This window comes from Stenotrophomonas sp. TWI273, assembly GCF_039674765.1.
Lineage (GTDB): Bacteria > Pseudomonadota > Gammaproteobacteria > Xanthomonadales > Xanthomonadaceae > Stenotrophomonas.
Genome location: NZ_JBDJOA010000007.1, coordinates 171,616 through 213,228, shown reverse-complemented (window position 1 = coordinate 213,228; position 41,613 = coordinate 171,616). Strand labels below are relative to the sequence as shown.

30 protein-coding genes and 1 pseudogene (1 of these 31 only partly in view) are annotated in these 41,613 nt (G+C 67.5%); 14 read left to right on the top strand and 17 right to left on the bottom strand.

Annotated elements, in window-relative coordinates; genetic code table 11:
- Positions 1-205 precede the first annotated feature (205 nt).
- The 3 genes from phbB to ABE571_RS12240 are packed head-to-tail and all read right to left on the bottom strand — an operon-like array spanning position 206 to position 3,522.
- Positions 206-946 (bottom strand): acetoacetyl-CoA reductase, encoded by a 741-nt coding sequence (phbB, locus tag ABE571_RS12250; RefSeq protein WP_019183776.1) that lies wholly within the window; start codon positions 944-946, stop codon positions 206-208.
- A gap of 25 nt (positions 947-971) precedes the next feature.
- Positions 972-2,300 (bottom strand): CitMHS family transporter, encoded by a 1,329-nt coding sequence (locus tag ABE571_RS12245; protein WP_070473693.1) that lies wholly within the window; start codon positions 2,298-2,300, stop codon positions 972-974.
- A gap of 40 nt (positions 2,301-2,340) precedes the next feature.
- On the bottom strand, positions 2,341-3,522 hold the full coding sequence (locus ABE571_RS12240) for a porin (RefSeq protein WP_313219627.1): 1,182 nt from the start codon (positions 3,520-3,522) through the stop codon (positions 2,341-2,343).
- Positions 3,523-3,678: 156 nt separating this feature from the next.
- On the opposite strand from ABE571_RS12240, the gene ABE571_RS12235 reads away from it, so the two are divergent.
- The 4 genes from ABE571_RS12235 to ABE571_RS12220 all read left to right on the top strand — a co-directional run bounded on the left by ABE571_RS12235 (position 3,679) and on the right by ABE571_RS12220 (position 7,553).
- Positions 3,679-4,377: a response regulator transcription factor gene (locus tag ABE571_RS12235; RefSeq protein WP_313209135.1), complete on the top strand. Its 699-nt coding sequence runs from the start codon at positions 3,679-3,681 to the stop codon at positions 4,375-4,377.
- Positions 4,367-5,749 (top strand): sensor histidine kinase, encoded by a 1,383-nt coding sequence (locus tag ABE571_RS12230; RefSeq protein WP_346493778.1) that lies wholly within the window; start codon positions 4,367-4,369, stop codon positions 5,747-5,749. Before ABE571_RS12235 ends, ABE571_RS12230 begins: the two co-directional genes overlap by 11 nt.
- Complete coding sequence (locus ABE571_RS12225) at positions 5,746-6,798, top strand: ABC transporter substrate-binding protein (RefSeq protein WP_346493777.1); 1,053 nt, start codon at positions 5,746-5,748, stop codon at positions 6,796-6,798. Before ABE571_RS12230 ends, ABE571_RS12225 begins: the two co-directional genes overlap by 4 nt.
- 104 nt (positions 6,799-6,902) lie before the next feature.
- The gene (locus ABE571_RS12220; RefSeq protein ID WP_346483163.1) at positions 6,903-7,553 is read left to right on the top strand and encodes a response regulator transcription factor; all 651 of its coding nucleotides are present in this window, start codon (positions 6,903-6,905) and stop codon (positions 7,551-7,553) included.
- A 10-nt stretch (positions 7,554-7,563) separates the two neighbouring features.
- On the opposite strand, the gene ABE571_RS12215 is transcribed toward ABE571_RS12220, so the two are convergent.
- Both ABE571_RS12215 and ABE571_RS12210 read right to left on the bottom strand, forming a co-directional pair.
- Positions 7,564-10,209, bottom strand: coding sequence for a PAS-domain containing protein (locus ABE571_RS12215; RefSeq protein WP_346493781.1), 2,646 nt, complete (start codon positions 10,207-10,209; stop codon positions 7,564-7,566).
- A 78-nt stretch (positions 10,210-10,287) separates the two neighbouring features.
- A pseudogene (locus ABE571_RS12210) lies at positions 10,288-11,451 on the bottom strand (porin); the annotation flags it as partial.
- Between the two features lie 261 nt (positions 11,452-11,712).
- Between ABE571_RS12210 and ABE571_RS12205 the strand changes: the two are divergent.
- Both ABE571_RS12205 and ABE571_RS12200 read left to right on the top strand, forming a co-directional pair.
- The gene (locus ABE571_RS12205) at positions 11,713-13,062 is read left to right on the top strand and encodes a dicarboxylate/amino acid:cation symporter (RefSeq protein ID WP_121039654.1); all 1,350 of its coding nucleotides are present in this window, start codon (positions 11,713-11,715) and stop codon (positions 13,060-13,062) included.
- A 199-nt stretch (positions 13,063-13,261) separates the two neighbouring features.
- Positions 13,262-15,553, top strand: coding sequence for an NADP-dependent malic enzyme (locus ABE571_RS12200; RefSeq protein WP_121039652.1), 2,292 nt, complete (start codon positions 13,262-13,264; stop codon positions 15,551-15,553).
- Between the two features lie 574 nt (positions 15,554-16,127).
- Here ABE571_RS12200 and ABE571_RS12195 read toward each other — a convergent pair.
- Both ABE571_RS12195 and ABE571_RS12190 read right to left on the bottom strand, forming a co-directional pair.
- On the bottom strand, positions 16,128-16,826 hold the full coding sequence (locus tag ABE571_RS12195) for a basic secretory protein-like protein (RefSeq protein WP_313209140.1): 699 nt from the start codon (positions 16,824-16,826) through the stop codon (positions 16,128-16,130).
- On the bottom strand, positions 16,823-20,173 hold the full coding sequence (locus ABE571_RS12190; RefSeq protein ID WP_346493776.1) for a GH92 family glycosyl hydrolase: 3,351 nt from the start codon (positions 20,171-20,173) through the stop codon (positions 16,823-16,825). Before ABE571_RS12190 ends, ABE571_RS12195 begins: the two co-directional genes overlap by 4 nt.
- A 386-nt stretch (positions 20,174-20,559) precedes the next feature.
- On the opposite strand from ABE571_RS12190, the gene ABE571_RS12185 reads away from it, so the two are divergent.
- From ABE571_RS12185 to ABE571_RS12170, 4 genes are all read left to right on the top strand, one after another.
- Entirely contained in the window at positions 20,560-20,757 is a 198-nt protein-coding gene (locus ABE571_RS12185) for a zinc-finger domain-containing protein (RefSeq protein WP_346493775.1), read from the top strand.
- Between the two features lie 15 nt (positions 20,758-20,772).
- Complete coding sequence (locus ABE571_RS12180) at positions 20,773-21,885, top strand: glycosyltransferase (protein WP_313209142.1); 1,113 nt, start codon at positions 20,773-20,775, stop codon at positions 21,883-21,885.
- 58 nt (positions 21,886-21,943) lie between these two features.
- Positions 21,944-23,188, top strand: a complete 1,245-nt coding sequence (locus ABE571_RS12175; protein ID WP_346483160.1) for an O-antigen ligase family protein — start codon at positions 21,944-21,946, stop codon at positions 23,186-23,188.
- 71 nt (positions 23,189-23,259) lie between these two features.
- Entirely contained in the window at positions 23,260-23,751 is a 492-nt protein-coding gene (locus ABE571_RS12170; RefSeq protein ID WP_346493774.1) for a transposase, read from the top strand.
- A 96-nt stretch (positions 23,752-23,847) separates the two neighbouring features.
- Here ABE571_RS12170 and ABE571_RS12165 read toward each other — a convergent pair whose 3' ends face one another.
- The gene (locus ABE571_RS12165; RefSeq protein WP_313209145.1) at positions 23,848-24,768 is read right to left on the bottom strand and encodes an LpxL/LpxP family Kdo(2)-lipid IV(A) lauroyl/palmitoleoyl acyltransferase; all 921 of its coding nucleotides are present in this window, start codon (positions 24,766-24,768) and stop codon (positions 23,848-23,850) included.
- Between the two features lie 95 nt (positions 24,769-24,863).
- On the opposite strand from ABE571_RS12165, the gene waaA reads away from it, so the two are divergent.
- Positions 24,864-26,162 carry a lipid IV(A) 3-deoxy-D-manno-octulosonic acid transferase gene (waaA, locus tag ABE571_RS12160; RefSeq protein ID WP_313209146.1) on the top strand — a complete coding sequence of 433 codons (1,299 nt, stop codon included), beginning with the start codon at positions 24,864-24,866 and terminating at the stop codon, positions 26,160-26,162.
- Positions 26,163-26,210: 48 nt separating this feature from the next.
- On the opposite strand, the gene mgtE is transcribed toward waaA, so the two are convergent.
- The 5 genes from mgtE to ABE571_RS12135 all read right to left on the bottom strand — a co-directional run bounded on the left by mgtE (position 26,211) and on the right by ABE571_RS12135 (position 31,702).
- Entirely contained in the window at positions 26,211-27,593 is a 1,383-nt protein-coding gene (gene mgtE / locus ABE571_RS12155) for a magnesium transporter (RefSeq protein WP_313209147.1), read from the bottom strand.
- 156 nt (positions 27,594-27,749) lie between these two features.
- Positions 27,750-28,418, bottom strand: a complete 669-nt coding sequence (locus ABE571_RS12150; RefSeq protein WP_346493773.1) for a hypothetical protein — start codon at positions 28,416-28,418, stop codon at positions 27,750-27,752.
- A 458-nt stretch (positions 28,419-28,876) separates the two neighbouring features.
- Positions 28,877-30,241 (bottom strand): TolC family outer membrane protein, encoded by a 1,365-nt coding sequence (locus tag ABE571_RS12145; RefSeq protein ID WP_121039628.1) that lies wholly within the window; start codon positions 30,239-30,241, stop codon positions 28,877-28,879.
- 16 nt (positions 30,242-30,257) lie between these two features.
- Positions 30,258-30,905 carry a protein-L-isoaspartate O-methyltransferase gene (locus ABE571_RS12140; RefSeq protein ID WP_313209149.1) on the bottom strand — a complete coding sequence of 216 codons (648 nt, stop codon included), beginning with the start codon at positions 30,903-30,905 and terminating at the stop codon, positions 30,258-30,260.
- Between the two features lie 131 nt (positions 30,906-31,036).
- Positions 31,037-31,702 (bottom strand): TetR/AcrR family transcriptional regulator, encoded by a 666-nt coding sequence (locus ABE571_RS12135; RefSeq protein WP_346483156.1) that lies wholly within the window; start codon positions 31,700-31,702, stop codon positions 31,037-31,039.
- A gap of 122 nt (positions 31,703-31,824) precedes the next feature.
- Between ABE571_RS12135 and ABE571_RS12130 the strand changes: the two genes are divergently transcribed.
- From ABE571_RS12130 to ABE571_RS12120, 3 genes are all read left to right on the top strand, one after another.
- On the top strand, positions 31,825-32,961 hold the full coding sequence (locus ABE571_RS12130) for an efflux RND transporter periplasmic adaptor subunit (RefSeq protein ID WP_346493772.1): 1,137 nt from the start codon (positions 31,825-31,827) through the stop codon (positions 32,959-32,961).
- A gap of 4 nt (positions 32,962-32,965) precedes the next feature.
- Positions 32,966-36,136 carry an efflux RND transporter permease subunit gene (locus ABE571_RS12125; protein WP_346493771.1) on the top strand — a complete coding sequence of 1,057 codons (3,171 nt, stop codon included), beginning with the start codon at positions 32,966-32,968 and terminating at the stop codon, positions 36,134-36,136.
- A gap of 116 nt (positions 36,137-36,252) precedes the next feature.
- Positions 36,253-37,293 carry a hypothetical protein gene (locus ABE571_RS12120; protein ID WP_346493770.1) on the top strand — a complete coding sequence of 347 codons (1,041 nt, stop codon included), beginning with the start codon at positions 36,253-36,255 and terminating at the stop codon, positions 37,291-37,293.
- Positions 37,294-37,361: 68 nt separating this feature from the next.
- On the opposite strand, the gene gdhA is transcribed toward ABE571_RS12120, so the two are convergent.
- From gdhA to leuC, 4 genes are all read right to left on the bottom strand, one after another.
- Positions 37,362-38,705, bottom strand: coding sequence for an NADP-specific glutamate dehydrogenase (gene gdhA, locus ABE571_RS12115; RefSeq protein ID WP_313219641.1), 1,344 nt, complete (start codon positions 38,703-38,705; stop codon positions 37,362-37,364).
- A 110-nt stretch (positions 38,706-38,815) separates the two neighbouring features.
- Positions 38,816-39,877: a 3-isopropylmalate dehydrogenase gene (leuB, locus tag ABE571_RS12110; protein WP_346493769.1), complete on the bottom strand. Its 1,062-nt coding sequence runs from the start codon at positions 39,875-39,877 to the stop codon at positions 38,816-38,818.
- Complete coding sequence (leuD, locus tag ABE571_RS12105) at positions 39,867-40,445, bottom strand: 3-isopropylmalate dehydratase small subunit (RefSeq protein WP_123730256.1); 579 nt, start codon at positions 40,443-40,445, stop codon at positions 39,867-39,869. The genes leuB and leuD overlap by 11 nt, the downstream gene beginning before the upstream one ends.
- Positions 40,445-41,613, bottom strand: partial view of a 3-isopropylmalate dehydratase large subunit gene (gene leuC, locus ABE571_RS12100; RefSeq protein WP_346481980.1) — the 3' portion only. It continues 253 nt past the right edge of the window; only the last 1,169 of its 1,422 coding nucleotides appear in the window; the start codon falls outside the window, past its right edge — the gene reads right to left on this strand; its stop codon occupies positions 40,445-40,447. Before leuC ends, leuD begins: the two co-directional genes overlap by 1 nt.

The window sequence follows — 41,613 nt, the reverse complement described above, 5'->3', positions numbered from 1 at the left end:
CCGCCCCTGGGTCGGTGGTGCCGGTAGTGCCGGCCGCTGGCCGGCAACCCCATCACCCCGTCAGCGCGAGGCGCCGGCCAGCGGCCGGCACTACCAAGACGACGTCCACACAACGCAAATCAGCCAAAAAAAAGCCGCGATGCCAACCAGCATCGCGGCTCACCTCGTGGGGGAGGCCACGCATCACGTGGGATGCGCAAAACCGTCAGAACATGTGCAGACCACCGTTCACCGCATAATCCGCACCCGTCACATACGCCGCATCGTCCGACGCCAACCACGCACACAGACTCGCCACCTCCTCCGGCTTGCCCAAGCGGCGGATCGGCACCGAGCCCGCCAGACGATCCAGCACATCCGGCGGAAAACTGCTGATCGACTGACTCGCGATATACCCCGGCGAAATCGTATTCACCGTCACGCCCCGCGTCGCCACCTCATTGGCCAACGCCCGGCTGAAACCATGCATCGCCGCCTTCGCCGTCGCGAAGTTCACCTGGCCGATCTGGCCCTTGTGCGCACTCACCGAGCCGATGTTCACGATCCGGCCCCAGCCGCGCGTGCTCATGCCATCGATCACCTGCTTGGTGATGTTGAACAGCGCATGCAGGTTCGACCCCATCACCGCATTCCAATCATCCGGGCTCATCTGGCGGAACAGCACATCGCGGCTGCCGCCGGCATTGTTGACCAGCACATCGATCTCGCCGACTTCGGCCTTCACCTTGGCGAACGCGGCCACCGTCGACGCCCAGTCCGCGGCATTGCCTTCCGAGGCGATGAAATCGAAGCCCAGTTCGCGTTGCTCGCGCAGCCAGGCGGCTTTGCGCGGTGAATTGGGGGCGCAGCCGGCGACCACGGTGTGGCCGTTGCGGGCCAGCTTCTGGCAGATGGCAGTGCCGACACTGCCCATGGCGCTGGTGACGTAAGCGATGCGAAGAGTCATGGCGGAAGGCTCCTTGGTAGGCGGATCAGGACGCAAGCGGATACAGGCCGAACAGCAGCCCACCGAACATCAGCAGCATCGAAATGGCGATGGCCCACTTCAGGGTGAACTTCTGGTGATCGGCGAACTCCACCTTGGCCAGGCCGACCAGCAGGTAGGTCGAGGGCACCAGCGGGCTGAGCAGATGCACCGGCTGGCCGGCCAGCGAGGCACGCGCCATCTCCACCGGCGTGATGCCGTAGTTGCCGGCCGCTTCGGACAGGATCGGCAGCACGCCGAAGTAGAAGGCGTCGTTGGACATGAAGAAGGTGAACGGCATCGAGGCCAGCGCGGTGATCACCGCCAGGTAGGGGCCCCAGCTGTCGGGAATGATCGCCAGGAAGCTGTGCGACATCGCCTCGACCATGCCGGTGTTGTTGAGGATGCCGGTGAAGATGCCCGCCGCGAAGATCAGCGAGACCACCGACAGCACGTTGCCGGCATGGTTGACCACGCGGCGCCGCTGCTCGGCCAGGTTCGGGTAGTTGATCACCAGGGCGATCGCGAAGCCGACCATGAACAGGACCGGCATCGGCAGCACGCCCAGGATCAGCGCGGTCATCAGGGCGATGGTCAGGCCCAGATTGACCCACAGCAGCTTCGGGCGCTTGGTGTCCTCGGCGTCTTCCACCGTCGGCAGCGTGTTGCCATCATCGGAGACGCTGTTGTCCATCCAGCTCCCGCCCTGCGGCAGGGTCACCACGCCCAGGCGACGGCGTTCCTTCATGCCCAGGTACCAGGCCAGCACCAGCACGCCGGCGCAGGCGATCACCATCGAGGGAATCAGCGGCACAAAGACGTCGGCCGGGTCCACGTGCAGCGCGGTGGCGGCACGGGCGGTCGGCCCGCCCCACGGGGTGAGGTTCATCACGCCACCGGCGAGGATGGTCACGCAGGTCATGTTCAACGCGTTCATGCCCAGGCGCTGATACAACGGCAGCATCGCCGACACGGTGATCATGTAGGTGGTCGAGCCATCGCCGTCGAGCGAGATCAGCATCGCCAGGATGGCGGTGCCGAGCACGATCTTCATCGGGTCGCCCTTGACGAAGCGCAGGATGATCCGCACCAGCGGATCGAACAGGCCCGCATCGATCATCACCCCGAAGTACAGGATGGCGAACATCAGCATCACGCCGGTCGGCGCGATCTTCTTGATGCCTTCCAGCATCATGTCGTCGATGCCGGCCGCGAAGCCGCCGATCAGCGCGAACAGGATCGGAATGGTGATGAGGGCGACCAGCGGCGAGAGCCGCTTGCTCATGATCAAATACATGAATGTAATGACCATGCCAAAGCCGAGGATGCTCAGCATCATCTGCATTCTCCAGAAGAAACGGTGCGGAAAGTAGGCATCAGAAGTCGTACTGCAGGCGGCCGGTGACCGCGCGCGTGCGATCCACGGTGGCGTCGGCCAGGCGGTCGCGGTTGCGGCTTTCGATCAGGTTGAGCATGAAGCGCAGGTTCGGGCGCATGTACCAGTTGCCACCCAGCGTCCACGCCTCGGTCTGGCCGTCGCGCAGGTCCGGCTGGCCGATCAGGTGCTGGTCGCCGCGCATCTGGTCATAGCGCAGTGCCAGTTCGAACGCGCCGGCGGTGTGCTGGAAATCCTTGACCCGGCCGAAGCGCCCCGTCTTGCGGTCGTACACGCGCGATTCGCCGGTGACGAACCAGCTGACCAGGCTGTAGCCGGCCAGCACCTTGCCGCGCTGGCTGCCGTCGTCGAAGGTGGCGCCGCTGAATTCGCCCTGCCAGGACAGCGGCCCGTTCACCTGTGCGTACTCCAGCGACCACTTGTTGACGTCGGTGTCGCGCCCGGCCGAGAAATCGACCAGGGTCAGGCGGCTGTTGTCCGAGAGATGGCCGGCCGGGCGCGGGCGGATGCGCAGGGCGGGGACGCCGTCGGCGCCAGGGGTGTCGTAGCGCTCATGCGCCAACGACACGCCCAGGTGCAGGACATCACCGGCGGTGGCGCCGGGGGCCCAGGTCGCACGGCCACCGGCGGCACGGCCCTTGACCTGCCACGCGTCGATGCTCTCCAGGCTGTAGGCGCTGGCGGCCCACGTCATGTCGCCGCGCGCGGCCTGCCAGGAGGCGCCGAGGCGATACAGCGGCGCCAGCGTGGTGCCGGCATTGCCGCGCTCCAGGAAGCTGCCGTAGTTCGAACTGGTGCGGTCATCCAGCGAGAAGAACTGCTTGAACTGGCCCACGGTGAGCTTGCCGGCATCGCCGAAGCTGCGGCTGACGAACACATCCTTGGCCTCGACCCGGTCGCCGGAAAAATCCGCTTCCAGCTTGTAGTCGACCACGAAGAACTTGCCGGATACGTCAAGCCATGCGCGACGGATCTCGGTGTCGTCCTTGTTCGGCGTGCCGCGGCGGTCGTTGTGGAAATCGGCGAAGTCCAGGTGCAGGCGGCCGCCAAGGCTGGCCGTGACCGGGCGGTCGTCAGTGTTGTCGTCGGCGGCCCAGGCGGGTGCGGCCAACAACAGCGTGCAGGCGGCCGGCAGGCACCAGCGCAGTGTGTTCAGTTCCATGGCCCCTCCCAGGTACCGTGTGTTCGGTGGTGTCGCGTTGGCGCAGCCTAGTGCCGGGATGCTGTCATCCACCTGTCAGCCATTGCTGCACCGCAGCGAAGCGCACGGGTGCGGCCGCACGCGCTAGCATTCGTGCACCTTTCCCGATCCCGACCGATGCGCATCCTGCTGGTGGAAGACAACCCGGACCTGGCCGACGCGATCGTCCGCCGCATGCGCCGCAGTGGGCATGCCGTGGATTGGCAGAGCGACGGCCTGGCCGCAGCGAGCGTGCTGCGCTACCAGTCGTTCGATCTGGTCGTACTCGATATCGGCCTACCCAAACTGGATGGGCTGCGCGTACTGGCCGGCATGCGTGAGCGCGGTGACAGCACCCCGGTGCTGATGCTGACCGCGCGCGATGGCATCGAAGACCGAGTGCAGGCGCTGGATGTCGGCGCGGACGATTACCTCGGCAAGCCGTTCGATTTCCGCGAGTTCGAAGCGCGCTGCCGCGTGCTCTTGCGGCGCACCCGTGGCCAGGCCAGCGAGGTGGTGCAGATCGGTGGCTTCCAGTTCGACAACGCCGCGCACCGGGTCAGTCTGGACGGCCAGCCGATCGAGCTGCCCAACCGCGAGTACCGTCTGCTGGAGATCCTGATGGGTCGCCTGGGGCAGGTGGTCGGCAAGGACGAGATCGGCAACGGCCTGTTCGGCTTCGACGATGAGGCCGGTCCCAACGCGATCGAACTGTATGTCGGGCGCCTGCGCCGCAAACTGGCCGAGGCACCGCTGCGCATCGTGACCGTGCGCGGCAGCGGCTATCTGCTTGAGGCGCACGATGCGGCGGCCGAGGGCAGTGCCGATGGTGACTGAGGCCCGCGCGCCCACCTCGATCCGGCGCACGCTGTGGCTGTATCTGGGCGGCTTGATGGCGCTGTTCGCGGTCGCGTTGTTCTTCGGTGCGCGTGACTACGGCCAGCGTGCCGCCAACCGTTCCTACGATCACCTGCTGGTGTCATCGGCGCTTTCGATCATCGATTCGGTGGCGCTGGTGGATGCGCAGTGGCAGGTGGATCTGCCGTACGCCTCGCTCGACCTGCTGGCCATGGCGCCGGAAGACCGCGTGTTCTATCGCGTCTTCGATGCGCGCAACCAGACCGTGACCGGCTACGGCGATCTGCCGGCGCCGCCGCGCGCGCCGAGCGATCGCCCGCAGTTGTTCGACGCGCCCTACAGCGGTGAGACCGTGCGCTTCGTGGTGGTGTCGCGGCGGGTGTCATCACCGTCCGCGCAGGCCGAGGTGCGTGTGCAGGTCGGGCAGACCCGGCGGGCGCGCGAGGCGCTGGCACAGGACATGGTCACCCGCGCGCTGGTCGCGATCGTCGTGCTTTCGCTGTTGTCGCTGGCGCTGGTCGCGCTCGGCGTTCACCGGGCGCTGCGGCCGCTGGTGCGGGTCGAACGCGAACTGTCCAGACGCGAACCGTCCGACCTGCGGCCGCTGGACGCCGCCACACCGCAGGAAATGGACCAGATGGTTGGTGCGCTGAACCACTTCATGGGCCGGCTGTCGACCAGCAATGAAACGCTGCGCGCCTTCATGGCCGAGGCCGCGCACCAGATGCGCACGCCGCTGGCGGCCCTGCGCGCGCAGGCCCAGCTCGCGCTGGATGATGAACATCCGGAGGACATGCGACGCAGCCTGCAGGCGATCGAGCGCAACGCGACGCACATGAGCCGCCTTCTCAATCAGCTGCTCAGCGATGCCAGCGTGATCCATCGCGCGAACCTGCAGCGTTTCGCCCTGGTCGACCTGGCCGAGATCGTGCACCAGGCCCTGCACGAGGCCTTGCCGCAGGCATTGCCCGCACCTCGCGTACAGCTGGCGGTGACCAGCGATCCGGCGTGGGTCAACGGGGATGCACTGCTGCTGCGCGAAGCGATCAAGAACCTGATCGACAATGCGCTCAAATACGGCGGCGACGGCGTACTGCAGCTGGCGCTGACCACCGATGACAGCCACTGCGTGCTGACCATCGCCGACCACGGTCCCGGGATCGCGGCCGCCGATGCGGAGCGGGTGTTCGAACGCTTCGCGCGCGGCGAAGGCGCGGCGGCCGGCGGCGCCGGACTGGGCCTGGCGATCGTCAAACGCGTGGTCGACAGTCATGGCGGCCACATCGATCTGGCCAACCGTGTGGGTGGCGGGCTGGTCGCCACCATCCGGCTGCCGAGGAGGCACGCATGAAACGCTGGCATGGCCTGTTGATGTTGCTGTTCACCACCACGGTCTTCGCTGATCCGGGTGATGTGCAGCGCTTCCCGGCACAGGGCGCGCCCACCGCGCAGCTGCGCATCCACGGCTCGACCGACATCGAAGTCTTCGCCACGGTGATCGCCGACTACCAGCGCCTGCATCCCGGCACGGAGATCGTCTACGAGGACATCATCACGCAGGACATGTATGCGCGCTACCTGCGCGATCGCAGCGGTCCGGCTTCACCGGACATGCTGATCAGCAGTGGCATGGACCTGCAGGCCAAGCTGGTCAACGACGGCCATGCGCTACCGCACCGCTCGGCGCAGACCGATGCGTTGCCCGCTTGGGCGCAGTGGCGGCATGAGGCATTCGGGATCAGCTACGAGCCGGTGGCGATGGTCTACAACACGCGCATGCTGCCGGCGGCGCGGGTGCCGCACACGCGGCGTCAATTGCTGGAGCTGCTGCGGGCGCCGGATGCGCCGTTGCTGGGCCGGGTGGGGACCTACGATGTGCAGCGCAGCAGTGTCGGCTATCTGCTTGCCACCCAGGACGGCCAACGCGGCAGCATGGCCGGCGCGCTGCTTGGAGCGCTGGGCGACAACCGCGTGCAGCTGGAGGAGCGCACCGGCGTGCTGCTCGACCGGGTCAGCAGCGGCCAGCTCTCGCTGGTCTACAACGTGCTGGGCTCGTATGCGCAGGCGCGCATCGATGCCGGTGCGCCGCTGGGCATCATCGAGCCGGAGGACTACACCCTGGTGATGCTGCGCACCGCGGTGATCCCGCGCGGCGGCAAGCACCCCGATGAAGCCCGCCGGTTCCTGGATTATCTGCTGTCGCCCCGTGGACAACAGGTGCTCTCCCGCGAAGCGCGGTTGATGCCGATCCTGCCCGCGGCGGGCCAACGGCGGGGCGCCTCGCCCGAGCGCAGCTACCGCCCGATCCAACTCGGCCCTGGCCTGCTGGTGTACCTGGACGGCCTCAAGCGCCGCCAGTTCCTGGACGCATGGCGGGGCAGCATGCAGCAGGGGCGGTGAGGCCGCTGGCGGCATCACCGCCCCTGCTGCCCGCGCATTCCATCTGCGCCGCCAGGAAGCGGTAGTGACGGCCGCTGGCCGTCAACCTCATTACAATCGACCCCATGAGTGACATCACCGTTCTGGTCGCCGACGACCATCCCCTGCTGCGTGCTGCGGTCGTGCATTCGCTGCGCCAGGCGCTGCTGCAGGTCAATGTGATCGAAGTGGCCAGCGCCGCGACGCTGGAGAGCGCGCTCGATCAGCATGCAGAGATCGAGCTGGTCCTGCTCGATCTGACCATGCCCGGTGCACGCGGGTTCTCCTCGCTGCTGCATGTACGCGGCGCGCATCCGGATGTGCCGGTGGTGATCGTGTCCTCCAACGACCACCCGCGGGTGATCCGGCGTGCGCAGCAGTTCGGCGCGGCCGGCTTCATTCCCAAGTCGGCGCCGGCCGAGACCATCGGCCAGGCCGTGGCCGCCGTGCTCGACGGCGGCGTGTGGTTCCCGGCAATGGCTGCGCAACGTTCTGAATCCGATGCCCTGCTGGCCGCGCGCCTGGCCCAGCTCACCCCGCAGCAGTTCCGCGTGCTGCTGAGCCTGGCCGACGGCCTGCTCAACAAGCAGATCGCCTACGAACTGGGCCTGGCCGAGAACACGGTCAAGGTGCACGTCACCGCCATCCTGAAGAAGCTCGAGTGCCACAGCCGAACGCAGGCGGCGGTGCTGGTGAAAGCGCTGGAGCCGGAAGGGGATGCCGGCGCCGGACTGTAGAGGCTCAACCTCAGCTGCGATGCCGCACCAGCAGTTGTGTCATCAGCGCCCGCAACGCCGGTGGGCGTACCGGCTTGGACAGGAAGCCCCAGCCATTCTCCATCGCCTGCGCCTTCAACGCATCGTCGCGCTCGGCGGTGACCAGGATCACCGGTGGGCGTGCGTGCCACAGCGTGCACAGTGCTTCGTACAGGTCCGGGCCGTGCCACTGGCCCATGCGCACGTCCAGCAGCAGCAACTGCGGCGGGTTGAAGGCCGAGGCGATCTCCAGCGCCGGCTGCGGGCCATCGGCCAGCGCCACCGTGCATCCCCAGCGTTCCAGCAGCGCGCGGGTAGCCGCGCATACGCGCGGGTCGTCGTCGATGCTCCAAACCCGGCAGCCGCGCAGCGGGCTGTCGTCGCCCGGCTCGGCGTTCGGCACCGGGGCGGCGGCGGGAAGGGGTACGTCGGCGGCGGCGCCCAGCGGTACGTCCACCGCGAACACGCTGCCGCTGCCCAGGGTGGAACGCAGGTGGATGCGGTGCCCCAGCAGGCGGCCGATGCGCTCGACAATCGCCAGGCCCAGCCCGGCGCCGCGCTCCTGGTCCACGCCGTCATCCAGGCGGCGGAACTCTTCGAAGATCTCGCGCTGCAGGCTCTCGGGAATGCCCGGGCCCTGATCGTGCACTTCGATACGCAGCTGATCGCCGACGCGCCGGCAGCCAATGAGCACGCGGCCGCGCGGGGTGTAGCGCAGCGCGTTGGAGAGGAAGTTCTGCAGGATGCGGCGCAGCAGGGCTTCGTCGCTCACCACCACCGCGCAGGTGTCCACCCAGTCCAGCTGCAGACCACGGCCTTCGGCGGCAATGCCGAATTCGCGCGCCAGCGTTTCCAGCAGCGGCGACAGCGCGAAGGCATGCACGTGGGTCTGCAACGTGCCGGACTCCAGCCGCGAGATGTCCAGCAGGCTGTTGAGGATGGAATCCTGCGCGGCCAGTGCAGCGTCGACATGCTCGCTCAATTCCCGCGCATCGCCGCCCAGCTTGCCGCGCAACACCGAGACGAACATGCGCGCCGCGTTGAGCGGCTGCAGCAGATCGTGCACCGCCGAGGCCACGAATCGTGATTTGTAGCGGTTGGCGCGCTCGGCCTCGCGCCGTGCTTCGTCCAGATCGCGGGTGCGCTCGGCCACGCGATGCTCCAGGGCATCGGCCAGCGAGCGCAGCTCGCGCGCGGTGTTCTTGTAGCTGGTGATGTCTGCATAGCTGGTCACGAAGCCGCCGTCGGGCAGGGGATTACCGCGTATTTCCAGCACGGTGCCGTCGTCCTTCTCGCTCTCGCGCATGTGCGGGCGGCCGCTGCGCAGATGGTTGAGGCGACGCTCGATCGCTTCTTCGATCGGCCCGGGCCCGAGCAGGCCACGGCGCGCGTTGAAGCGGAAAATCTCTTCGATCGGCCGCCCGACCTGGATCAGGCCGGACGGAAACCGGAACAGCTCCAGATAGCGCGCGTTCCACGCCACCAGCCTCTGTTCGTTGTCGATCACCACCACGCCCTGCGGCAGGTGGGCCAGGCTGCGGCTGAGACCGCTGTCGGCCTGCTGGGCGGCCTGCAGTACACCGTCCTGCGCGGTACGCAGCTCCTGCGCATGCTGTTTGAGTACGCTTTCCAGCTCACGCCGGCTGCGCTGGCGATGGGCGGCCAGGCGCCGCCGCTGCTGGATGAACAACACCAGGAAGCCCAGTGCCAGCCATGCCGCACCGCCGCCGATGGCGGCACTGCGCCCGGCGCTGGTGGCAGCGCCGGCATCGTGCAGCAGGTGCAGGTTCCACTGCTCCTCGGGCAGTGCCAGAGTCTGCCAGAGCATCTCGCCCGGCAGCACAGGATCGAGCAGGTGGACCATGCGGCCGCCATCGTCCAGCACGCTGCCGGTGCGTACCCGCAGCGGTTGCAGCGAGCGGTCGGCGTACTGGCGGCTGTCGAGCATCTCGCGGCGTTCGGTGGCGCCCAGCGGGCGCAGCAGCCGGTAGCGCCAGGCGTCGCGGTTGGCCAGGAACACCACATCGTGCTCGTCACTGGCCAGCACCACGTCCGGGCTGGTCAGCCATTCCTGCTCCAGCGCGGCCAGTTCGATCTTGATCACCACCACGCCGATGCGCGCGCCGTCTTCCTCGATCGCCTGCGACAGGTAGTAGCCGGGCACGCCGGTGGTCATGCCGATGCCGTAGAACCGGCCGTGGCCGGTGGCCAGCGCCTGGCGGTAGTAGGGGCGGTAGCTGTAGTCCTCGCCGACGTTGCTGCTGGCCTGGTCCCAGTTGCTGGCGGCCACGGCCACGCCGTTACGCCCGACCAGGGTCAGGGTGGAGGCGCGGGTGACCTGGTTGGCGCGCTGCAGTTTCAGGTTCAGCCGCTGGCGGGCGGCGGCATCGGGGCGCCGCTGCAGCGCCCCGCGCAGGTCCGGGTCCAGCGCCAGCACCTGCGGCAGCGTGCCGAAGCGGTCGATGCGCTGCTGCAGGCCTTGGGCGTACAGCTCCAGCTGGCGCTGTACCTGGCCGCTCTCGGCGGCCAGCGCGCGGCGCCAGGCGTAGTGGCCGGCCGCGGCCGCGCACAGCACGGTCCCGCCGATCATCACCAGCAGGGTCAACAGCAGGGTGCGGTGGCGGCCGAGCCAGTACATGGGCGGCAGTCTACGATCGCGCGGCGGGCGTGGGGTGGACGCCCCCCCCGCCGGTTGCGGGCGGCGGCGCCGGGCGCAGAAGTGACTCTGCGCGCGCAGGTCGAAGATTTCCGGCTGGCGGCGCACGCCGCGCCGGCTGGCATCGACCTTGACGTAGTTCGCCTGGAACTTGAAGTGCGAGGTCAGGTACCAGTTGGCGCCGATGGTCCAATCATGCTGGCGGCCGCCGAACACGTCGGCATCGTCCAGATCGATACGGCTGTAGCGGGTCACCAGCTCCACCGCGCCGTAGTCGTGGGCCGGCTTGACGTTGGCCACGGCACCGGCGTTGTACGGGCGCGATTCGCCGGTCAGGATCCAGCTGGCCATCGCGTACTGGCCGTTGCCGGTGTAATCCGGCTTGCCGTCACGGCTGACCGTGGTCTGCAGCGCTTCGCCCTGCAGCGAGAACGGGCCGCGGATCCAGATGCCTTCCAGTCCGGTGCGCACGATCTTGTCGGCGGTGGTCAGGGCACCGGAGTCGACCAGGCGGATGTCGGTCAGGCCGGCTTCCGGACGCGCACGCAGGCGCGCGCTGGCGGCATGCGAGACATCACGGCCATCGCGGTAGCCGCGCGGGTTTTCCTGCGAATAGGCCAGGCCCAGGTGGACCACGTCGCCTGCGGCCTTGACCGGGGTCCACACGCCGCGCACGGCCTGGGTGGTGCCGGGGTTGTCGCCCTGCAGGTCCTTGCCGCCATAGGCGCCGGCCTGCAACAGGTACTGCGGGCGCTCCAGCACCCATTCGGCACCGGTGCGGCGGCCTTCGTAGAACGCCTGCACGGGCAGGGCCGTTTCCAGGAAGCTGCCGGCGCGCGAGGAGGTGCCGGCATCCAGGCCGACCGGGGTCTTCATGTAGCCGAAGCGGAAGCGGCCGATGTCGCTGCCGAAGAAGGCCTTGCTTTCGAAGCGCACGAACACATCCAGCCAGGTGTCGGCCTGGAAGTCGTAATAGACCATGGCGTCGTACACGCCCTTCTTCTTCAGGGTCGCGCCGAACTCCTTGCGGCGCACGGCGTCGGCATCTTCGATGCCACTGCCGTCGGAGAAGTCGTTGAGGTCGTAGGCAATGTTGGCCGTGGCTGCCAGCTCGGTACCGTCACTGAAGGTGGTCTTGGTCGGCCAGTTGTCCCAGTCGGCCGCGGTGGCGGCGAGCGGGGCGGTGGTCAGGGCCAGGGCGATGAACAGGGGCGTAGGGCGCATGGGCGGTAGCTGCTAGATAAGGGTGGGGCAGAACAACAACGGCCGCGGACGGCAAATCTGTGGGTCTCTCCCCCTGATCCGCTGCCGGGCCACCCGCCGCCGTGGGGGCGCGGTGCCGGGGCAGTGTAGGCAGTCCGGCCAGCTGAACCGGGGGGCTAGTACCAATAGGTTATCTGCGTTGGCGAGATGCGGGCGTAAAAAGGCCACGCCAGATGCCGCCCAGCGCGGCCGGCATCCTTCGTGACACTGCCGGAGCTTTCCATGCACGTTCCCACCACCGCCCCGCTGGCGGCCAAGCCGCTGCCGTTCTACCGCCAACTGTATTTCCAGGTCGTGGTGGCGATCGTTCTCGGTGCCATCCTCGGCCATTACGAGCCGGCCTTCGCCGAATCGCTCAAGCCGCTGGGCGACGCCTTCATCAAGCTGGTGAAGATGATCATCGCCCCGGTGATCTTCCTGACCATCGTCACCGGCATCGCCGGCATGACCCACCTGCGCACCGTGGGCCGGGTCTTCGCCAAATCGATGGCCTACTTCCTGTTCTTCTCCACGCTGGCCCTGATCGTGGGCATGGTGGTGGCACACGTGGTGCAGCCGGGCGCGGGGATGAACATCAACCCGGCCGATCTGGACCAGACCGCCGTCAACGGCTATGTGCAGAAGTCGCATGAGCTGACCCTGGTCGGCTTCGCGCTGGACATCATCCCGGCCACCCTGGTCAGCGCCTTCGTCGAAGGCAACATCCTGCAGGTGCTGTTCGTGGCGGTGCTGTTCGGCATCGCGCTGGCCCTGACCGGCGCCAAGGGCCGCCCGGTGCTGACCTTCCTGGAAGCGCTGACCGCCCCGGTGTTCCGCCTGGTCCACATCCTGATGAAGGCGGCTCCGATCGGTGCGTTCGGCGCGATCGCCTTCACCATCGGCAAATACGGGGTCGGCTCGCTGGTCAACCTGGCCTGGCTGGTCGGCTCGTTCTACCTGACCGCCTTCCTGTTCGTGGCGGTGATCCTGGGCGTGGTCTGCCGCCTGTGCGGGTTCTCGGTGTTCAAGCTGGCCCGCTACCTCAAGGCCGAGCTGCTGCTGGTGCTGGGCACCTCCTCCTCGGAATCGGCGCTGCCCTCGCTGATGGAGAAGATGGAAAAGGCCGGCTGCAGCAAGTCCGTGGTGGGCCTGGTGGTCCCGACCGGCTACTCGTTCAACCTGGACGGCACCAACATCTACATGACCCTGGCGGCGCTGTTCATCGCCCAGGCGACCAATACCGAGCTGACCCTGGGCCACCAGATCGCCCTGCTGCTGGTGGCGATGCTCAGCTCCAAGGGCGCCGCCGGCGTCACCGGGGCCGGCTTCATCACCCTGGCCGCCACCCTGGCCGTGGTGCCGGAAGTGCCGGTGGCCGGCATGGCGCTGATCCTGGGGGTGGACCGCTTCATGAGCGAATGCCGCTCGCTGACCAACTTCATCGGCAATGCGGTGGCCACCGTGGTGGTCTCGCGCTGGGAGAACGCGCTGGATCGCGACCGCCTGGCGATGGTGCTGGACGGCCGCGAAGCCGAGCTGCCGCCGCTGGTCGTCGCCGACCTGCCGGACACGCTGCCGGCCCCGGCGCACTGAGCCCGATGACCTGATTGTGTGGTGCATGGTCGTGCCGTTCCTGCCGGGGCGTCGCGGCCATGTTTTATTTTGAAGGCCCGGTGCGCGGCGCTGGAATATGTGCGGTTGCAGCATGACCGCGACAGCGTAGCGACAGGTCCGTCCACGCCAACGGGGGTATGATCCCCTGTTCCTCTCGCCCATTCATCTGCAGAAAGCGATGTCCAACGAAGATTTCAAACAGGCAGCCCTCGACTATCACCGGCTCTCGCCGCCCGGCAAGATCAAGGTCACCGCGACCAAGCCGATGTTGACCCAGCGCGATCTGTCGTTGGCGTACTCCCCGGGCGTGGCACACGCCTGCGAGGCGATCATGGCCGACCCGCAGCAGGCCAGTGAACTGACCGCCCGCGGCAATCTTGTCGCCGTGATCTCCAATGGCACCGCCGTGCTGGGCCTGGGCAACATCGGCCCGCTGGCCGGCAAGCCGGTGATGGAAGGCAAGGGCGTGCTGTTCCAGAAGTTCGCCGGCATCGATGTGTTCGACATCGAGATCGATGAGAACGACCCGGACAAGCTGGTCGACATCATCGCCTCGCTGGAGCCGACCTTCGGCGGCATCAACCTGGAAGACATCAAGGCGCCGGAATGCTTCATCGTGGAGCGCAAGCTGCGCGAGCGCATGAACATCCCGGTGTTCCATGACGACCAGCACGGCACCGCGATCATCGTCGGCGCGGCGGTGCTCAACGCCATGCTCGTCACCGGCAAGAAGATCGAAGACGTGAAGCTGGCCACCACCGGCATGGGCGCAGCGGGTATCTCCTGCGTCAACATGCTGGTCTCGCTGGGCCTGAAGAAAGAGAACATCCTGGCCTTCGACCGCGACGGCGTGATCCACACCGGGCGCACCGATCTGGACCCGGAGAAGGCGCGTTACGCGCGTGATACCGACAAGCGCACGCTGGCCGAGATCGTCGATGGTGCGGACATCTTCCTGGGCCTGTCGGCCCCGGGCATCCTGACCGCGGACATGGTCAAGACCATGGCCAAGGATCCGGTGATCTTCGCCCTGGCCAACCCGACCCCGGAAATCATGCCGGAAGTGGCCCGTTCGGTCCGCCCGGACGCACTGATCGGTACCGGTCGTTCGGACTACCCGAACCAGATCAACAACGTGCTGTGCTTCCCGTACCTGTTCCGCGGTGCGCTGGACGTCGGTGCGACCGCGATCAACGAAGAAATGAAGATCGCCTGCGTGCACGCGATCGCCGCGATGGCACGCCGCGAGGCCAGCGACCTGGGCTCGGCCTATGGCGACGAGACCCCGAGCTTCGGCCGTGACTACCTGATTCCGCGTCCGTTCGATCGCCGCCTGCTGGTGGAGCTGTCGGCTGCCGTGGCGCAGGCCGCGATGGATTCCGGCGTAGCCACCCGTCCGGTCGCCGACATGGGCGCCTACCGCGAGAAGCTGGCCCAGTTCGTCTACCGCACCAGCCTGATGATGAAGCCGGTCTACGACCGCGCCCGCTCGGACAAGCAGCGCGTGGTGTACGCCGAAGGCGAGGAAGAAGTGGTGCTGCGCGCGGTGCAGAACGTGGTCGATGAAGGCCTGGCGCAGCCGATCCTGATCGGCCGCCCGGACGTGATCGAGGCCCGGGTCGAGCGCCTCGGCCTGCGCATGAAGGCCGGTGTCGATTTCGACATCACCAACATCAACGACGATCCGCGCTTCAACGAGTACTGGCAGTACTACCACAACCTCACCGGCCGTCGCGGTGTGACCGTGGCCGCCGCCAAGAACCTGATGCGCTCGCGCCCGACCCTGATCGCGGCAGTGATGGTGGCGCGTGGCGAAGCCGATGCGATGCTGACCGGCGTGGTCGGCCGCTTCCACAAGAAGCTTGGCTACGTGCGCAGCGTGCTGCCGCTGGAAGCCAAGGTGACCTCCACCTCGGCGATGACCGGCGTGATCAACCAGCAGGGCGTGTTCTTCTTCGTGGATACCCACGTGCAGGAAGACCCGACCGCCGAGCAGATCACCGAAGCGACGCTGCAGGCGGCGTATCGCATGAAGCTGTTCGGCATCGAACCGAAGGTGGCGCTGCTGTCGCACTCCAACTTCGGCAGCCACGACTCCAAGGACGCGCTGAAGATGCGGGCGGTCCGCGAGATGCTGCTCAAGCGCAACCCGCGCTTGAACGTGGATGGCGAAATGCAGGGCGATACCGCATGGGATGAAGCCCTGCGCCAGAAGCTGCTGCCCAACAGCACGCTCAAGGGCCGTGCGAACCTGTTCGTGCTGCCCAACCTGGAAGCGGCCAACATCGCCTACAACCTGGTACGCGTGTTCACCGACGGCGTGGCGATCGGCCCGATCCTGATGGGCGTGGCCAAGCCGGTGCACATCCTGACCACCAGCGCGACCTCGCGCCGCGTGCTCAACATGACCGCCATCGCGGCCGTGGATGCGCAGATCCGCAAGCAGCTTGAGGCGGAGAAGAACGCCTAAGGCGTTCTTTCCACCTCAATTTGCCAAAACGCGCCCTTCGGGGCGCGTTTTGGTTTCGCGCTGCGAAACGGGTAGCTGCCGACCGTGGGTCGGCAGGCCTCAGTGAAAGGAACCGACGCGACGGTCCCTTTTTGCCTTCGCCGTGCGGTCGCTGTGGCACATGCATCTGCCACACACGCGCCGCACAGACGTCATGGCTCTGCAACCTCCCAAGCGCCCAATACCCCCACGCGGCCCGGCCGTGGTGGCGCTCCGGTGGGGGCGTCGCCACCCTGGGCCCGACCAGCTCCTCCACGATCAGCCACGGGAACAGTGTCATGCGCGATCCACGCACGAAGCGGTATTTCCAGCAGTTGTTGGCGTTGTACGCCGGCTTGGTCGGCGCGCGCTGACCCACGAAAGCCTACCGACCCACCGTCGTTACCTGCCATCGCCCCGTGGGCACCGATGGCACCGATGGCCCTGTGGGCACCGTGGGCACCGATGGGGCCGATGGCACCGATGGCACCGATGGCACCGGTAGTGCCGGCCGCTGGCCGGCTCCTCGCAGACGCCGATCAGGCCCGCGGAGCAATCAGCGTGTCCGCACGTACTGCGCCCACAACCGCGGCAGCGATGTACCGCTGAGCGTTTCCCACAGCGCCGGCGTATAACGGCCCTCACGCAGGGCGCCATCCAGCGCCTTCACCAGCCCGGGGTGCTGCGCCTCGCTCCACGCCAGGAACGCAGCGGTGACCCGGTAGCCGGTATCGAAGTTCTGCTCCGGTTTGACCTGCGTCGGCAATGCCCAGCCCGCCCCGGCGTTGTCCTTGCCGTAGCGGTTGCGCGCGTAATCGGCGATGCCTTCCACCAGCCAGCCCGGCACGCGCGCATTGGCGTACTCCGGGTAGCCCTGCACGATGTGCATCGCCTCATGCGTGACCAGATCGATGTCACCCGGGTGCTTGGCCAGCCAGGCCGGGTTGATCGTGATCGTCGCCGCCTGCGCCTTCTCGCCGACAAAGGCGATGCCGTCGTAAGCCGGGTCGATCACGATGCCGACCTGCGTCGGTGCGGCCGGATGGAAATCGGCGCGCTCGCGCAGATACGCGCCGAAGAAGGTCTCGATGATGCGCTCCCGGACCGGCGCGGCCAGCGCATCGCTGGCGTCGCGGTAGTGCAGGGTCACGTCCTCGCGGGTCTGCGTGGTCTCGAATGCGTGCGCATCGGCGAGCCCGGCGCTGACGAGCAGGGCGGTCAGCAGGCAGCGGGTGATCGGCAGGGCAGTGCTCATCGCGCCGCCGCCGGTGCGAGCAGTTCGACTTCCGCCAGCTGCAGGCGACCCGGTGCACCGATGCGCAGCCGGTACTCGGCGTAGCGGCCCGGCTGGGCGATGCGGAACGGTCGGGTCTGCATCGCCCAGGCGAAGGCTTCGCCGCGGCGCTGGTCGACCTGCACCCAGCGACCACCGGTGGTGCGCGCTTCCAGGGTCCATTCACCGCCGCGGATGGGGCCATTGCCGCTGGTCAGCGTGTACATCGACGGCGTGCCCGCGGCGACGTTGCTGAAGGTGATCGTGCTCGAGCCGCCCAACGGCAGTGCCGTGGCCGCATCGTCATCGATCAGGGCCTCCGCCGCGCGGCCATCGCCGAGCTGGGCGGTGGCCCCACCGCCCAGCAGATCATGCAGCAGGGCCGGCTGCTGGCCGCGCGCGGTGAGCGAGCGCGGTGCATCATCCGGGCCGGTGCCCCAGCGCGAGGGTTCCGGGCCCATGACGAAGTCCAGCGTGGCGCCCTTGGCCAGCAACTCGTGCGGCAGCCAGGTTTTGGTCCACGGCGTGCCGTTGACCTTCAGCGACTGCACGTAGATGTTGCGGTCCGAGTTTTCCGGTGCGTTGACGGTCAGTACCGCGCCGCCCTGCAGCTCGACGCGGGCATGGCGGAACAGCGGCGAGCCGATCACGTACTCCGGTGCACCCATGCGCAGCGGGTAGATGCCCAGCGAGGCGAACAGATACCACGCCGAGGTCTCGCCGTTGTCCTCATCGCCCGGGTAGCCCTGGCCGATCTCGCTGCCCAGGTACAGGCGCGACAGGATTTCGCGCACATGCTGCTGGGTCTTCCACGGCTGCCCGGCATACAGGTACATCCACGGGATGTGGTGCGCCGGCTGGTTGCTGTGCGCGTACATGCCCATGCGCACATCGCGCGCTTCGGTCATTTCATGGATGGTGCCGCCGTAGGAGCCGGAGAACGCGGCGTCGGCGGTCTCCGGCGTGGCGAAGAACGTGTCCAGCTTGGCCGCCAGCTGCGCGCGCCCGCCGTACAGCGCCGCCAGGCCTTCGCCGTCGTGCGCGGCGGTGAAAGCGAACGTCCAGCCGTTGGATTCGGTGTAGTCATGGCCCCACACGCGCGGGTCATAGTCCTTGGCGTCCAGGCGCCAGCTACCATCTGGTTTGCGACCCTGGAAGAAGCCTGCGGCGGGATCGAACAACGTGGCGTAGGTGCCCGCACGGTGGCGGAAGTAGTCGGCCTCGGTGGCATAGCGTTCGCGCGCGGCCGGCGTATCGGCCTGCTTGGCCAGCACCTCGGCCATGTTGGCCACGCCGAAATCGTTGAGTGCGCCTTCCATCGTCCACGACATGCCTTCGTGCACATCGGCGGTGGCATAGCCACGGAAGGTGGAGCGGTCCATGCCTTTGCGTCCGACATGGCGGTCCGGTGGCACCACGGTCGCGTTCTTCAGCGCGGCAGCGTAGGCCTCCTGCGGGTCGAAGCCACCGATGCCCTTCAGCCACGCATCGGCGAAGGCCACGTCCGAACTGGTGCCCACCATCAGGTCGGCGTAGCCGGGCGAGGACCAGCGCGCGACCCACCCACCGGCGCGGTACTGCTCCAGGAAACCCTGCACCAGCGCGCCGGCATCGTCCTTGGTGAACAGCGCATAGGCCGGCCAGGTGGTGCGGAAGGTATCCCAGAAGCCGTTGTTGACGTACACCTTGCCGTCGCGCACCGGCGCGAAGCTGCGCGTGGCGCTGCCATCGGTGTTCTCATCCGAGGCGCTGGCCTGGCTGGCATAGCGCCAGGCCGGTGCCGCCGCGGAGCCGGCGTTTTCATGGCCGGAATTGGGATAGAGGTAGAGGCGGTACAGGTTGGAGTACAGCGTCGTCTTCTGGTCATCGCTGGCATCGCCCACGTCGAAGCGGGCCAGGCGCTGATCCCACGCCTCCTGCGCGCGCGCGGCCACGCGATCCACATCGTCGTTGTCAGTCACTTCCAGTGCGAGGTTGTGGCGGGCCTGCTCGACCGAGATCAGCGACGTGGCGATGCGCATGGATACGCGGCGGTCGGTACCTGTATCGAACTTGATGTAGCCGGTCGGGCGGCCGGTCTTCACCGTGCCGCTGCTGCGCCACGGGCGGTCGAAGCTGGCCACCACATACATGCGGGTGGCGCCGGTGGACAGGCCACTGCGCGTATCGGTATAGCCGGAGAGTGTCTGGGTGGCCGCATCCAGCGTCAGCCCGCCGCGTGCGTCGACGTTGTCGAACAGCAGGTTGGCATCACCGCCTTCGGGGAACGCGAAGCGGAAGACGGCGGCGTGGTCGGTCGGTGCGATCGAGGCGGCGATGCCGTTGTCGAAGCGCACGTCATAGCGGTACGGGCGGGCCTGCTCGTTGTCGCGCGAGAAGCTCAGCGCACGCTTGCTGCGGTCGGCCTCGGGCACGCCACGGGTCGCCGACGGCATCACCTGGAAGGTCTGGCGGTCGCCCATCCACGGGCTGGGCTGGTGGCTCAGCGCCAGCGCCTGCAGGCGGGGCCGGTTGGCCGCATCGTTCTGTTCGTTCCAGCGATACAGCCAGGTCAGTGAGCCGGCGTCGGTCACCGGTGTCCAGAAATTGAAGCCGTGCGGCACGGCGGTCGCCGGGAAATTGTTGCCGCGCGAGAAGGTGCCATTGGCCTGCGTGCCGCGGGTGGTCAGCACCCAGTCCGAGGGGCGCTGCGGCGTGCTGCGCGGTTGCGCGTCCAGGCGGACATCGTCGATCCAGCCGGCCACCGGCGCGCCATCGGCGCTGGCCACCTCCAACTCCAGCGCGACCACGCGACGCCCGCGCAGCGCCGGGGTATCGCCCAGGCGAACGGCTTTGCGCGCCCACTGCTGCGGGTACAGCGTCTTCGAGTCGCCCTGCGCACGCGCACCCAGCGCCACGCCGTGGTGATCGCGCGCGGCGCTGGCCGAGACGCGGGTGCCGTCGTCGAGCACCAGATCGAGCGAGACGTAGGTCGAGGCGACGGTGTCCTTGCCGACGATCTCGGGCAGCACCAGCCAGGACAGGGTGGTATCGGCTTCGATGGCCAGGTCGGTCGTGAACAGCGGGCGGCGCGCCTTGCCACCGGCGCAGGCGTAATGCAGCGCATGCAGGCCGCTGTAGCCGACGCCGGGCTTGGCGGCATAGGGCGCCGCCGGCCCGGTGCCGATCCGCACCTGCAGCGCGTCGTCGCCCGTGGCCGGGGCGGGCTGACCCGGCTCGAACGAGGTCTGCAGGCCCTGCGCGGCAGCCGGCAGGGCGATCGAGGCGCAGGCCAGGGCCAAGGCGAAGGAAAGGGCACGGCGGGCGGGGCGCAGGTCGGACAGGGTCATGCAAGGGTCTCCCGGGAAGGGCAGGCGGCAGGCAGGACCCGCATCGAAGGCCACGGCGGACGGCGTCGCCCCCAGCCATCGGCAGACGGCAGGAAAGAGGCGATGCATGTCCGGTGGGGGGCGGGCAGGCGATCGGGTCGATGATCGGTACCGGTTGATCCTGCATCACGGGAACGGGCGCTGACAAGTGCAATTAGTTCGATCTAAATCCCGCAAATTCGTTTCATCGGCCATTGTTGACAATGCATTTGGATCGATTTAAAAACACCGTGGTCGGTTGGACGAGAGCCAGCCGTCCCAACCCGGGCCGCTTCGCTCCAGCGGCCGTCCGCAGTCGCCAGATGCTAGAATCGGCGGTCTCGCAACCCCCTTTGTGTGTCCACGCCATGAGCCATACCGCCACCGCGCCCGCCAATGCCGAGAAGCGTTACACCGTGCACCGCAGCGATCTGCCGCTGAGCTGCCCGACGCCGGAAATGGCGCTGTGGAACTCGCACCCGCGCGTGTACCTGCCGATCGAAGACGAGCCCAACTGCGAGGCCGCGTGCCCGTACTGCGGCGCCGTGTTCATGCTCGCCGACTGATCCGCGGACCACACTGTGCGCCGACTGACCGTGGTGCAGCTGCTGCCGGCGCTGCACTCCGGCGGGGTCGAACGCTCCACCCTTGAGATCGCCTCCGCCCTGGTTGCCGCCGGCCACCGGGCCATCGTCGTGTCCGCCGGTGGGCGCCTGGTCGAGCCGTTGCTCGCCAGTGGCGCCGAACACCTGACCCTGGATATCGGCCGCAAATCGCTGCTGACGCTGCGCCATGTGCTGACCCTGCGCAACCTGTTCAACGAGGTGGGCGCGGACATCGTGCATGCGCGCTCGCGGCTGCCGGCCTGGCTGGGCCTGTACGCCGTGCGCAATCTGCCGGCGGCGACACGCCCACATTGGGTCACCACCGTGCACGGGCTCAACTCGCCTGGTCGCTACAGCGCGGTGATGACCAGCGGCGAGCGCGTGATCTGCGTGTCCAACAGCGTGCGTGAGTTCGTGCGCGCGCACTACCCCAGCGTGCCGGCCGAGCGCCTGCAGGTGATACCCCGTGGTGTCGATGTCGCGCAGTTCCCGCGCGTGGGCCGGCAGGATCGGCGTGCGCGCCTGGCCGTGGCCGAGCAGCATCCCGCGCTGGCCGGCGAGGCACCGTTGCTGTTGCTGCCTGGCCGTGGCACCCGCCTGAAAGGGCATCGCCACGCGCTGAGCCTGCTGGCAGGACTACATGCCGCCGGCGTGCCGGCCAAGCTGTGGATGCCGGGCACGCGCGAGCCGGGCCGCGAATCCTATGTCGCCGAACTGGACGCCCAGGCGCGCAGCCTGGGTGTGTTCGATGCCGTGCTGATGACCGCGCCGACCTCGCGCATCGCGCAGGCCTATGCGGCCAGTGATCTGGTGCTGCAGCTCTCGGACAAGGCCGAAGCGTTTGGCCGCACCGTGGTCGAAGCGCTGTCGGTGGGCCGCCCCGTGCTGGGCTGGAACCATGGCGGCGTCGGCGAGTTGTTGACTCAGCTGCAACCCTCCGGCGCGGTACCCTTGGGCGACGCCGATGCACTGCTGGCGCGCGCGCAGCAGTTGCTGCTGCAGCCGCCCTCACTGCCGACGCGGATCCCGTTTACCTTGCAGGCCATGCAGCGTGACACGCTCCAGCTCTATACCTCCCTCATCGGCTGAGCCCACCGTCCTTCCCGGTTCGCCGGGCTCCCGTGCGGGCCGCTGGGCCCCGTGGTGGGTGATTGCGTTTGTCGCCTTGTGGCCGCTGCCCGGCATCGCCGAGGGCGTGCTGGTGCTGGGCGCGCTGTACGCGGCGGTGCGCATGGTGCAGCTGCGCCTGCAGGGCAAGCAACGTCTGCTGAGCAGTCCTGCGTGGGCACTGACCAGCATCCTGTTCCTGGGCTACTGGCTGCCGCAGGCATTTTCCGCCTTCGATGCGATCGACCCCGGCACTGCGTGGCGCAAGGCGGCCGCCGGCCTGCGCTATCTGCCGTTCATGTGGCTGGTGGCGATCGCCGTGGCGACTCCGCAGCGGCGCGCGCTGACGCTGGGCGGGCTGGCGGTGATCACCGGGCTGTGGACGGTGGATGCGCTGGCACAGGCGATCGTCGGCAGCAGCCCGCTGTTCTGGTCAATGGATCAGCTCAAGTGGGCGGTCAGCGGCCATGGGTTGTGTTCACCGCAGGAGATGGCGGCGGTGGATCGCCTCAGCGGCGTGCTCGGCCCGTGCAACCTCAAATTCGGCCAGGTGCTGGCCAGCCTCTCGCCGTTCCTGTTGTTCGCCGCCTCACGGCGTGCCGGCATTCTCGGCTGGTCACTGGTCGCCGCCGCAGTGGGAGTCGTGCTGGTCTTGGCCGGTTCGCGCGCGGCGTGGCTGACCTATGCCCTGGTGCTGGTGCTCTCCGGCTGGCGGCTGATCGGCGTGCGCGGGCTGCTGGCCTGCGTTGCGGTCGGCGCGGTGGGGGCGATCGTCCTCACCGTGAGCGTGCCGCAGGTCGGTGACCGGGTCGCGCGCACCGCCATGGCGTGGGAAGGTGAGAACGACGGCGTCAATCAGGCATTGTCCGGCCGCGCCCAGATATGGGCCGCAGCAACCTGCATGATCGAGGCGCATCCGATCAACGGCGTCGGTGCGCGTGGTTTCCGCGACGCTTACCCCGCGTGCAATCCGGACCCGGCCGCCCAGGAAGTGTGGGGCGCCGGCCCAGCACTGCACGCGCACCAGATCGTGCTCGAGATCCTCGCCGAAACCGGCCTCCTCGGCCTGCTGCTGTGGTTGGCGGCCGTGGCCCAGGCGTGGCGCGCGTGGCGTTTTGCACCCCCCGAGGCCCGCGAGCGCGCGCGCCCGGCGATGCTCGCGCTGGCGGTGACGGTGTTCCCGCTCAATACCCATCTGGCGTTCTACTCGACCTTCTGGGGCGGCCTCACGCTGCTGCTGGCCGCGCTGTATGCGGGCAGTCTGTTGGCACGCGACGACGGGTAGAGCCACGCCATGCGTGGCTGCTTGTGGCCCGGGCATGGGGACATACCGACGCACACGCGCGCCATCCACCGATGGGCTCCACGCCCCGGTCAACGCACCCTCGTGCGATGGCCAGCCCACGCCTCCAACGCGGCCGATACTCGCATCCAGGGTATTGCTACGCGCTCACCACCACCACGCACGACAGGCGCAAGTGGTTCGAGGATCCCCTCAATGCAGAAGTAATCATCGACACGCTGCGTTACATGGATCGTTGCGGGGTCAGTTGCACGTTAGCTTGGGTGGTAATGCCGGACCACGTGCATTGGTTGATCCAACTGCGGCAAGACACCTTGGCTCGCTGCATGCTGCTGTTCAAATCACGCAGCAGCCGATTGTTGAATGAGCGTCGGCAGCGAACGGGAAAGCTCTGGCAGCACGGGTACTTCGACCACGCCGTGAGAAATGAGCAATCCTTGCGCCGTCAGGCGCTGTACATCCTCGCCAACCCGATACGTGCGGGATTGGCCAGTGCGCTGGGGGAGTACCCGCACGCGTGGTCGCGGTGGCCCATGGAAGCGTAGAGCCGCCTCATGGGTGGCTGCCCGCGGTCTGGCACCATGCAGCCACCCATGGGGTGGCTCTACCGAGGGGGGCATGCAGCCACCCATGGGGTCGCTTTACCGGTAGTAATCGCTCCGCCCACCGGGCTGGCGCTTGAAGCGGCGGTGGATCCACAGGTACTGGTCCGGCGCCTCGCGCACCATCGCTTCGATGGCCTGGTTGACGCGGGCGGTATCGGCCTCGACATCCTCGCTGGGGAAATTCTCCAGCGGTGCGCCGATCTTCAGGAAATACTTCCCGCCTTCGCGACGGTGGAAATACGGGATCACCGCACAGCCGGTCATCCGGGCCAGCTGATGGGTGGCGGTGATGGTCGAGGCGGTGTGGCCGAAGAACGGCACGAACACCGTGTCCTTGCCGCGCATGTCCTGGTCCGGGGCATACCAGAGGAAGCCGCCCTTCTTCAGGTGCCGCACGGTGGCGCGGATATCCTCGTTGGCGTACATCGCCTTGGCGTAGCGCAGGCGGCCGAACTTCACTGCCCATTCGTAGACCGGGTTGCGGTGCTTGCGGTACATGCCGGACAGCTCCACGTGGTCGCACAACAGGCGGCCGCACATCTCCAGGGTCATGAAGTGGCCGGAGACCAGCAGCACGCCACGGCCCTGCGCCTGCATGCGGTGCAGGTGCTCCAGCCCTTCGATCTGCACCTGCGGGCGGATGCTGTCGATGCTGCCCCACCAGGCCCGGGCGAATTCAAAGATGCCCACGCCCAGCGCGTCGAAGCTGTCGCGCAGCAGGCGCTGGCGCCAGGCGTCGTCCTTCTCGGGGAAGCACAGCTTCAGGTTGACCTCGGCGGCACGCCGACGGCTGCTGGCCAGCCGGTAGGCGACCGTGCCGACGCCGCGGCCGAGCGCGCGCTGCAGCATCCAGGGCAGGCGGGCGATCGCGAAGGCGACCAGCATGAAAGCGAAGGTCGGCCAGTGGCGCGGATTGCGCAGGGACGGCCGGGTGGCGGTGGAAGCGTTATCGGACATGCCTCGATTCTAATGGATGCGCCCGGATGCGTCCCGGCGCGGCCATCACGGCGGCGCGGCGTGTCTTCCCCGTGCCGCTCCCGTATCCTTTGCGCATGCGTAAAAGCCCTGTCGAATGGATCCTGCGCGGCCTGTACTCGGCCGTGCTGTACCTGCTGTTGCCGATCACCGTGTACCACCTGGTCTGGCGGGGCTTCCGGGTGCGCGAGTACTTCCAGCGCTGGGATGAGCGCTATGCCTCCTATCCGCACTCCAGCGGCCAGCCGCGGGTCTGGCTGCACGCGGTCTCGGTGGGCGAGGTGAATGCCGCCGCGCCGCTGGTGAATGCCCTGCGCGCGCTGCGCCCGGACATCCGCTGGGTGATCACCACCATCACCCCGACCGGCTCCGAACGGGTCCGCGCGCTATGGGGGGATGCGGTCGACCATGTGTACCTGCCCTACGACGTGCCGGGCAGCGTCGGCCGCTTCCTGGGTCACTTCAAGCCCAGCCTGGCGCTGATCCTGGAAACCGAGCTGTGGCCGAACCTGCTGTTCGGCTGTCGCGACCGCCGGATTCCGGTCTACATTCTCAATGCCCGACTGTCGGCGCGCTCGCTGCGTGGCTATCGGCTGCTGCGGCCGCTGATCGGCCGTGCACTGCGCACGGTCACCTGCGTGGCCGCACAGTCGGCCGATGATGCCGAGCGCTTCATCCAGCTCGGGGCGCGCCCGGACCAGGTGCAGCCGCTGGGCAATCTGAAATTCGACATCGCCACGCCGAACGTGCAGGACTTCATCGCGCGCTTCCATGATCTGGTGCCCGCCACGCGCCCGGTCTGGATCGCCGCCAGCACGCACGAGGGCGAAGAGCAGGCCACCCTCGATCTGCACCGCCGCCTGCGCGAGGCGATGCCGGGGCTGCTGCTGTTGTGGGCGCCGCGGCATCCCGAGCGGTTCCCGCGGGTGGAAGCGCTGGCCCGCGAGCAGGGCTGGAAGGTCGCGACACGCCGCCAGCAGCAGTGGCCGCAGGCCGATACGGATGTCTTCGTCATCGACACGCTCGGCGAGCTGATGTCGTTCTACGGCTGTGCGCAGGTGGCCTTCGTCGGCGGCAGCCTGCAGGCCATCGGCGGGCACAACCTGCTGGAGCCGGCGGCGATGGGCACGGCCGCCGTCACCGGCCCGCACCTGCACAACTTCGCCGAGATTTCCCGGCGCATGCGCGAAGCCGGTGCGGTGGTGATCGCCGAGGATGCCAACGGTGTCGGCGATGCACTGCTGACCCTGCTGCGCGATCCGCAGGCACGCGAAGACATGGCGCGCGCGGGGTGTGCGTTGGTGAGCAACGGCCGCGGTGCGCTCAAGCGCACCGTGGCCCTGATCGCCCCGCAGTTGCCGCCGCCGGTGGCGTGATCGAGACCGGCCTGGCCGCCATGCGCGGCGACCAGGCCTGCCGATCCATCAGCCCGCGGAGACCAGCAGGTCACCCAGGAAGGCATACGCGAACCCGAAGTAGATGAACACGCCGATCAGGTCCATGACCGAGGTGATCAACGGGGCCGACAGCGTGGCCGGATCCGCCCCGATGCGGCGTGCGGCGAAGGGCAGCAGTGCGCCGATGATGCCGCCCAACGCGGTGCACACCAGCATGCTCGAGCCCACCACCATCAGCACGTCCATGCCCACGCCTTTGCTGAAGTAGGCCAGGATCGCTTCGAGTACGGCGATGGTGATGCCCAGCCCCGCCGCGACCGGCAGTTCGCGCTGGATCACGAACCACACATCGCGCCAGCTCAGTTTCAGTTCCCCCAGCGCCATGCTGCGGATCACCAGCGTGGCTGACTGGCTGCCGGTGTTGCCGCCCATGTCCACGATCGGGGCGATGAAGGCGGCCAGCACGATCACCTGCGACAGCAGCTCCTCCTGCGCGGCGACAAATGTGCTGGTGACGATGCCGAAGCAGGTCAGGATCGCCAGCCAGAACACACGTACCCGGAACATCTGCTTCAGCGGCGTGCTGCGCACATCAAGATCGTTCCCGTTTCCGCTGGCCGTGCCGCCAAAGCGGGCCAGCTGCGAGGCATCCTGTTCCTTCTCGATGTCCATCGCATCGTCCACGGTGACGATACCGATCATGCGGTCCCCTCCATTGGTCACCGGCAGCGCGAGCAGATCGTAGCGACGGATCAGTTCGGCGGCCTGCAGCCTGGGCCAGTGCGCCTTTGCGGCGACCGGCTGCTCATGCATGATCGAGGCGACCGTGCGGTTCTCGTTGGCCAACACCAGATCACGCAGGGCCACCGTGCCGCGCAGCCGCAGCGTGTGGTCGAGCACGAACAGGATGTTCACCGTCTCGCTGTGCAGCGCAGTGGCGCGGATATGGGCCAGCGCCTGCGCGACGGTCATCTCCGGTGACACCCACACATAATCGGACGTCGTCGCCGAGCCGACCGTGCCTTCGGGATAGGACGCCATCTTGAGGATGTCGTCGCGCTCGACTTTGGTCAGTGCCGGCAGCAGTTTCTGTTTGGCATCATCGCCGAGCCGGTTGTACAGATCGGCGCGGTCATCCGAGGGCATGTGTTCGAACAGCTGCACCACCGCCTCGCGCGGCATCGCGGCCAGCAGCTGATCCTGGCGTATCTCGGTGAAGTGCGCGAACAGCTCGGCGCGTGCCTGCGGGTCGAGCATCATCAGCAAGGGGAGTGTCTTGTCCACGCTCAGCGCATCGAGCGCATCGACCAGGTCGGAGGGATGCGTGGCCGAGGCGATGCTGACAAAGCCGGCCGTGTCGAGGGAAAGCGAGAGGGTGCGGATCGAGAACAGGAGGTCTTCGCGGTTCATGGTGGTTCTCCAGCAAAAAGCAGCGCAGTGCGCTGAGGTACACAAGGCCGACGCGCGGGCAGGGCTCGAGCGGGGCAGGTATCGGTGGGTGCATGGGCCGTGTGCGGAGGTGCACGCGGTCCGGTCGGTCGGTGCCGTCAGTCGGCACGCAGGGCGTTACGGTGCAGAGGCCAGATTGAAGCCGAGCGTGATCCAGTGGCCATCGCGCTGGTGATGCACACGACCGGCCAGCAGATCCACGCTGGCGCCGCGCCAGAGTTCGTGGCGGACGCCGAATTGGCTGCTGCGCTGGCGTGTGGTGTCACGCGCGGTTTCGGCCAGCAGCGACCAGTGTGGGGCGGTGACGATTTCCAGGCCGACGCCCTCGGTGCGGCCGCGTGCGCCGGCCGTGCGGGCCCAGCCCAGGTTGAGGTGAAGCAGCGTGCGATCGCTTGCGCCAAGGGCGAGGGTCAGGGGCGCGTTGACGCCCCAGTCATCGCCACGCAGGTGACGCCAGTCGCTGCCGACGCCCGCACTGAGCGCCAGGCCCCAACGGCGCTGGTCGATGTCGCGCAGCACGCGCTTGGCACCCAGCGCCCATTGCGTGGACGAAGCAGCATGTTGATGGCTCACGCCGAGCGACCACTCGGTATCGGCGAAGGTGCAGGCCGGCACGGCGGTCCACTCCGCCCCGGCATCGGTATGGCGGCCCCAGCTTTCCAGCTGGCAGCGACCGGCATCGGTGATCGAGGCGTCATCCACCATCAGGCTGGCGGCGGCGCGGGTGTCGAACGGAAGTATCGCCACGGCCACGAGCGGCAGGGCGAACACACGGGAAACGTGCATGGGCAATCTCCAGGCAAACGGAAACGCCAGCGGCACCCTTCTTGGGGTCGGTGGAACGGCGATACGGATGATGCGAGGCGGGCGAGCGTGTCAGCTGCGCCGGTGGGCCCCGTCCTGTGCGGACGGAACCGACCTTGGGGTCAGTGGGTCCGTCGGCTCAGGAGCAGCAACGAGATCGACTATGACTGTCCAAGGAGGGGGCCTCTGGAGGGAAAGGGAAGGTGGTGCGGGGCGGACCATAGTCGGCCCATGCCGAGGGGTCAAGCCATTTTCAACGACACGTACCGGACTGTGGATCGGTTCACGGTGGAGACTGTGCGCGGGTAGGCATTACACGATGAAATCGCCACGGCAGTGATCGCGTGTGTGACGCGCGCGAGGTGTCGGAATCAACCACGTGCACGCATAAAAAAACCACCCGCATGCGGGTGGTTTTCTGTCACGCGCTGTGCCGTCGATCAGTTGACGGTGGTGCTCGGCGTGGCCGCCTTCTGGGTCAGCAGGCGATTGATGTCCTGCAGTTCGGCGATGTCCAGCGTGCCGACCGCCTGGCCCAGCTGCAGACGGTTCTGCAGGAAGGTGTAGCGGGCGTTGGCGTAGTCCAGCTGCGCGGAGAACAGGATGCGCTGGTTCTGGATCACATCCAGCACGGTACGCGTACCGACTTCCAGGCCGACCTGCGAGGCGTCATAGGCGCTCTGTGCCGACACGACGGCCAGGCGACGCGCTTCCACTTCGCTGATGCCGGCCACCAGGGTCTGGTAGGCATTGCGCGTGTTGCGATCCAGCGCGCGCTTCTGCTGCTCGTAGCCGTCCTGGGCGATATCACGCTGGGCCAGGGCCTGGCGCACGCCGGACTGGGTGGCGCCGCCGGAGAAGATCGGCACGTTCAAGGTCAGGCCGACGCTGTTGGTGCGGCGGTCCGGGCTGAAGCTGCTGCCGCCGTCGCCGACCACATCACCCCAGCTGGCCGACTTGCCGGCGGTGGCACCCAGCGACAGGGTCGGGTAGTGCGCGCCGCGGGCGGCCGAGACGCCGGATTCGGCAGCGTTGACCTTCAGTTCCTGCGCCTTCAGCGCCGGGTTCTGCGCAACGGCCTCGTTCACCAGCGTATCGATGGTGGCGTACTTGGCCGGCAGCTCCGGACGGAAATCGGCCGGCAGGGCGCGCAGGTCGGTGACCGGCTGGCCGGTCAGTTCGGTCAGCGCCTGGTATGCGTCGGCCAAGGTGTTCTGCGCGATGATCGTGTTGGCGCGCGCCTGGTCGTACTGGGCGCGGGCTTCGTGCACGTCGGTGATCGGCGCCAGGCCCACTTCCAGGCGCTTGTCGGCGAAGTCGAACTGCTTCTTGGCAGCGGCTTCGTTGGTCTGCGCGGCCGACAGCGATTCAATGCCCACCAGCACGTTGAAGTACGCCGCCGAGGTGCGCACGATCAGGTCGTCGTTGGCCGAATCCAGGGTGAAATCCGCTGCGCGGCTCAGTTCGCGCTGCGAACGCAGGTTGGCGAACTGGGTGAAGTTGAAGACGGTCTGGCTGCCGTTGATCGTGTAGTTCCGGCTCTTGGTGGTGAACGAGCTGGAGGTCAGATCATGGTTCGGGTTGGTGCGGCTGCGGTTGAGCGAGGCCTCGCCGTTGAGCTGCGGCAGCAGGGCGGCACGCGCCTGCACAGCGCCTTCCTTGTCGTACAGACGGGTCGACTCGGCAGCCGACAGCTGCGGATCGCCGTTGCGCGCCATTTCGTAGACCTGCAGCAGGTCGGCGGCAGAGGCGGTCATCGGCAGCAGGGCGGCGGCCAGCGCAAAGGCGAGGGATCGGCGGATCATTGCGGCTTCCTTGGACTCAGAGTTGGAACTGGGGTGCCGGGGCGGCACCGCGCAGGTAGTCGATATCGGTTTCGAACAGCGATTCAGTGGTGCCGTCCGCCTTGACCAGCACCGCTTCCATGACCGGCGACCGGCCACGGATCACGAACAGTCGACCGCCGGGACGCAGCCACTGGGCGAAACGTGACGGGATGACATCCACCGCGCCGGTGACGCAGATCGCATCGAAGCGGCGCTCGGTGTCCCAGGTCAGGGCGTCGGCGGTTTCGATGCGGACGTTGTTGCCCAGGCCGGCAGCGTCCAGACGCGCGCGCGCGGTGGTGGCCAGGTCGGCATCGATTTCCAGGCTCAGGACTTCGCGGGCCAGTTCGCCCATGCAGGCGCTCAGGTAGCCGCTGCCGGTGCCGATTTCCAGGACTTCATCGCCCGGCTGCAGATCCAGCGCCTGCAGCGTGCGGCCTTCGATGACCGGCTTCATCATCTTCTGGCCGTTGCCCAGCGGCAGCTCGATATCGGCGTAAGCCAGGGCCCGGTGCGATTCAGCGACGAACGCCTCCCGCGGCAAGCGTGCCAGTACATCGAGCACGCGGATTTCCAGCACATCCCAGGGGCGGATCTGCTGTTCAACCATCAGTTCGCGGGCGTGGGAGTAATCGATCGTCATGAGGTTCTATATCCAGCGCAGTGGGCCGGCCATTTTACCGGTGCCGGGAGCCGGCGGCGCGCTGAAAGCATCGCTGCCGTCGCGCCGGGGTCGCAGTGCCGGAAGTCACCGCGACCTCCGGTCCATTCAGTTTAGTGCCGCCGGGCATACGCCCGCAGGAAAAAGTCGACGCTGGCGGACACGTGGGCGTCGGCATCGCACTCGGCCGGGGCCGGCCGCAACCCGCACATCATATGCGTATGCAGCTCGCCCTTGATCAAGGTCAGGAACTGGAGGGCGGCGGTCTGGCAGTCGGTGATCTCCAGTTCGCCGCGGGCGGTGCGGGCGCGCAGGAAGTCAGCGAGCGCGTCGGTGGTCCGCTGCGGGCCGGCCAGCCAGAACATCTCGCGGATCCGGTCATCGGTATCCGGGGACATCATCACCCGCTGCACCGCGACGGCCGCATCGGAGGTGATCAGGCTGAAGAAGGCGTGGCCGATGCCCATCAGCTGGTCGCGCAGCGGGCCTTCGACGTCGGTGACGAACAGTTCGTCAGGCAGCATCTCGACGCACTTGGACTGCACAGCTTCGGTGAAAAGGGTCTCTTTATCGCCGAAATGGCTGTAAACGGTCAGCTTCGAGACACCTGCCTGGGCGGCGATGCTGTCCATGCTCACCCCGTTGTAGCCCTGGTCGACAAACAGCGATTTGGCGGCGTCCAGAATGGCCGCGCGCTTGCCCAGATCCTTCGGGCGCCCCGGCCCGGCGGCCTTGGCGGCCGGCTTGGAGGGCGATGTGGAGGAGGTCGGATCAGTCATCCAATCAATACTAGACCAATCGGTTCGATATTTATACTATACCGGCTGGTTCAATATTGAAGCAGCTGGAACAGTGTGTCTCCAGCGGCTTTTCCCGGGTTACTTTTCAGGTCCAGGACCTCATGAAAAACATGCGATGGATGGGTGGTGGGTTGCTGGCGATCGCGCTGGCAGCATGTGGCAAGCAGGACGCCGAGCCGGTCGCGCCGATGCCGGTGCTGGTGGTCCACCCGGGCACCGTGACCGCCCAGGAAGTGGCTGCCTATCCCGGTGAGATCCGCGCCCGCGAGGAAAGCCCGCTGTCGTTCCGCGTCGGGGGCAACCTGATCAAGCGCCATGTCGATGCCGGCCAGCGCGTGCGCAAGGGCCAGCTGCTGGCCGAGCTGGACGCCGCCGACTACGCCTCACAGGCCAGTGCCTCGCAGGCGCAGCTCGCGGCCGCCGAAGCCGATCTGATCCGCGCCCGCGATGACCAGAAGCGCTACGCCACGCTGGCCGAGCAGCAACTGGTCAGCCAGTCCGCACTCGACAGCCAGACCGCTGCCTTCAAGGCGGCGCAGGGCCAGGCCAATGCCGCCCGCGCCAATCTGGCCGTGGCCCGCAACCAGGCCGAGTACGCCCAGTTGCGTGCGCCCGCCGATGGCGTGATCGCCAGCCGCCAGGCCGAAGCCGGGCAGGTGGTCAGCGCCGGGCAGACCGTGCTCACCCTGGCCGCCGATGGCGGCCGCGAAGTCGTGATCGCCCTGCCGGAAAGCAACATCCGTGATTACCAGGTGGGCCAGCCGGTGCAGGTGGAACTGTGGAACCGCCCGGGCCAGCTGCTGGCCGGCACGATCCGTGAGATCGCCCCGGCCGCCGATGCCCAAGGGCGTACCTATGCCACCCGCGTCAGCCTCGCACCGGAAGCCTTGACCGAGGTCGAGCTGGGCCAGAGCGCGCGCGTGTTCGCCGCGGCCGGTCGCCAGGGCACGCTGCAGTTGCCGCTGGCGGCGGTGCAGCGCGGTGCCGATGGGCGCAGCAGCGTGTGGGTGGTCGATCCGGCCAAGCGCACGTTGAAAGCCACGCCGGTGACGGTCGGGGCGTATGGCGTCGACTCCGTTCCGGTGCTGAGCGGGGTGAGCGCGAACGACTGGGTGGTGGCTGCCGGCGGCCATCTGCTGCGCGAGGGCCAGCCGGTGACCGCGGTGGATCGTCAGAACCGCCCGGTGCAGGCACCGGCGGCCAAGCCTGCCGCGCCTGCTGCCGGCAAGGGGAACTGATCCCGTGCGCCGCTTCAACCTCTCCGAATGGGCGCTGGGCAACCGGCCACTGGTGCTGTTTGCGATGCTCGCTTTCGCGATCATCGGCGCGTGGTCGTACAAGCATCTGGGCCAGTCCGAAGATCCACCGTTCACCTTCAAGGTGATGGTGGTGCGCACGAACTGGCCCGGCGCGACCGCCGAACAGGTCTCACGCCAGGTCACCGAGCCGATCGAGAAGGCACTGCTGAACACCGGGCAGTACGAGTTCATCCGCTCCTACTCACGCCCGGGCGAATCGCAGGTGATCTTCGTGGCGCGCGACAGCCTGCGCTCCAAGGCGATTCCCGACCTGTGGTACCAGGTGCGCAAGCGCGTGGGCGACATCAAGCCGACGCTGCCGCGCGAAATCGTCGGCCCGTTCTTCAACGACGAATTCGGCGACACCTTCGGCAACATCTACGCGTTGACCGGCCAGGGCTTCGACTACGCGGTGATGCGCGACTACGCCGACCGCATCCAGCTGGAACTGCAGCGCGTGCCGGATGTGGGCAAGATCGAGCTGGAAGGCCTGCAGGACGAGAAGGTCTGGATCGAGCTGTCCAACACCAAGCTGGCCACGCTGGGCGTGTCGCTGCAGCAGGTGCAGCAGGCATTGGCCGACCAGAATGCCATTGCCGCGACCAGCTTCTTTGAAACCCCGACCGACCGGGTGCAGCTGCGCGTCACCGGCCAGTTCAAGCGCGTGGAGGACATCCGCAGCTTCCCGATCCAGGCTGGCGACCGTACCGTGCACCTGGGCGATATCGCCGAGATCAAACGTGGTTTTGCCGATCCGGCGTCGCCGAAGATGCGCTTCATGGGCGAAGACGCCATCGGCATCGCGGTGGCAATGAAAGACGGCGGCGACATCCTCAAGCTGGGCAGTACGCTGGATGCCGAGTTCGAGCGACTGCAGAAGACGCTGCCGGCCGGCATGCAGCTGCGCAAGGTCTCGGACCAGCCCCATGCGGTGGAAGAGTCCGTCGGCGAGTTCGTGCAGGTGCTGACCGAAGCGGTGGTGATCGTGCTGCTGGTGAGCTTCTTCTCGCTCGGCCTGCGCACCGGCCTGGTGGTGGGCGTGACGATTCCGCTGGTGCTGGCGATGACCTTCTTCGTCATGCATTACTTCGGCATCGGCCTGCACAAGATTTCCCTGGGCGCGCTGGTGCTGGCGCTGGGCCTGCTGGTGGACGATGCGATCATCGCGGTGGAGATGATGGCCACCAAGATGGAGCAGGGCTACGACCGCCTGCGCGCGGCCAGCTTCGCGTGGGAGTCGACCGCCTTCCCGATGCTGACCGGTACGCTGATCACGGCGGCCGGCTTCCTGCCGATCGCCACGGCCGCCTCCAGTACCGGCGAATACACCCGCTCGCTGTTCCAGGTGGTGACCATCGCGCTGGTGGTGTCGTGGATCGCCGCCGTGCTGTTCATCCCGTACCTGGGCGACAAGATGTTGCCGGACCTGTTCAACCCGCAGCCGCCCAAGCCGGACAGCCTGGCCGGGCGCTGGCATGCCCGCCGCCTGCAGTGGGCCGACCGCCATCCCGCGTTCGCGCGCTGGATCGCGCCGAAGGTGCATGCGCACGACCATGATCCGTACCAGCGTCCGTTCTACGTGCGCTTCCGCAGGTTCCTCGATGTGTGCCTGCGCCATCGCTGGTGGGTGATCGCCGCCACGGCCGCGCTGTTCGTGTTCTCGCTGCTGATCTTCCGCTTCGTGCCCCAGCAGTTCTTCCCGGATTCGACCCGCCCGGAACTGATGGTGGACATCGAACTGGCCGAGGGGGCCTCGTTGCAGGCCACCCAGGCCCAGGCGACCAAGCTGGAAACGCTGCTCAAGGACCGCGAAGGCATCAGCAATTACGTGGCCTACGTGGGCACCGGTTCGCCGCGTTTCTACCTGCCGTTGGACCAGCAGCTGCCGGCCACCAACTTCTCGCAGTTCGTGGTGCTGACCGAGAATGCCAAAGCGCGCGAAGCGACCCGCGACTGGCTGCTCAAGGACGTGATTCCGCAGTTCCCGGACGTGCAGATGCGCGTGACCCGCCTGGAGAACGGACCGCCGGTGGGCTACCCGGTGCAGATGCGCATCTCCGGCGAGCATATCGAGCAGGTGCAGGCCATCGCACGGCAGGTGGAAGCCAAGGTGCGCGCAAACCCGCACGTGATGAACGTCAACCTGGATTGGAGCGAGCCGAGCAAAGTGGTGCGGCTGGTGATCGACCAGGATCGTGCACGCGCACTGGGTGTGAGCAGCGCGCAGGTGAGCCAGCTGCTGGGCACCTCGTTGTCGGGCATGAGCGTGAGCACCTACCGGGAAGGCAACCGCCTGATCGAGATGCTGCTGCGTGGCCCGGACAACGAACGTGTGCGGCTGGACATGCTGGGCAGCCTGGCCATTCCGACCGCCAGCGGCACCTCGGTGACGCTGTCGCAGGTGGCGCGCCTGGAGTACGTGTTCGAGGACGGCATCATCTGGCACCGCAACCGCCTGCCGACGGTGACCGTGCGCGCCGACATTGCCGACGCGAAACAGCCGCTGGACGTGGTGCAGCAGATCCTGCCGACGCTGGAGGGGATCCGTGCCGAGCTGCCGTCCGGCTACCTGCTTGAAACCGGCGGTACGGTGGAGGATTCCACCCGTGGCCAGGATTCGATCAAGGCCGGCATGCCGCTGTTCCTGATCGTGGTGGCGACCTTGCTGATGTTGCAGCTGCGCAGCTTCTCGCGTGCGGCCATGGTGCTGGTCACCGCGCCGCTGGGCATCATCGGCGCCACGCTGTTCCTGCTGCTGTTCCGCGCGCCGTTCGGCTTCGTGGCACTGCTGGGTACCATTGCGCTGGCCGGCATGATCATGCGCAACTCGGTGATCCTGATCGACCAGATCCAGCAGGACATCGATGCCGGTCACGACCGCTGGCACGCCATCATCGACGCCACCGTGCGCCGCTTCCGCCCGATCGTGCTGACCGCGCTGGCCGCGGTGCTGGCGATGATTCCGCTGTCGCGCAGTGCGTTCTACGGTTCGATGGCGATCTCGATCATGGGCGGCCTGATCGTCGGTACCGTGCTGACCCTGGTGTTCCTGCCGGCACTGTATGCGGCGTGGTTCCGGGTGAAGCCGGACGAGGCCAAGACCAGCGAAGGCTGAGGGACGATGAAGCCGGCCGGTGGCCGGCTTCATCGTTTGAGTGCGACGCAAAGGCCTGTCGCCTTCGTCGTGCCAGCAAGCGCACAATGCACACCGGATTTCTTCGGTCGCACATGATGTCGTCACGTTCCTCTTCTCCGTTCGCCACTGCGGCGGCGATCGTTCTGCTGATGGTTTCCGCGTTGCCAGCGCAGGCGACCACCGCTGCCAGTTTCCAGCGCGATCTCGTCGAGCTGCTGGAGTGCCGTGCCTCACCGGCGACGATGCAGGCGGTGACGACCGCGTTGCGTGGTGCAGCGTATGGCACGGCGCAGGAACGACCGGCCCATCTGCAGGGCTGGAGCTTCACGCGCAGCGGTGACGAGGAGCACGCGACGACCCTCATCGACATGCCGGTGACGTTGACGGCACACGGCGTCACAACGCACCGCGTGGTGGCGGATGACATGGGCTTCTCGATTCCCATCGATGCAGGGCAGCGTGCGCGCATCGTCAGCAGGAACGGACTTCGGCACCGGTCGAATACGTTGCGTGAGCCGTTCCAGATGTGGTCAGCGCCCGCCGCATCAGGCGATCCGGCATCGCCGGGCGCCATCGTGGTGAGCAGCGATGGTGCGGGCTATCGGTTGGGCTGTGACTACCCCGGTCCGATGCGCGAGGCGCGCCTTCCACCCCGATTGCGCGAGACGGCCACGGCGGATGATATGGGCGCCGCGCTCGAATGCCGGGCGGACGACGCTGCCATGCGGCGCATCGCCAACCTGCGGGAGCGTGTCTCGGAACTGTCGCCGCTGGCATGGCCGGACAATGTCCGCGCGGTGGCCGAGCGTGAGTACCGTGCTGATGGCCAGGAGATGCCGGTCATGGTCATCACCCTGGAGCAGCCGGTGGCGTTGAAGGGCTTGGCTGCGACGTCGATCGTCCTCGCGTATGGCGGCTACCTCGCAGCCGACATGGGCGATGCGCCGCTGAAGGCGGTGCTCGACGCCACTGGCCTGGGCGCGGTGGATCGTCAGGTGGAAGGGTATTGGAAGCGCGAAGCAACGCGGGAGCGGGCCGCTGGATACACGCGCGTGCGGGCATTCAGCGTGATACCCACCGACAGCGGTGCCGTGCTGGCCGGCTGCATGACGAGCGAGGTCCGCTCGGCGGACTGATCACGTTGGCAGGACGTACTGCAGGGCGCAGCGGATGAACACCGCTGCGCCTCTACAGCGGTCTGCCCTCAGTAAACGCCCTGCGCCAGCATCGCATCGGCCACTTTCACGAAGCCGGCGATATTGGCGCCATCCACGTAGTTCACGCTGCCATCGGCCCGCTTGCCGTGGCGCACGCAGTTGGCGTGGATATCCTTCATGATTCCGTGCAGGCGCTCATCGACATCGGCGTGATGCCATGACAGGCGCTGCGCGTTCTGGCTCATTTCCAGCCCCGAGGTGGCCACGCCGCCGGCATTGCTGGCCTTCCCCGGCGCATACAGGGTGCCCGCCTTGAGGAAGACCTCCATGGCCTCCAGTGTCGACGGCATGTTGGCGCCTTCGGCCACGCACAGCACATCGTTGTCCACCAGGGCGCGGGCATCGTCTTCGTCCAGTTCGTTCTGGGTGGCGCAGGGCAGGGCGATCTCGGCCGGGATGTGCCAGGGGCGCTTGCCGTCCAGGTACTCGAAGCGTTTGTCGTCAGCCAGTTCGGACAGGCAGCCGCGACGTTCGTTGCGCAGTTCCATCACCTCCTGCAGGCCCGCTTCGTCGAAGCCGTCACGGGCGTACAGCGTGCCGCCGGAATCGGAAAGCGTGAGTACGTTCGCGCCCAGTTCGATGGCCTTGATCGCCGCATGCTGGGCCACGTTGCCAGCGCCGGAAATCAACACCCTGGCGCCATCGGTATCGCGGCGGGCATGGTGCAGCATCTGCTCGACGAAGTAGACCGTGCCGAAGCCGGTCGCTTCCGGGCGCATCAGGCTGCCACCGTAGGAGAGACCTTTGCCGGTGAACACGCAGGCGGCATTGTTGGTGAGCTTCTTCATCATGCCGGCCATGTAGCCGACCTCGCGCGCGCCGACGCCGATATCGCCAGCCGGTACATCGGTGTCGGCACCCAGGTGGCGATGCAGTTCCAGCATCAGCGCCTGGCAGAAGCGCATCACCTCGGTGTCGCTGCGGCCCTTGGGATTGAAATCCGAACCGCCCTTGCCACCGCCCATCGGCAAGGTGGTCAGCGCGTTCTTCAGGGTCTGCTCGAAGGCGAGGAACTTCAGGATCGATTGGTTGACCGACGGATGGAAGCGCATGCCGCCTTTGAACGGGCCGATCGCCGAACTGTGCTGCACGCGCCAGCCGCGATTCACATGGATCTTTCCGGCATCATCGGCCCAGGCCACGCGAAACTGGATCACCCGCTCGGGCTCCACCAGCCGCTCCAGCAGGCCTTGTTCCAGGTAGCGGGGATTGCGCTCCAGGAACGGCCACAGGCTTTGGATCACTTCTTTGACGGCCTGCAGGAATTCCGGCTGATGCGGATCGCGCTGGGCCACGTGGTTGAGAAAGTCGGCAGAGGAACGAGGGTTCAAAGGCTTTCCTTGTTGGGGGCCGGCCGCTGGCTGCGACGTGGCCGCCGGGACAGGGAGGCCGTGCGGGATGTGGACACACGAACGCGGCCCTCAGGCCGCGTTCGTGACGATCATTGCAGCTTGGCAAGGACCGCGTCGGTTGCTGCGGCGGTACTCACCGCAAGACCCTTGGCGGCGAGATCGGCGGTGAACACGCCGTCATCCAGCACGGCATACACCGCGGCCTCGACCGTAGCAGCCTCGTCGTCCAGCCCCAGTGAATGCCGCAGCAGCATCGCGGCGCTGAAGATCGTCGCGTACGGATTGGCAATGCCCTTGCCGGCGATGTCCGGCGCCGAGCCGTGGATCGGCTCGTAGATGCCCACTGCGCCGGGCTCGCCCAGCGATGCCGAGGGCAGCAGACCGAGCGAGCCGGCCAACATCGAGGCCTCGTCGGTGAGGATGTCACCGAACATGTTCTCGGTCACGATCACGTCGTATTCGCGGGGCTTGGCCAGCAGGTGCATGGCCATCGAATCGACCAGTTGGTGTTCCAGTGCAACGTCCGGGAATTCCTCGCGGCCGATCCGCGCGGCGACATCGCGCCACAGACGCGAGGTTTCCAGCACGTTGGCCTTGTCCACCGAGGTGACCTTGCCGCGGCGGGTCTGGGCCAGGCGGAACGCGGTGCGCAGCACGCGCTCGATCTCGCCCACGCTGTAGCTGCACAGGTCGCTGGCGGTGTCGGCGGTGCGGGTCTTCTCACCGAAGTAGATGCCGCCGGTCAGCTCACGCACGACCACGAAGTCCACACCCTCCAGCAGTTCGGCCTTGATCGGCGAGGCGCCAAGCGCGGCCGCGTGCGTGCGCACCGGGCGCAGGTTGGCGTACAGACCCAGCGCCTTGCGGATTGCCAACAGACCCTGCTCCGGGCGGATCTTGGCATTCGGATCGGACCACTTCGGGCCGCCGACCGCGCCGAGCAGGATGGCGTCAGCCTTGCGGCACGCCTCCAGCGTGGTGGCCGGCAGCGGCTCGCCGTGGCGATCGATGGCGATGCCCCCGATATCGTGCTCCTGGAACCCGAAGGTGTGACCGAAACGGGTGGCGACGGCTTCCAGCACCGCGACGGCGGCGGCGGCGACTTCCGGACCGATGCCGTCACCCGGCAATACGACAATCTCAGCGTGCATGTTCACTCTCGTAACGTTCAATGTCAGGGGTACGACCCAACAGATACCCCAATTGGTCCACGCCTTCCAGCAGGCAGGTCTGCGAGAAGCCGTCCAGCGGGAAGGCATACACGCGTCCATCGGGCGTGCGCAGTTCGCGCGCGGCCACGTCGATGGTCAATTCGTCATCCGGGCGCTGCATCAGGGTCTGCACATCGGCCTCGTCCAACACGATCGGCAGCAGGCCGTTCTTGAGCGAATTGCCGCGGAAGATATCGGCGATCTCGCTGCTGACGATGGCGCGCAGGCCCAGGTCGGTCAGCGCCCACGGCGCGTGCTCACGCGAGGAGCCGCAGCCGAAGTTGCGGCCGGCCAGCAGAATGCTGCGGCCAGCGTTGTGCGGTTGGTTGAAGGCGAACGCCGGATTCGGCACGCCCTCGCTCTGCCAGCGCCAATCGTTGAATGCGTGCTTGCCCAAACCGACGCGCTCGGTGGTGGACAGAAAGCGCGCGGGAATGATCTGGTCGGTGTCGATGTTGGTCTCGCGCAGCACCACGCTGGTCGAGGTCAGGGTACGGAAGCCGCTCATCAGGCCACCTCCAGCGTGGCGTACAGTTCGCGTGGGTCGGCCACGCGGCCGTTCACCGCAGCCCAGGCGGCCGTCATCGGCGAGGCCAGCAGGGTGCGCGAACCGGGGCCTTGGCGGCCTTCGAAATTGCGGTTGCTGGTGCTGACCGCCAGTTGTCCCGGCGCGACCAGATCACCGTTCATGGCGATGCACATCGAGCAGCCCGGCTCGCGCCATTCGGCGCCGGCCGCGCGCACCACCACATCGATGCCTTCGGCTTCCGCCTGGCGCTTGACGATCTCCGAACCGGGCACCACCAGCATGCGTACGCCGTCGGCAACGCGGCGGCCCTGCAGCACCTGTGCCACTTCGCGCATGTCGCTCAGCCGGCCGTTGGTGCAGGAGCCGACGAAGACCACATCCACCGGGGTGCCGGCCAGGGTCTGCCCGGCGTGGAAGTGCATGTAGTCCAGGCCTTTCTGGTCGGCCGCATCGTTGGCCGCCGGGATCGGCTGGTCCACCGCGATCGCCGTGCCGGGGTGGGTGCCCCAGGTCAGGGTGGGGCGGATGTCGGCGGCCTCGATGTGGACCTCCACATCGAAGCGCGCGCCGGCATCGCTGCGCAGCTGCGACCAGGCGGCAACGGCCGCATCGAAGTCGGCGCCCTTGGGCCCGCGCGGGGTGTTGGCGACCCAGTCGAAGGTGGTCTGGTCGGGGGCGACCATGCCGGCGCGAGCGCCGGCCTCGATGGACATGTTGCACAACGTCATGCGCTGTTCCATGTCCATCGCCTCGATGGCGCTGCCGCGGAACTCCAGCACGTGGCCGGTGCCGCCGTTGACGCCGATCACGCCGATGATGTGCAGCACCACGTCCTTGGCGCCGACACCCTGGGCCAGCGCGCCATCGACGGTGATCGCCATCGTCTTGGCTTTACGCTGCAGCAGGCACTGCGTCGCCAGCACATGGCCGACCTCGCTGGTGCCGATGCCGAAGGCCAGCGCGCCAAACGCGCCATGTGTGGAGGTGTGGCTGTCGCCGCAGACGATGGTCATGCCCGGCTGGGTGAAGCCCTGCTCGGGGGCGATCACGTGCACGATGCCGCGGCTGGCCGACTGCAGGTCGAACAGCTCGATGCCGTGCGTGGCGCAGTTGTCGGCCAGCATCGCCACCTGGGCTTCGGAGGCGG

Bases quoted from the DNA above. Each gene is read 5' to 3' on its own strand.
- ABE571_RS12205 (WP_121039654.1), top strand. From the start codon at position 11,713: ATGCACGTTCCCACCACCGCCCCGCTGGCGGCCAAGCCGCTGCCGTTC.
- ABE571_RS12215 (WP_346493781.1), bottom strand. From the start codon at position 10,209: ATGTACTGGCTCGGCCGCCACCGCACCCTGCTGTTGACCCTGCTGGTG.
- leuB (WP_346493769.1), bottom strand. From the start codon at position 39,877: ATGCACGCTGAGATTGTCGTATTGCCGGGTGACGGCATCGGTCCGGAA.
- ABE571_RS12165 (WP_313209145.1), bottom strand. From the start codon at position 24,768: ATGTCCGATAACGCTTCCACCGCCACCCGGCCGTCCCTGCGCAATCCG.
- leuD (WP_123730256.1), bottom strand. From the start codon at position 40,445: ATGAGCGGCTTCCGTACCCTGACCTCGACCAGCGTGGTGCTGCGCGAG.
- ABE571_RS12145 (WP_121039628.1), bottom strand. From the start codon at position 30,241: ATGATCCGCCGATCCCTCGCCTTTGCGCTGGCCGCCGCCCTGCTGCCG.
- ABE571_RS12150 (WP_346493773.1), bottom strand. From the start codon at position 28,418: ATGCACGTTTCCCGTGTGTTCGCCCTGCCGCTCGTGGCCGTGGCGATA.
- ABE571_RS12185 (WP_346493775.1), top strand. From the start codon at position 20,560: ATGAGCCATACCGCCACCGCGCCCGCCAATGCCGAGAAGCGTTACACC.
- ABE571_RS12235 (WP_313209135.1), top strand. From the start codon at position 3,679: ATGCGCATCCTGCTGGTGGAAGACAACCCGGACCTGGCCGACGCGATC.
- ABE571_RS12245 (WP_070473693.1), bottom strand. From the start codon at position 2,300: ATGCTGAGCATCCTCGGCTTTGGCATGGTCATTACATTCATGTATTTG.
- waaA (WP_313209146.1), top strand. From the start codon at position 24,864: ATGCGTAAAAGCCCTGTCGAATGGATCCTGCGCGGCCTGTACTCGGCC.
- mgtE (WP_313209147.1), bottom strand. From the start codon at position 27,593: ATGAACCGCGAAGACCTCCTGTTCTCGATCCGCACCCTCTCGCTTTCC.
- ABE571_RS12195 (WP_313209140.1), bottom strand. From the start codon at position 16,826: ATGAGCACTGCCCTGCCGATCACCCGCTGCCTGCTGACCGCCCTGCTC.
- ABE571_RS12140 (WP_313209149.1), bottom strand. From the start codon at position 30,905: ATGACGATCGATTACTCCCACGCCCGCGAACTGATGGTTGAACAGCAG.
- phbB (WP_019183776.1), bottom strand. From the start codon at position 946: ATGACTCTTCGCATCGCTTACGTCACCAGCGCCATGGGCAGTGTCGGC.
- ABE571_RS12120 (WP_346493770.1), top strand. From the start codon at position 36,253: ATGTCGTCACGTTCCTCTTCTCCGTTCGCCACTGCGGCGGCGATCGTT.
- ABE571_RS12130 (WP_346493772.1), top strand. From the start codon at position 31,825: ATGAAAAACATGCGATGGATGGGTGGTGGGTTGCTGGCGATCGCGCTG.
- ABE571_RS12200 (WP_121039652.1), top strand. From the start codon at position 13,262: ATGTCCAACGAAGATTTCAAACAGGCAGCCCTCGACTATCACCGGCTC.
- ABE571_RS12230 (WP_346493778.1), top strand. From the start codon at position 4,367: ATGGTGACTGAGGCCCGCGCGCCCACCTCGATCCGGCGCACGCTGTGG.
- ABE571_RS12240 (WP_313219627.1), bottom strand. From the start codon at position 3,522: ATGGAACTGAACACACTGCGCTGGTGCCTGCCGGCCGCCTGCACGCTG.
- ABE571_RS12220 (WP_346483163.1), top strand. From the start codon at position 6,903: ATGAGTGACATCACCGTTCTGGTCGCCGACGACCATCCCCTGCTGCGT.
- ABE571_RS12135 (WP_346483156.1), bottom strand. From the start codon at position 31,702: ATGACTGATCCGACCTCCTCCACATCGCCCTCCAAGCCGGCCGCCAAG.
- ABE571_RS12170 (WP_346493774.1), top strand. From the start codon at position 23,260: ATGGGCTCCACGCCCCGGTCAACGCACCCTCGTGCGATGGCCAGCCCA.
- ABE571_RS12225 (WP_346493777.1), top strand. From the start codon at position 5,746: ATGAAACGCTGGCATGGCCTGTTGATGTTGCTGTTCACCACCACGGTC.
- ABE571_RS12190 (WP_346493776.1), bottom strand. From the start codon at position 20,173: ATGACCCTGTCCGACCTGCGCCCCGCCCGCCGTGCCCTTTCCTTCGCC.